The 57,245-nt window shown below is 55.8% G+C and carries 58 protein-coding genes, 2 pseudogenes and 1 riboswitch (2 of these 61 cut by a window edge); of the genes and pseudogenes, 26 read left to right on the top strand and 34 right to left on the bottom strand.

The window, feature by feature from the left end; translation table 11 throughout:
• Positions 1–187, bottom strand: the start of a protein-coding gene (locus tag BUC32_RS08450; protein WP_073251568.1) for a MaoC family dehydratase. 248 nt of this gene lie to the left of the window's left edge; 187 of the gene's 435 nt are visible here — the first part of the coding sequence; the start codon lies at positions 185–187; its stop codon lies off the left edge, out of view.
• A 133-nt stretch (positions 188–320) separates the two neighbouring features.
• Here BUC32_RS08450 and BUC32_RS08445 point away from each other — a divergent pair, with 133 nt between their 5' ends.
• The 7 genes from BUC32_RS08445 to BUC32_RS08415 all read left to right on the top strand — a co-directional run bounded on the left by BUC32_RS08445 (position 321) and on the right by BUC32_RS08415 (position 6,312).
• Positions 321–1,487: an alpha-hydroxy acid oxidase gene (locus BUC32_RS08445; protein ID WP_073251566.1), complete on the top strand. Its 1,167-nt coding sequence runs from the start codon at positions 321–323 to the stop codon at positions 1,485–1,487.
• 69 nt (positions 1,488–1,556) lie between these two features.
• Positions 1,557–2,189, top strand: coding sequence for a hypothetical protein (locus BUC32_RS08440; RefSeq protein ID WP_073251564.1), 633 nt, complete (start codon positions 1,557–1,559; stop codon positions 2,187–2,189).
• Positions 2,190–2,327: 138 nt separating this feature from the next.
• Positions 2,328–2,978 (top strand): 50S ribosomal protein L25/general stress protein Ctc, encoded by a 651-nt coding sequence (locus BUC32_RS08435; protein ID WP_073251562.1) that lies wholly within the window; start codon positions 2,328–2,330, stop codon positions 2,976–2,978.
• A gap of 127 nt (positions 2,979–3,105) precedes the next feature.
• Positions 3,106–3,786, top strand: a complete 681-nt coding sequence (gene pth, locus BUC32_RS08430; RefSeq protein WP_073251560.1) for an aminoacyl-tRNA hydrolase — start codon at positions 3,106–3,108, stop codon at positions 3,784–3,786.
• A 242-nt stretch (positions 3,787–4,028) separates the two neighbouring features.
• Positions 4,029–5,192, top strand: a complete 1,164-nt coding sequence (locus BUC32_RS08425) for a serine hydrolase domain-containing protein (protein WP_073251558.1) — start codon at positions 4,029–4,031, stop codon at positions 5,190–5,192.
• 141 nt (positions 5,193–5,333) lie between these two features.
• The gene (locus tag BUC32_RS08420; protein ID WP_139280684.1) at positions 5,334–5,846 is read left to right on the top strand and encodes a pentapeptide repeat-containing protein; all 513 of its coding nucleotides are present in this window, start codon (positions 5,334–5,336) and stop codon (positions 5,844–5,846) included.
• Between the two features lie 79 nt (positions 5,847–5,925).
• Positions 5,926–6,312, top strand: coding sequence for a DUF2237 family protein (locus tag BUC32_RS08415; protein WP_073251554.1), 387 nt, complete (start codon positions 5,926–5,928; stop codon positions 6,310–6,312).
• Here BUC32_RS08415 and BUC32_RS08410 read toward each other — a convergent pair.
• The 22 genes from BUC32_RS08410 to miaB all read right to left on the bottom strand — a co-directional run bounded on the left by BUC32_RS08410 (position 6,309) and on the right by miaB (position 27,096).
• Positions 6,309–7,673 carry an FAD-dependent oxidoreductase gene (locus BUC32_RS08410; RefSeq protein WP_073251552.1) on the bottom strand — a complete coding sequence of 455 codons (1,365 nt, stop codon included), beginning with the start codon at positions 7,671–7,673 and terminating at the stop codon, positions 6,309–6,311. The genes BUC32_RS08415 and BUC32_RS08410 overlap by 4 nt on opposite strands.
• Positions 7,674–7,978: 305 nt before the next feature.
• The gene (trpB, locus tag BUC32_RS08405) at positions 7,979–9,217 is read right to left on the bottom strand and encodes a tryptophan synthase subunit beta (RefSeq protein ID WP_073251550.1); all 1,239 of its coding nucleotides are present in this window, start codon (positions 9,215–9,217) and stop codon (positions 7,979–7,981) included.
• A 72-nt stretch (positions 9,218–9,289) separates the two neighbouring features.
• Positions 9,290–9,955 carry a phosphoribosylanthranilate isomerase gene (locus BUC32_RS08400; RefSeq protein ID WP_073251548.1) on the bottom strand — a complete coding sequence of 222 codons (666 nt, stop codon included), beginning with the start codon at positions 9,953–9,955 and terminating at the stop codon, positions 9,290–9,292.
• 89 nt (positions 9,956–10,044) lie between these two features.
• Positions 10,045–10,395, bottom strand: a complete 351-nt coding sequence (locus BUC32_RS08395) for a lipopolysaccharide assembly protein LapA domain-containing protein (RefSeq protein ID WP_073251546.1) — start codon at positions 10,393–10,395, stop codon at positions 10,045–10,047.
• A 3-nt stretch (positions 10,396–10,398) separates the two neighbouring features.
• The gene (gene ihfB / locus BUC32_RS08390; RefSeq protein ID WP_175556916.1) at positions 10,399–10,722 is read right to left on the bottom strand and encodes an integration host factor subunit beta; all 324 of its coding nucleotides are present in this window, start codon (positions 10,720–10,722) and stop codon (positions 10,399–10,401) included.
• A gap of 217 nt (positions 10,723–10,939) precedes the next feature.
• Complete coding sequence (locus BUC32_RS08385; protein WP_073251542.1) at positions 10,940–11,692, bottom strand: SDR family NAD(P)-dependent oxidoreductase; 753 nt, start codon at positions 11,690–11,692, stop codon at positions 10,940–10,942.
• Between the two features lie 42 nt (positions 11,693–11,734).
• Complete coding sequence (locus tag BUC32_RS08380; protein ID WP_073251541.1) at positions 11,735–12,073, bottom strand: thiamine-binding protein; 339 nt, start codon at positions 12,071–12,073, stop codon at positions 11,735–11,737.
• Positions 12,074–12,203: 130 nt separating this feature from the next.
• Positions 12,204–13,883 carry a 30S ribosomal protein S1 gene (gene rpsA, locus BUC32_RS08375; protein WP_175556915.1) on the bottom strand — a complete coding sequence of 560 codons (1,680 nt, stop codon included), beginning with the start codon at positions 13,881–13,883 and terminating at the stop codon, positions 12,204–12,206.
• A gap of 228 nt (positions 13,884–14,111) precedes the next feature.
• On the bottom strand, positions 14,112–15,026 hold the full coding sequence (locus BUC32_RS08370) for an ATP-grasp fold amidoligase family protein (protein ID WP_073251537.1): 915 nt from the start codon (positions 15,024–15,026) through the stop codon (positions 14,112–14,114).
• A gap of 114 nt (positions 15,027–15,140) precedes the next feature.
• The gene (locus BUC32_RS08365; protein WP_073251535.1) at positions 15,141–15,755 is read right to left on the bottom strand and encodes a (d)CMP kinase; all 615 of its coding nucleotides are present in this window, start codon (positions 15,753–15,755) and stop codon (positions 15,141–15,143) included.
• 61 nt (positions 15,756–15,816) lie between these two features.
• Complete coding sequence (locus BUC32_RS08360) at positions 15,817–16,323, bottom strand: hypothetical protein (RefSeq protein ID WP_139280683.1); 507 nt, start codon at positions 16,321–16,323, stop codon at positions 15,817–15,819.
• 22 nt (positions 16,324–16,345) lie between these two features.
• Positions 16,346–16,879 carry a hypothetical protein gene (locus BUC32_RS08355; protein ID WP_073251532.1) on the bottom strand — a complete coding sequence of 178 codons (534 nt, stop codon included), beginning with the start codon at positions 16,877–16,879 and terminating at the stop codon, positions 16,346–16,348.
• The gene (gene aroA, locus BUC32_RS08350; protein WP_073251603.1) at positions 16,876–18,228 is read right to left on the bottom strand and encodes a 3-phosphoshikimate 1-carboxyvinyltransferase; all 1,353 of its coding nucleotides are present in this window, start codon (positions 18,226–18,228) and stop codon (positions 16,876–16,878) included. Before aroA ends, BUC32_RS08355 begins: the two co-directional genes overlap by 4 nt.
• A gap of 154 nt (positions 18,229–18,382) precedes the next feature.
• Positions 18,383–19,096, bottom strand: coding sequence for a tRNA (guanosine(46)-N7)-methyltransferase TrmB (gene trmB / locus BUC32_RS08345; protein WP_073251530.1), 714 nt, complete (start codon positions 19,094–19,096; stop codon positions 18,383–18,385).
• 129 nt (positions 19,097–19,225) lie between these two features.
• On the bottom strand, positions 19,226–20,404 hold the full coding sequence (gene metK, locus BUC32_RS08340) for a methionine adenosyltransferase (protein WP_073251529.1): 1,179 nt from the start codon (positions 20,402–20,404) through the stop codon (positions 19,226–19,228).
• Between the two features lie 4 nt (positions 20,405–20,408).
• A riboswitch (SAM-SAH riboswitch) is annotated at positions 20,409–20,457 on the bottom strand.
• Between the two features lie 33 nt (positions 20,458–20,490).
• Positions 20,491–21,984, bottom strand: coding sequence for an apolipoprotein N-acyltransferase (gene lnt, locus BUC32_RS08335; RefSeq protein WP_083599281.1), 1,494 nt, complete (start codon positions 21,982–21,984; stop codon positions 20,491–20,493).
• The gene (locus BUC32_RS08330; protein ID WP_073251527.1) at positions 21,977–22,861 is read right to left on the bottom strand and encodes a hemolysin family protein; all 885 of its coding nucleotides are present in this window, start codon (positions 22,859–22,861) and stop codon (positions 21,977–21,979) included. Before BUC32_RS08330 ends, lnt begins: the two co-directional genes overlap by 8 nt.
• A gap of 20 nt (positions 22,862–22,881) precedes the next feature.
• Positions 22,882–23,397, bottom strand: a complete 516-nt coding sequence (gene ybeY / locus BUC32_RS08325) for an rRNA maturation RNase YbeY (RefSeq protein ID WP_073251526.1) — start codon at positions 23,395–23,397, stop codon at positions 22,882–22,884.
• A gap of 66 nt (positions 23,398–23,463) precedes the next feature.
• On the bottom strand, positions 23,464–24,480 hold the full coding sequence (locus BUC32_RS08320; RefSeq protein WP_073251524.1) for a PhoH family protein: 1,017 nt from the start codon (positions 24,478–24,480) through the stop codon (positions 23,464–23,466).
• 162 nt (positions 24,481–24,642) lie between these two features.
• Positions 24,643–24,942, bottom strand: coding sequence for a hypothetical protein (locus BUC32_RS08315; RefSeq protein WP_073251522.1), 300 nt, complete (start codon positions 24,940–24,942; stop codon positions 24,643–24,645).
• Positions 24,943–24,954: 12 nt separating this feature from the next.
• A complete protein-coding gene (locus tag BUC32_RS08310; protein ID WP_073251600.1) occupies positions 24,955–25,515 on the bottom strand; it encodes an OmpA family protein in 561 nt (186 codons plus the stop codon).
• A gap of 255 nt (positions 25,516–25,770) precedes the next feature.
• Positions 25,771–27,096 (bottom strand): tRNA (N6-isopentenyl adenosine(37)-C2)-methylthiotransferase MiaB, encoded by a 1,326-nt coding sequence (miaB, locus tag BUC32_RS08305; protein ID WP_073251520.1) that lies wholly within the window; start codon positions 27,094–27,096, stop codon positions 25,771–25,773.
• A 109-nt stretch (positions 27,097–27,205) separates the two neighbouring features.
• Between miaB and BUC32_RS08300 the strand changes: the two genes are divergently transcribed.
• Positions 27,206–28,075, top strand: a complete 870-nt coding sequence (locus BUC32_RS08300) for a hypothetical protein (RefSeq protein ID WP_073251519.1) — start codon at positions 27,206–27,208, stop codon at positions 28,073–28,075.
• 36 nt (positions 28,076–28,111) lie between these two features.
• Here BUC32_RS08300 and BUC32_RS08295 read toward each other — a convergent pair whose 3' ends face one another.
• The 3 genes from BUC32_RS08295 to irrA form a co-directional block, all read right to left on the bottom strand.
• Positions 28,112–29,038, bottom strand: coding sequence for an acyltransferase family protein (locus BUC32_RS08295; protein ID WP_139280682.1), 927 nt, complete (start codon positions 29,036–29,038; stop codon positions 28,112–28,114).
• A 90-nt stretch (positions 29,039–29,128) separates the two neighbouring features.
• A complete protein-coding gene (locus BUC32_RS08290) occupies positions 29,129–30,115 on the bottom strand; it encodes an NADPH:quinone reductase (RefSeq protein WP_073251515.1) in 987 nt (328 codons plus the stop codon).
• Between the two features lie 101 nt (positions 30,116–30,216).
• Positions 30,217–30,633 carry an iron response transcriptional regulator IrrA gene (gene irrA / locus BUC32_RS08285; protein WP_073251513.1) on the bottom strand — a complete coding sequence of 139 codons (417 nt, stop codon included), beginning with the start codon at positions 30,631–30,633 and terminating at the stop codon, positions 30,217–30,219.
• A 175-nt stretch (positions 30,634–30,808) separates the two neighbouring features.
• Between irrA and fabA the strand changes: the two genes are divergently transcribed.
• Positions 30,809–31,315 carry a bifunctional 3-hydroxydecanoyl-ACP dehydratase/trans-2-decenoyl-ACP isomerase gene (fabA, locus tag BUC32_RS08280; RefSeq protein WP_073251512.1) on the top strand — a complete coding sequence of 169 codons (507 nt, stop codon included), beginning with the start codon at positions 30,809–30,811 and terminating at the stop codon, positions 31,313–31,315.
• A gap of 126 nt (positions 31,316–31,441) precedes the next feature.
• On the opposite strand, the pseudogene BUC32_RS20180 reads toward fabA, so the two are convergent.
• Positions 31,442–32,033: pseudogene (locus tag BUC32_RS20180) on the bottom strand (DUF4386 domain-containing protein).
• Positions 32,034–32,318: 285 nt separating this feature from the next.
• Here BUC32_RS20180 and fabB point away from each other — a divergent pair.
• Together fabB and BUC32_RS08260 are read left to right on the top strand one after the other, a co-directional pair.
• On the top strand, positions 32,319–33,548 hold the full coding sequence (gene fabB / locus BUC32_RS08265; protein ID WP_073251509.1) for a beta-ketoacyl-ACP synthase I: 1,230 nt from the start codon (positions 32,319–32,321) through the stop codon (positions 33,546–33,548).
• A 6-nt stretch (positions 33,549–33,554) separates the two neighbouring features.
• A complete protein-coding gene (locus tag BUC32_RS08260; protein ID WP_073251507.1) occupies positions 33,555–34,349 on the top strand; it encodes an enoyl-ACP reductase FabI in 795 nt (264 codons plus the stop codon).
• Between the two features lie 124 nt (positions 34,350–34,473).
• Here BUC32_RS08260 and BUC32_RS08255 read toward each other — a convergent pair whose 3' ends face one another.
• Positions 34,474–34,902, bottom strand: coding sequence for an FKBP-type peptidyl-prolyl cis-trans isomerase (locus tag BUC32_RS08255; protein ID WP_073251505.1), 429 nt, complete (start codon positions 34,900–34,902; stop codon positions 34,474–34,476).
• A 152-nt stretch (positions 34,903–35,054) separates the two neighbouring features.
• On the opposite strand from BUC32_RS08255, the gene BUC32_RS08250 reads away from it, so the two are divergent.
• The 9 genes from BUC32_RS08250 (at position 35,055) to BUC32_RS08210 (ending at position 44,127) form a co-directional block, all read left to right on the top strand.
• Positions 35,055–35,750, top strand: a complete 696-nt coding sequence (locus tag BUC32_RS08250; protein ID WP_073251598.1) for a haloacid dehalogenase type II — start codon at positions 35,055–35,057, stop codon at positions 35,748–35,750.
• A 1-nt stretch (position 35,751) separates the two neighbouring features.
• Positions 35,752–36,591, top strand: a complete 840-nt coding sequence (locus BUC32_RS08245; protein ID WP_073251504.1) for an alpha/beta fold hydrolase — start codon at positions 35,752–35,754, stop codon at positions 36,589–36,591.
• Positions 36,588–37,562, top strand: a complete 975-nt coding sequence (locus tag BUC32_RS08240; RefSeq protein ID WP_073251502.1) for a threonine ammonia-lyase — start codon at positions 36,588–36,590, stop codon at positions 37,560–37,562. The genes BUC32_RS08245 and BUC32_RS08240 overlap by 4 nt, the downstream gene beginning before the upstream one ends.
• 103 nt (positions 37,563–37,665) lie before the next feature.
• Positions 37,666–38,856 (top strand): endonuclease/exonuclease/phosphatase family protein, encoded by a 1,191-nt coding sequence (locus tag BUC32_RS08235; RefSeq protein ID WP_073251500.1) that lies wholly within the window; start codon positions 37,666–37,668, stop codon positions 38,854–38,856.
• A 4-nt stretch (positions 38,857–38,860) separates the two neighbouring features.
• The gene (gene pcaD / locus BUC32_RS08230) at positions 38,861–39,649 is read left to right on the top strand and encodes a 3-oxoadipate enol-lactonase (protein WP_073251498.1); all 789 of its coding nucleotides are present in this window, start codon (positions 38,861–38,863) and stop codon (positions 39,647–39,649) included.
• Positions 39,642–40,352 (top strand): alpha/beta fold hydrolase, encoded by a 711-nt coding sequence (locus tag BUC32_RS08225; protein WP_073251496.1) that lies wholly within the window; start codon positions 39,642–39,644, stop codon positions 40,350–40,352. The genes pcaD and BUC32_RS08225 overlap by 8 nt, the downstream gene beginning before the upstream one ends.
• A 2-nt stretch (positions 40,353–40,354) precedes the next feature.
• Positions 40,355–41,683 (top strand): lyase family protein, encoded by a 1,329-nt coding sequence (locus tag BUC32_RS08220; RefSeq protein ID WP_073251494.1) that lies wholly within the window; start codon positions 40,355–40,357, stop codon positions 41,681–41,683.
• Between the two features lie 65 nt (positions 41,684–41,748).
• Positions 41,749–42,951 carry a TCR/Tet family MFS transporter gene (locus BUC32_RS08215; RefSeq protein WP_073251596.1) on the top strand — a complete coding sequence of 401 codons (1,203 nt, stop codon included), beginning with the start codon at positions 41,749–41,751 and terminating at the stop codon, positions 42,949–42,951.
• Between the two features lie 90 nt (positions 42,952–43,041).
• On the top strand, positions 43,042–44,127 hold the full coding sequence (locus BUC32_RS08210; RefSeq protein WP_073251492.1) for a Zn-dependent alcohol dehydrogenase: 1,086 nt from the start codon (positions 43,042–43,044) through the stop codon (positions 44,125–44,127).
• 3 nt (positions 44,128–44,130) lie between these two features.
• Here BUC32_RS08210 and BUC32_RS08205 read toward each other — a convergent pair whose 3' ends face one another.
• Positions 44,131–44,985 (bottom strand): LysR family transcriptional regulator, encoded by an 855-nt coding sequence (locus BUC32_RS08205; RefSeq protein WP_073251490.1) that lies wholly within the window; start codon positions 44,983–44,985, stop codon positions 44,131–44,133.
• A 98-nt stretch (positions 44,986–45,083) separates the two neighbouring features.
• Here BUC32_RS08205 and tmpA point away from each other — a divergent pair, with 98 nt between their 5' ends.
• Entirely contained in the window at positions 45,084–46,211 is a 1,128-nt protein-coding gene (gene tmpA / locus BUC32_RS08200) for a 2-trimethylaminoethylphosphonate dioxygenase (RefSeq protein WP_073251594.1), read from the top strand.
• A complete protein-coding gene (tmpB, locus tag BUC32_RS08195; protein WP_073251488.1) occupies positions 46,208–46,798 on the top strand; it encodes a (R)-1-hydroxy-2-trimethylaminoethylphosphonate oxygenase in 591 nt (196 codons plus the stop codon). Before tmpA ends, tmpB begins: the two co-directional genes overlap by 4 nt.
• Before the next feature lie 77 nt (positions 46,799–46,875).
• Here the strand turns inward: tmpB and BUC32_RS08190 are convergent, their stop codons facing one another.
• The 5 genes and pseudogenes from BUC32_RS08190 to BUC32_RS08175 form a co-directional block, all read right to left on the bottom strand.
• Entirely contained in the window at positions 46,876–47,682 is an 807-nt protein-coding gene (locus tag BUC32_RS08190) for a class I SAM-dependent methyltransferase (protein WP_073251486.1), read from the bottom strand.
• Positions 47,683–47,820: 138 nt separating this feature from the next.
• On the bottom strand, positions 47,821–48,120 hold the full coding sequence (locus tag BUC32_RS20655) for a M20/M25/M40 family metallo-hydrolase (protein ID WP_281248969.1): 300 nt from the start codon (positions 48,118–48,120) through the stop codon (positions 47,821–47,823).
• Positions 48,109–48,402 (bottom strand): annotated as a pseudogene (locus tag BUC32_RS20650) (helix-turn-helix domain-containing protein); the annotation flags it as partial. The gene BUC32_RS20655 and the pseudogene BUC32_RS20650, both read right to left, overlap by 12 nt.
• Positions 48,403–48,490: 88 nt before the next feature.
• Positions 48,491–50,353 carry an adenylate/guanylate cyclase domain-containing protein gene (locus tag BUC32_RS08180; protein ID WP_073251484.1) on the bottom strand — a complete coding sequence of 621 codons (1,863 nt, stop codon included), beginning with the start codon at positions 50,351–50,353 and terminating at the stop codon, positions 48,491–48,493.
• 160 nt (positions 50,354–50,513) lie between these two features.
• Entirely contained in the window at positions 50,514–51,959 is a 1,446-nt protein-coding gene (locus BUC32_RS08175) for a M20 family peptidase (RefSeq protein WP_073251592.1), read from the bottom strand.
• 190 nt (positions 51,960–52,149) lie between these two features.
• Between BUC32_RS08175 and BUC32_RS08170 the strand changes: the two genes are divergently transcribed.
• The 4 genes from BUC32_RS08170 to pdeM all read left to right on the top strand — a co-directional run.
• Positions 52,150–53,385: a mandelate racemase/muconate lactonizing enzyme family protein gene (locus BUC32_RS08170; protein ID WP_073251482.1), complete on the top strand. Its 1,236-nt coding sequence runs from the start codon at positions 52,150–52,152 to the stop codon at positions 53,383–53,385.
• A gap of 723 nt (positions 53,386–54,108) precedes the next feature.
• Entirely contained in the window at positions 54,109–54,429 is a 321-nt protein-coding gene (locus BUC32_RS08160) for an ArsR/SmtB family transcription factor (RefSeq protein WP_073251475.1), read from the top strand.
• Between the two features lie 3 nt (positions 54,430–54,432).
• Positions 54,433–56,847 (top strand): ligase-associated DNA damage response DEXH box helicase, encoded by a 2,415-nt coding sequence (locus BUC32_RS08155; protein ID WP_245815153.1) that lies wholly within the window; start codon positions 54,433–54,435, stop codon positions 56,845–56,847.
• 82 nt (positions 56,848–56,929) lie between these two features.
• A protein-coding gene (pdeM, locus tag BUC32_RS08150; protein ID WP_073251473.1) for a ligase-associated DNA damage response endonuclease PdeM crosses the window boundary here: on the top strand, positions 56,930–57,245 show its beginning. Its footprint extends 347 nt past the window's final position; the window shows 316 of its 663 coding nt (coding positions 1–316); it begins with the start codon at positions 56,930–56,932; its stop codon lies beyond the right edge, outside the window.

Here is a 57,245-nt window from a genome sequence, read left to right as displayed (position 1 = left end):
AGGCTACCATAATGGTGTGAAAGCCGCTGGCGATAAGGCCACCAAAGGGCCCTTTTTGTGCGGCGTCTTCGTCCAGATGAAAGGTCTGAGGGTCCCATTTCTGGGCGAACTCCAGAATTTCGTCCAAAGCAAGCACCCTTCGTCCGGTTTCAAAGACATAGCCTTTGGGCAAATCATCAAAGAACATGGTCTCTCCTGAATTTTATGCCATCAAACAACACTTAAGACGTTTTGTCGCCCGCAGTGTCGGAAATCGACGTTGCGTTAAACAGGCTGCATTGGTAAAGAACATTTACCAATACGAGGAAAAGTGAGCCAAAATGCCCGTCATTACCTGCATCGATGACTTGAAACGCATCTATCGCCACCGTGTGCCCCGCATGTTCTACGACTATGCGGAATCCGGCAGCTGGACCGAACAGACCTTTCGCGAGAACACCTCGGATTTTGAAGACATCTATCTTCGCCAACGCGTTGCTGTAGACATGACAGGGCGCTCCACCGCCTCGCAGATGATTGGACAGGATGTGTCGATGCCGGTCGCCCTGGCGCCTGTGGGTCTTACGGGCATGCAATGTGCCGATGGTGAGATCAAAGCTGCGCGCGCTGCAGAAAAATTTGGCGTGCCCTTTACCCTGTCGACCATGTCGATCAATTCGATCGAGGAAGTCGCTGAAGCCACAACCAAACCGTTCTGGTTCCAACTTTATACAATGACCGACGCGGATTACGTCAGCCGCCTGATTGAACGCGCCAAAGCGGCCAAGTGCTCGGCATTGGTGATCACTCTGGACCTGCAAATTCTTGGCCAGCGCCACAAAGATTTAAAGAACGGCCTTTCTGCCCCACCCAAACTCACCCCCTCCACCATCGCCAACCTGATGACCAAGTGGCGATGGGGCATCGGGATGCTCGGCGCCAAACGGCGCAACTTTGGCAACATCGTGGGCCACGTGGATGGGATTTCCGACGCGGCCGACCTAGGCGCATGGACAAAAGAAAGCTTTGATCCGACATTGGATTGGAACAAGATCGCCAAAATCAAAGAGCAATGGGGCGGGCCGGTGATCCTCAAAGGGATCCTCGACGCGGAAGACGCCAAAATGGCGCTTAACGTCGGCGCGGACGCCATCATCGTGTCAAACCACGGTGGTCGTCAGTTGGACGGAGCGCTGAGTTCTATCCGCGCCCTGCCCTCCATCCTTGAGGCTGTCGGTGACCAGATCGAAGTGCATCTGGATAGCGGCATCCGTTCGGGTCAGGACGTGCTCAAGGCTGTCGCCATGGGGGCCAAAGGCACCCATATTGGCCGCGCTTTTGTCTATGGGCTTGGTGCGATGGGTCAAAAAGGTGTCGAAGAGGCGCTGCGGGTCATTCACACCGAACTCGACATCTCGATGGCCCTTTGTGGACGTCGCACCATCGAAGAGCTGGACCGAGATATCCTGTTGATCCCAGAGAATTTTGAAGGACGCTGGCAGGGCTAATCCACCGCTGGCCTTTGACACGCCCCACCCGGCGCGCAATAGTGCGCCGGAGCAGGTAGGTGATTGGCAATGTTGGTCTTTGTAAAACAGAAACTTGCGTTTCTTTCGGTGCCCAAAACCGGCAGTACGGCCTATGAAACGGCCTTGCGGCCACAGGCGGACATCATTTTCACCAAACGCTACAAACACATGACGGTGGGCAAGTTTCACAACAAAACAGCGCCATTTCTGAAAAAATCCCTACGTCTCGAACCCGAACGCATAGCCGTGATGCGAAATCCTGTGGATCAGATCCGGAGCTGGTATAAATTTCGCAGTCCCGAACGTCTGGGAGACGACTTTCGCAACACCGGGCAGATGAGCTTTGATGAATTTGTTCTGGATGTCATCAGCGACGCGCCTTCGCCAGCCGCCTGCATCGGAAGCCAATTTGGGTTTCTTTCGATCCGCGACGGCAGCGTGCCCGTGCATCATCTTTTTGCCTATGAAAAACAGCCTTTGATCCGCGCATTTCTGGCCGAAAGGTTTGAAGAAGAGATCAAGCTAAAGCCACGAAATGTATCGCCACATGTCTATGCGCCGATCTCGCCCGAGGTGGAACAAAAACTACGCATCGCGCGGGCCCAGGAGTTTGATCTTTATGCCAGGATCATCGATCACGATGGGGTGCTTCGGGGGTTTTCGACAGCCCCTCAGGTTTGACAGGTAATTTTGGGCGGTTTATCCCACAAAACATACGGAATCCCCCTTTTCAACATCATGACTCTAGGGTATAGGCGCGACTTCACGCGGGGTTACAGCCTTGGAGGAACCCCGCCCTAATCAAATTGGAGAATTCACATGGCTGGACAGATTCCTGATCTGAATGCCGAAGTCCGTACGGGGACAGGCAAGGGCGCCGCTCGTCAGGCACGTCGCGATGGTATGGTACCAGGCGTCGTTTATGGTGGCGAAACAGACCCTATCGCAATCAAAGTTCCTTTCAACGTTCTGTTGAAAAAACTGAAAGCTGGCCGCTTTCTGTCGACGCTTTACAACCTGAAGGTTGAAGGCCACGACGACGTGCGCGTGATCTGCCGCAACGTCCAGCGCGATGTTGTCAAAGACCTTCCGACGCACATCGACCTCTTGCGTCTGCACCGCAACACCAAGATCGACCTCTTCATCCACGTTGAGTTTATCAACGAAGAAGAGTGCCCCGGTCTGAAAAAAGGTGGCGTTCTGACGATTGTGCGTCCTGACGTTGAGCTGAAAGTGACCGCTGGTGACATTCCTGAAAAGATCGTTGTTGATCTGGCCGGTCTGGAAGTTGGCGACACCATCACCATTTCGTCGGTTGATCTGCCTAAAGGCTCCAAAGCCACCATCGACCGTGACTTTGTGATCGCGAACATCTCGGCTCCATCGGGTCTGCGTTCGGCTGAGAACGAAGAAGGCGATGAAGACGGCGAAGCAACAGAAGAAGTCGCAGCAGAAGCTACAGAAGAGTAATCTTCTGCTTGACGGCAAGATTTGGAAACGCGGCCCTGTCTGGGGTCGCGTTTTTCTTTTGCAGCGTGTTGATCCGTTTCGCGCAGAGAAATATAACCGAACAACACCGGTACTGGGATGATATGCGATGAAGCTTTTTGTAGGTCTGGGAAATCCCGGTGGGAAATACGCCGGCAACCGCCACAATATCGGTTTCATGGCCGTTGAGCGCATCGCCGAAGATCACGGGTTCGCCCCATGGCGTGGTAAATTTCAGGGCTCGGTCTGCGAAGGGCGATTGGGCGGCGAAAAAGTGATCCTGTTGCGCCCGGAAACCTTCATGAACCTGTCCGGGCAGTCCGTTGGGGAAGCCATGCGGTTTTACAAACTTGAGTCTACGGATGTGACCGTCTTCCACGACGAGCTGGACCTCGCCCCCGGCAAATGCCGCGTCAAGCTTGGTGGTGGCCATGCGGGGCATAATGGGCTGCGGTCGATCCATCAGCATATTGGGCCACAGTATGACCGGGTCCGGTTGGGCATTGGGCATCCAGGCAACAAAAACGCGGTTTCGGGCTATGTGCTGCGCGATTTTGCCAAGGCAGATCAGGATTGGCTGGATGACCTTCTGCGTGGCATCTCGGACGGCGCGCCACAATTGGCGGACGGTGACACGGGTAAATTCATGAATGCTGTGGCATTGCGGGTGAACCCACCACGGTCATCTACGAGCAAGCCCAAAGTGGACCCGTCGCCCAAATCTACAGCTCCGGAGCCGCAGGAAGACACGCGCAACCCATTGCAAAAGCTCGCGGATAAATTTCGTTGAGCGCCGCTCTACGCAAAGCCTTTGCCGAGCAGGCAGGATATTGCGAAGGTTTAGACAGCCCGTTCATGGCGCGCCTGCCGGGACTGCTAAATGCGCAATGATCCAGCGATCTGACGGTCGAACTTGGCCGGGTCGACTTTCACGGGCGCTGGGTGAATTGGCAAGGACCCGCCGCCCTGTCCTGACGTTACACTTGCCAAACACCGGCTGACTATGCGGAATTGTGGCAAAGGGGAGAACTCATGCGGACTTTTGGAAAATGGTTGGGTCGAATTTTACTGTTTCTGGTGCTGTCAGCAGCGGTGCTTTACGCGTGGAAACGGGAAGAAATCCATCGCCTCCTTGCTGTTAACACATTGTTTTCGGAAGAAAAAATTGTTTCAAACTTTTCCAATATGAATGCTGCGTTCCTGACCCGAGAGGTTGACCGTGGCAGTGGTCCAGTTTCGAAAATCCCAAAAGGTGAACCGGCGGCCATGCCTGCGGGGCTCAGCCAATGGGTCGAAGATCGCGCTGTCACGGGTCTGGTTGTGCTGAAACATGGCTCGTTGCTGCACGAAAGCTACTACAAGGACACATCTCCCGAAGACCTGCGCATTTCATGGTCGGTGGCGAAATCCTATTTGTCCGCCCTATTTGGAGTCGTAGTCGCGGAGGGGCACATTGAAAGCCTTGATGATCCGGTGACGAAGTACGCTCCAAAGCTCATTGGATCCGCTTATGACAGGGCTTCGATCCGAAACGTTTTGCAGATGTCTTCGGGTGTCACCTTTGACGAAGATTATCTGGACTATAACTCAGACATCAACCGGATGGGTCGCGTGTTGGCTCTTGGCGGAACACTGGACGATTTTGCCGCCAGCCTGAAAGACACCTTCGTTGAGCCCGGAAGCCAGTGGCAATATGTATCTATCGACACGCACGTTTTGGGTATGGTGATCCGAGGCGCCACCAGCCGCAATGTCGCCGGACTTTTATCTGAGAAAATCATCCAACCCTTGGGCTATGAACAAAGCCCGTACTATGTCACCGATGGTGCAGGTGCGGCTTTTGTTCTGGGCGGTCTGAACATCAGCACCCGGGATTATGCGCGGTTCGGCCAGATGTTCCTGCAACACGGGATGTATGGAGGCCAGCAAGTGGTTCCGGCAGATTGGGTGGCTGAAAGTACCGTTCCAAGCGCCAAGACAGCCACGGACGCGCTGCAATACGGCTATCAGTGGTGGATGCCCAAAGACGCCCGCGAAGGTGAGTTTTTCGGTATCGGTGTTTATGGCCAATACATCTATATCAACCGCCCGCTAGGCGTGGTGATCGCGATGAATTCGGCAGATCGTAAGTTCAAAGAGGACGGTGTGACCGACACGAACATCGCCATGTTCCGCGAGATCGCCGAGGGGCTGTGACAGGCGCCAATGCAACAGTACGGCGGCACATCACAACGCTAAATTGGCCTCTGCAATAGCCCTCACATTGAATGTCCGGGCGACCTTTTCGTCTGACAGCGCGTCCTGGGTCAGCTAGTCTTTGGGGCGAGACACGTTAGTTTGGAGGATCTCATGAATATTTTTTCAGGCATTTTTGTTGCAACACTATTTCTAGGCGGACAGAGCGGCATTGTCGCTCCCGAAGGCCTTGTCCAATTGCAGGAACGCTTTGGTAAAGTTACGAACCTAGTCAATGCCGATGTCACGACCATCTTTGAAGACAACGTATCGGGCGCAAATTTCGCCGGTCAAAACCTGAGCGGCGCAGTCATAACGCGATCCAATGTATCTGGTGCTGATTTCAGCGGTGCCGACTTGTCTGGCGCAACGTTGGATGCGTCGAACTTCACTGGCGCTAGTTTTGTCGGGGCGAATTTGTCGGGTGCGACCATAAAAGACTCAAATTTCATAAATGCAAATCTCACCGGAGCCTGCCTGCACGGTGTCACGATTTTCGCCTCTAATTTTGCCGACGCAAATCTGACAGAGGCCAATATGACTGGTGTTGAGATAAAATTCACCAACCTGGACGCTGTGAACATGACTGGTGTCGTGGAGGACGCAAACTGTTAGGGACTTTGCGCGAGGTTGGCGCAAGCGCCTTTTGTCTATAGGCTTATGTCGTCAGGACCCCACCAAAGGGCAAACACGAATGCAAATGGAACCTTCGGTCAATGTGTTGGGAACGGTGCTGCAGGCCTGTTCACGTGATCCGGTCACCGGGTTCTTTCGCGATGGGCATTGCAACACCTGCTACGAAGATCAGGGCGTGCACACAGTTTGCGCCCTGATGACGGCCGAGTTTCTGGCTTTTTCAAAGTACCTTGGCAACGATCTGTCTACACCCCGACCTGAATATGGGTTCTATGGACTAAAGCCCGGAGATCAATGGTGTCTGTGTGCCTCACGGTTTTTGCAGGCACATGATGAAGGCTGTGCCCCAATGGTCAACCTTCAGGCCACACATCAAAAGACCCTTGAGATTGTGCCGCTCGACACTTTGGAAATCTATGCGACAACGCCCCCGGATCGCGGTTAGTGAGCCCGGGCGCCTTGCCGGTCCAGTTCTGACTGAATCGCCGTGACGTCGATGTCTTCCAGTTCGCGATTGGATTTGATCGAAAGTGCGGCAGCCACCCCGGCCCCCTGCCCGATCACGGCACAGCAGGCCATGTTTCGTGTCGCGGCGTGAGCGTATTTCTCACCGCCTGTCGCGCGTCCGGAAATCAAAAGGTTCTTCACCTTCTTTGGTAAAATGTTGCGATAGGGAATTTCGAAATACCGACCCGTGGTTGGCAGGATCAACGTCCCATAGCCATCAATGAACTCGGGGAAAATACCAATCGAATCCTCAAACCTGCCTTGCTCGCGCGCATCTTCATTGGTCATCACATATTGCGTGGTCACTTTGCGCGTGTCGCGAATGCCCAGCGACATGCCAAAATTTCGCAGCCGAATGTTTTCACAGCCGGGCGTAAAGGCGCGCAAAGCTTCGATCGCCAACATCGCCTGACGGCGCCCCTCAATTTCATTAACCGTCAGATCATTCGGATCGGTGCCGTCGCAATTGGCCAGATGAATGAGGTTCATGTACGTCAGCTCGCCCGTGTCATGCGCCGCGCCCCATGTGCCCGCAATCGTATTTAACTGTGCTGGGATCATGCCGGCTTTGATCGCCTGAGCAAATGGCTTGTGCAGAAAGGGCGAGAACATATCGTCCTCTTTGCCGGAGGTCTCGATATTCCACTCACCGCCACCACCCCAATCTTTGTAGGTCTGTGGATCAGCTTTTACACCTTCGATGAAACGGGCTTTATCGACGCCAGCCACATGAAACATCACCGAGGCCGCCATCAGGTCTTCGCGTGGCGCCTTGGTGCAGGGCGCTCCAGCGCGGTGGGCCACATCCGCGTCCCCCGTGGCATCAATCACCCGCTTGGCAAGAATCGCCTCTCGCCCTGCCTTGGATTCAGTGATGATGCCAGTGATCGTATCGCCGTCCATGACCGGCGCCACAAAAGAGCGATGCAGCATCGGATGAATGCCCGCGTCCTGCACCATATTGTCCGCGACCAGTTTGAAACCCTCGCTGTCAATCTCGTAGCTCAACGACTGGCTTTCGGGTACGGCCGCGCCAGCCGCCTTGGCCGTCTCTTCGAATTCACGTGCGATACCATCGGATTCGACGGTGTCTTCGTGGCGGTACCAATGCATGCCCTCAACACCAACAACCGTGATGTTTCCGCCAAAACACCCAAAGCGTTCAACAAGCGTCACCTCGACGCCGGCCCGCGCCGCGGCCAGAGCGGCAGACAGGCCTCCCGGGCCTGAACCGACGACCAGAACGTCGGTCTTATGGATCACATCAATTTCGCGGGATGGTTCAAGAATCTTTTGCATTGCGCGACAATGCGACGGTCATTTGTGGGGGTCAACGGAAAGGTTCGAGCCAAATAGTGACGCCCGTTTTTGACACTAATTCATGCCATCACGGCGAGGACGCGCACGATCCTGGCTCCGGCCCAAAATTCGTCAGCGTCCCCAAAAAGTGCGACGCAGTTCACTATGCGTCCAATCCTGATTGGTCATTCTCTACAACAGCTTTGCCCATGAACCCATTTGCGGCACTTGCAATCGTGGCAGATGCCAGACAGGACTTCGCCAAAAGAAGACACGCGAATTACCAGGCGATTTTACCCAATAAGTTAATCGGCGTCGCTCATGTCAAAGCCCAAATGGCGGGCAACAGTAAAGATGTCTTTGTCACCGCGACCGCACATGTTCATGACCAATACGTGGTCTTTGGGCAGATCAGGTGCAATCTTGATCACATGCGCCAAAGCATGGCTTGGCTCAAGCGCCGGAATAATACCTTCCTGAGCGCAACAGAACTGAAACGCCTCCAGCGCCTCTTTGTCGGTGATCGACACATACTGCGCACGACCTGTGTCATGCAGCCAGGAATGCTCCGGTCCGATCCCCGGGTAATCCAGCCCTGCCGAGATCGAAAATCCTTCGAGGATCTGCCCATCGTCGTCCTGCAACAGATAAGTGCGATTGCCGTGCAAAACGCCGGGACGACCGCCGGTCAGGGATGCGCAGTGCTCCATCTTTTCATTCACGCCTTTGCCACCCGCCTCAACACCAATGATGTTCACAGACTCGTGGTCAAGGAAGGGGAAAAACAAGCCCATCGCGTTTGATCCACCGCCAATCGCGGCAATCAACGTATCTGGCAGCGCGCCTTCACCTTCGTGTTCAGGTAGCTGATCGATGACTTCTTTGCCAATAATCGACTGGAAATCCCGCACCATCGCTGGATAAGGGTGCGGGCCCGCCACCGTACCGATACAGTAGAATGTATCGCGCACATTGGTGACCCAATCGCGCAACGCATCATTCATCGCATCCTTGAGCGTGCCACGACCAGAGGTCACCGGCACCACTTCTGCCCCCAAAAGCCGCATACGAAACACGTTTGGCGCCTGCCGCTCAACATCATGTGCGCCCATGTAGACGATGCATTTCAGACCAAATCGCGCACAGACAGTGGCCGTGGCCACGCCGTGTTGTCCGGCACCGGTCTCGGCAATAATCCGGGTTTTCCCCATGCGGCGTGCCAGCAGGATTTGCCCCAAGACATTGTTAATCTTATGGGCCCCAGTGTGGTTCAACTCATCGCGCTTGAGGTAAATCTTAGCCCCCCCCAGCGCCTCGGTCATACGCTCGGCGAAATACAGTGGGCTTGGACGCCCAACATAGTATTTCCACAGGTTGTCCATCTCGGCCCAGAAACTGTCATCAGTCTTGGCCTTTTCATACTCGGCCTCCAGATCAAGGATCAGCGGCATCAGGGTTTCCGATACAAACCGCCCCCCGAAATCACCAAAACGGCCCTTTTCGTCAGGGCCATTCATGAAGCTGTTGAAAAGATCGTTCGACATGATCAGGTCTCCGAATAGGAATCTCAGGTGTATTTAGGTCGATTTGGGAAAACTTGCCATGCGAAATTACTTTTAACGCAGAATTGGCACATCTTTTTGTTTGCCTGTCGCGGCCTCCACGAAAGCACGGATCAGATTGGCATCTTTTTGCCCTGGGGCGAACTCGACCCCGGATGAAACATCCACTTGTCTCGCCCCGGTCATGCGCACCGCTTCCGCAACGTTGTGCGGGGTCAGTCCCCCCGCCAACATCCACGGACAAGGCCAATATTTGCGGTTCACCAAACGCCAGTCAAACGCCAATCCATTGCCCCCCGGCAGCACCGCCCCCTTTGGAGGCTTGGCATCGACCAACAGCTGATCGGCTACGGCACTGTATTCTTGCAAGGCCGCCAAATCCGGCTCTTCGGCAATCCCCACCGCCTTCATGATTGGCAGACCATACCGTTCACGCAATTCTGCCACGCGTTCAGGGCTCTCGCTCCCGTGCAGCTGAAGCATGTCCAGCGGCACAGTCTCTACAATCCAGTCCAGGTAACTATCATCGGCGTTCACTGTCAGCGCCACTTTGGCCAATCCAACCGGCGCCTCAAGCGCCAGATCACGCGCCTGTTCAACAGTCAGATGGCGTGGCGACTTTTCAAAGAACACGAACCCCGCATAGGCCGCCCCCGCTTCGGCCACAGCATGCACATGTTCGGGCTGCGTCAGCCCACATATTTTCACCCGGATATCCATGCCACCCCATTAAAGACGCAAAAGGCGGAAAGCAAACCGCCCCCGCCCTTCATTATTTCAGAAACACTCAAAATTCCAGGCCCGCAGGCTCAGCCCGTCTCATCCAAAAGGGCAAGAACTTCGTCTTTGTGCTCTTTTTGAGAGCCCTTCATTCGGCGAATTTCGCGCTTGGTATTTTTCAGCTCTTTTTGCGTGCGGTTCTTTTCCGAGCGGAACTTGTGCTCGCGCAACCACTCCCAGACAAAACCGATCAACAAACCAACGGCCACGCTCATCAGGATCACGATGAACAACGGCAGAGATATATTGTGGTTGAGCCCAAGAAGATCAGAGATCGCTTCGGGGAACAGATGCAGGGTCACGATGCCACGATTGGCAATCGCCACCGAGATCAACCCAATTCCCACCACAGCCCAAAAGGCATAGCGTATGTAGCGCATAATTTACTTTCCGTTGAGACGGTCGCGAAGCAGCTTGCCAGTTTTGAAAAAGGGAACATGCTTTTCTTCGACTGAAACCGATTCACCAGTGCGCGGATTGCGCCCCACACGTGCATCGCGCTTCTTGACCGAGAATGCTCCGAAACCACGCAGCTCGACTCTGTCGCCGTCGGCCATGGCATCCGTGATTTCGTCAAAGATTGTATTCACAATCCGCTCAACGTCCCGCTGGTAGAGATGCGGGTTTTCATCGGCGATTTTCTGAATAAGTTCGGAACGGATCATGTTTTGGTGTCTCCCTAGGCGTGCATGTCTTGTCGCTTGCATCTCAGCAACTATAGAAACAATCCGTAGAAACGGAAACGAAATGACGCTGCAAGACGGCAAATTTCACGCCAGATTCGTACAAAAACCACCTGATCGGCGGATCATCGCCAGAATTCCTACCGTTGCAGGGCAAAATTCTGTTGGTGCGGCAGCGCAGAGAACCTATTGATTCGGAATGAAAAAGGGGCGTGCCCGATGCATCTTCTGCACAAAGGTGTTAATCGCGCAGAGCCGGCAAACCGACTCCTGTACTATCAAATCCCCCATCAGCCGCCAAAATCTGGCCAGTAATATAGCTGGCTTTTTGCGAACATAAGAACGCAATGGCGTGGCCAATTTCGGCTTCACTGCCATAGCGATTGAGCGGGATCGCATCATGATAGGCGTCGATAATTTCTTGGCTGTGCACAGCCATGGCCAGCTTTGTGCGTACCGGGCCGGGGCAGATGCAATTGGCGCGCACACCAAATTCGCCCAGTTCTGCCGCCTGCTGTTTGGTCAGCTGGATCACCGCCGCTTTGGAGGTGCCATAGGCCACCCGCAACGTAGACGCGCGCAGGCCGGAGATTGAGGCGATATTCACCAGGCACCCGCGGCTGGCTTTGAGCATCGGGATGGCGGCTTGAGAACATAAGAACACGCCGTCCAGGTTGGTTTCCATCACCGTACGCCAGCGTTGAAAATCGGTTTGCTCAATGGGGCCGAAATCGGCCACGCCCGCGTTGTTAACCAACGCATCCAGACGCCCAAATTGGTCAAACACATCCGACATGGCCTGATCCACCTGATCAGGTTGCGACACGTCATACGGCAATGCGACGGCGCCGGGCACTTGCGGCAGGGCAATCGCCAGCTCATCTGTGTCTCGATCCAGCATGGCAATCTGCCACCCATCAGCCTGCATCAACTTGGCCGTGGCCAATCCAATGCCGCGCGCCGCACCGGTGATCAACGCAACCTTTGAACTCATAACTCTTCCCTTCGATATCCGAAAACTCTATGGCCCCGAAACTTAGCCCACGAACATATAGTTGGCAGAGGTCACGCCCCGTTCATAGGTGCAGAATGTATCCGTGGCCTCGGGGCTGCGATTGTGAATTTTGATGTTGGTAATGACTTCAACTGCGCCAGCATCCATGCACGCCTGTTGGGCATCTTTCACCACGCTTAAAAGGTGATCCAATTCGCCCCGCATTGTGGTTTCCATAGCACCAACCTGAAACGGAACGCCAGCAGCCTTTACGACCGCGATGGCCTTGTCGACCACCTCAAAGTTGTTGCCTTCGCGAAGACGCGGGATCACCTGAAAGGCCAGATATACATGCGAAGGATTGAAAGCTGGAGTAGTCATGGCGGGTTCTTTTTTGGGGGCGTATACCTCAGTCTCTACCCGAGCAAGGCACCGGTTTCCAGAACCCTTCCAAAAAAGAAAAGGCCCCGCCAATGGCGAGGCCTTTCCAATGTCCGGATATCCGGAGTGCTTATTCGTCGCCCTTGAGCGCGGCACCCAGAATATCGCCAAGCGATGCGCCTGAATCCGAAGAGCCATACTGTTCGACGGCTTCTTTTTCTTCAGCGATTTCGCGAGCCTTGATCGACAGACCCAAACGGCGAGTCTTGCTGTCAACGTTGGTGACGCGAACGTCCAACTTGTTGCCAACAGTGAAACGCTCGGGGCGTTGCTCTGCACGGTCGCGCGACAGATCGGAACGACGGATGAATGATTTCATGCCTTCGTATTCGACCTCGATGCCACCATCTTCGATCGAAGTCACTTCGACTGTGATGATAGAACCGCGCTTCACGCCGCCCACGGCTTCGGCGAACTTGTCACCGCCCAAGGCTTTGATCGACAGCGAGATACGCTCTTTTTCCACGTCAACCTCGGAGACAACGGCCGAAACCATGTCGCCCTTGCGGTAGCCCTGGATCGCGTCTTCGCCACGTTCGTCCCACGAGATGTCGGACAGGTGAACCATGCCGTCGATTTCGCCGTCGAGGCCAATAAACAGACCGAATTCGGTGATGTTTTTGACTTCGCCTTCGACTTCAGTGCCCTCGGGGTGAGTTTCTGCAAACACTTCCCATGGGTTACGCATTGTTTGCTTGAGACCAAGCGAAACACGGCGTTTGGCACCGTCGATTTCCAGAACCATGACTTCGACTTCTTGCGAAGTAGAGACGATTTTGCCGGGGTGAACGTTCTTCTTAGTCCAGGACATTTCAGAAACGTGCACCAGACCTTCAACACCTGGCTCCAGCTCAACAAATGCACCGTAGTCGGTGATGTTGGTGACGCGACCAGTGTGGGTCGATTCCAGTGGGTACTTGCCAGCAACCAGATCCCATGGATCGTCCTGCAGCTGTTTCATGCCCAAGGAGATACGGTGGGTTTCTTTGTTGATCTTGATGACCTGTACGTTGACAGTTTCACCGATCGACAGGATTTCCGAAGGATGGTTCACACGGCGCCATGCCATGTCAGTGACGTGCAGCAGGCCATCAACGCCGCCGAGGTCAACAAATGCACCATATTCAGTGATGTTTTTGACAACACCTTCTACAGCCTGACCTTCAGAAAGGTTGCCGATAACTTCGGCACGCTGTTCTGCACGTGATTCTTCAAGGATTGCACGACGCGAAACAACGATGTTGCCACGACGGCGGTCCATTTTCAGAACCTGGAACGGCTGTTTCAGACCCATCAGAGGGCCGGCGTCACGTACGGGACGTACGTCAACTTGCGAACCTGGCAGGAATGCAACTGCACCGCCGAGGTCGACAGTAAAGCCGCCTTTGACACGCCCAAAGATTGCGCCTTCGACGCGCTCTTCGTCTGCATAGGCTTTTTCCAGACGATCCCAGGCTTCTTCACGGCGCGCCATCTCACGAGAGATAACCGCTTCGCCGCGGGCGTTTTCAGCCGAGCGCAGGAAGACTTCTACTTCATCGCCAACAGCAATTTCAGGAGCTTCACCAGGATTTGCGAATTCTTTAAGATCAACGCGGCCTTCCATTTTATAGCCGACGTCGATGATGGCTTGGCCCGCTTCAATTGCGATGACTTTGCCTTTGACAACCGAACCTTCGTTCGGGGTGTCCATTTCGAAGCTTTCATTCAGAAGGGCTTCGAAGTCCTCCATAGATACGTTTTGAGCCATGAGGTCTCATGTTCCTTTACTAGCGTTTTTTTCTGGCCGTGCGGTTGTCTCCGCCGGTCTTGGGTTATGCCCGCCTTTTGGCGAACGAATTTGGTCAGACGATCCATAAAACAAAGAGGGCCGGAGGTCCGACCCTGCTCGTCTCTTTTGTTTTATGGCGATGATCGCCTTATCGACAGAGGGCGTATAGACCACGTTCCCCTTTAAGACAAGGCCCTAAGGCGGGGTTTAGCCTTTGGAAGGCAGGGTCCACATGTCCCCTGCTTCCTGCTCAAAAGCGGGTGGATCAAAATATCCGTTTCCACTTGTCGGGTAGACAGTGATTTCTCCCAACCAGAATCGATTGTCTGACACCAAAAAATCCACCCGAAGCATGTCAAAACCCGATCCAAGTCTAAGTGCGACCTCTTTCAGTTCTGAAAAATACGGGGGGATGGGGATGTCTCCGAGCACACCATATGAATGTCCACGCAACAGATGCAGCGACGCATCCAGCCTTGTCCAATCTGGTCGAAACAAACCGCAATTGCCGGTGCTGTACTGAACAACATAGAGAAAGCCGATCTTGCCGTTAAAGACAAAGCATTTCAGGTCGGAAATCGGCCCACCATCATCCTGTCTGGCCATTTCCTCGGCAACAAGCAGGGGCCGCGCCTGCCGATACCCCCATTCATGCATTTCCTGGCCAAAGATTTTCCCAAGCCATGCATCACATTTTCGCCTGACAGCTTTTTGGTCAGGTATCTCGCCGGGCTCTAGCCTCACATTCCAACCTGATCCGTGATTTGCCTTTAGGATGGCGCCTGCCTGCAAGTCATCAAAGGGGATATCGGCCGAGGCCGCACCATGCCACAGCAACCGAGGCATCAAGTCATTGGCCTGTTGGTCCCCAAGTTGGGTTTTGAAGTATTCTCTGCAGCGCAACCGGTCAGCAAAAACCGGAAAATACGGGTTGCGATCGTTCAACTTTCGCCACTGTACCTTTTCACTGAACCCTGATGGTGTTTTCAAGTCCGGGTCTTGACCAAAAGTATCAGCATAACGCCGCTTAAGATCCCGGCACCCCAGCAATCGGTCAATTCGAGATTCCTGGATGCAGATCGTTTTATGTATGAAGTGTTTCAACGAGACGAGTTTTGACATTACCTGACTCTATATCATATTTCCCGCGGCTCCGTAACTTAGCTGGCACGCAAGAGACTGTGGCCTCAACTCTGGGACCTCGCCAAAATGACGCGTCTCTGCGAGCAAGATCCATCAGGCGTTCTCTCGCAGTTGGGTGATCGCTTTGATCGCACTGGCGACGGCGGCCTCTATTGTCAGGTCTGACGTATCCACGATCACCGCATCCTCTGCAGGTTTCAATGGTGCCTCGGCACGGCCCATGTCACGCGCATCGCGTTCTTTCACATCGGCCAGAACCTGCTCCTGCGAAACGTCCAAACCTTTGCCGTCCAATTCCAGAAACCGCCGCTTGGCGCGCACTTCGGCGCTGGCAGTGACGAACAGTTTGGCCTCTGCATTGGGGCAGATTACGGTGCCAATATCCCGCCCGTCCAGAACCGCCCCCCCTACCCGGCGTGCAAACGCACGTTGAAAATCCACAAGGGCTGCACGCACGTCTGCAATGACAGCCACCCGGCTTGCCGCCTGCGCCACGTCAGGTGTTCGCAGATTGTCCGCATCCAAATCTTCGGCCACAAGTTTTCTTGCGGCCTCAATCGGGTCAGTTCCATCCAACGTCTTGGCCCCAACTGCGCGGTACAGCAGGCCAGTATCAAGATGGGCAAATTCAAAATGTGCTGCAACGGCCTTGGAAATTGTACCTTTGCCTGCCGCCGCCGGGCCATCAATTGCAATTGTAAAACTCATGAGCCGCCTCGAAATCTATGGTCGGCTCTTGTATCCCAGCCTGAATTTGCAGGTGCAAGCCCTATCGCAAGACCCGTCGCAAAACCAGATTTACCGTACCCAGTAAGAGCGCCGAAAAACAGATCATGTGACTGATGGACTTGCTCATCGTCAGAAAGCTTGCCACTTGAACCGTGATCTCGTCTACCGCCTCAATCGGAGTATTCAACAACCCCGCCACAAGGTAGTTCTCAAAATAGTCGGCTGCTGTTGCGATCAGCGCCACAAGGCTAAAAACTGTCCCCCAAGGCCGGCGCAACACCATTTGCAGCCCCAGGACCAACGCAAGACCCACTAACGCAAGATAAGCAATGTCCAAGCGGTGCTGAACCGTCAGATAGAATTCGCGACCTTCGTCAGAGAGAGCGCTCAGAAAAAGGATCGCCTCGCTCAGCGAATACCCAAAAGGGCGCATATCAAAAGGAACCTGCCCGCCGGCTTGCGATGAAATAAAGGGTACGGACCATAATGCCATGGTCAGATAGATCGCCATAGCAGCGGTAAAGCTCACCCAGAACGCACGATGCATTTGCCCTCCTGCCAGCGCAGGATCAGCCCTTGCGCCCCCGGCCAACAAAGCCAGTTTTATAGATCATCATGGCCAACAACAGGCCAAAAGCAACTGAAAGCATCACATATTTGGTAATCGTATAGCTGCTGGCAAGGGTTACAAGCCCCGCTTCCAGCCCGGTTGTCCCACGCATGACCATGTCAGATACCAGCGCATTTTCACAAAGATCCATGACGGTAAAACTGGCTGGAACAACCAGCAAAATGATCCGCGACCATGGATGAACAGCCCGCGTAAGTCCCCAAAGGCACCATCCCATCCAAAGCCCCATCAACATAGGAAACGCCGTGTCGACGTATCTTAGAAAACCGATGTAAAGGGCCGACTGTTCTGCGGTCATCAAAGCCAGATAGGTTTGTGCCTCAGCCAGCGTGTACCCAGAAAAGCGCAGATCAAAGGGTTTCAGATTGTCCTCGCCCAATGTCAGGTTGCTTGCGCCAACGCCCACCAACACCCCGTAGGTCACGACAGTAACCAGTGTCAGGGCAATCAAGGCTTTGGTGTATGGCTTCAAATGGTATCTCTCGTAATTTTGGCGCCAAGTCCGCCCATCAGGGGCTCGAAAATCGGAAAGGATGTGGCAATCGGTGTGCCATCATCCACGCTCACTGGGTTCTGGGCTGCCATGCCCATCACCATGAATGACATGGCAATCCGGTGATCAAGATGGCTGGCGCAAGTCGCACCCCCCGGCACATTGCCGTGCCCCAGGCCTTTGACAATCCACCAGTCTGGGCCGTCTTCGACCTCAACACCATTGGCGCGCAGTCCCATGGCCATTGCCTCAATGCGATCACTTTCCTTGACGCGCAACTCGGCCACGCCGCGCATCACCGTGTCACCACTGGCAAAAGACGCCACAACAGAAAGCACAGGGTATTCGTCGATCATGCTGGCGGCACGGTTCGGGTCTACTTCAATGCCCTTAAGGTCAGGGCTGAACCTAGCGCGCAAATCTGCGACCGGTTCACCACCTTCTTCGCGTTCATTTTCATAAGTCAGATCCGCTCCCATCTCGCGAAGCGTGGTGAACAGCCCCGCACGGGTTGGATTGAGCCCGATATTGGGCACCAAAACATCCGACCCCGGCGTGATGATCGCCGCGCAAACCGGGAAAGCCGCCGAAGATGGATCGCGGGGCACCACAATGACTTGTGGCTTCAACTCCGGCTGGCCCGTCAGCGTGATCACCCGCCCCTCATCAGTCACTTCTGTGATGATTTCGGCGCCAAATCCAGCCAACATACGCTCGGTGTGGTCGCGCGTCGCTTCTTTTTCAATGACAACCGTTTTTCCCGGCGCGTTCAAACCCGCAAACAAAACCGCAGATTTCACCTGTGCTGATGGCACCGGCACTTCGTAGCGCACAGGCACCGGGTTCGCAGCCCCCACAATGGTCATGGGCAAACGGCCACCCGAGCGGCCCACCGCCTTGGCACCAAACAGGGAAATCGGGTCAGTGACCCGCGCCATCGGGCGTTTGTTCAAACTGCCATCACCTGTAAAGGTCGCGGCAATGCCCGTCGTCGCCATCACTCCCATGATCAGCCGCACGCCGGTGCCCGAGTTCCCACAATCAATCACATTGTCAGGCTCGTCAAAACCACCAACGCCCACGCCATTCACGGTCCACTCACCGTTGCCATGATCCGTCACCTCAGCACCAAAGGCGCGCATCGCCTTGGCCGTGTCGATCACGTCTTCGCCTTCCAAAAGGCCGGAAATCCGGGTTTCGCCAACAGACAACGCTCCCAGAATTAACGAGCGATGCGAGATCGACTTATCCCCCGGCACCCGCGCCTCTCCAGTCAGCGGGCCGCAAGCATGTGATGTCATAGGAATGGGAGTGCCGTGTCCGGACATATGGATTTCCTCTTTGGTCGTTGCCAATTCTGTTAGCGCAGCAACTGGCGCAGGTAAATGCGCGAATTGCCTCTTCACTATTTCGAAAATACTCCGGGGTGAGCGCCGCCTTTGCCTTGCAAAGGGGGTGTGAGAGGCAGCGCCCCTCAGGCGATCAGACCTTGCGGAAGGTCAGATAATGCGGCGTGCGCCCTTCGCGAAAGGCTTTCTGCTCGTATCGTGTGGAGATCCAATCCCCCCAAGGTTCGCGCCAATCGGCGGGACCTTCTGCCAGCCATTCAAATCCGTGGTTCGGCACCTGTTCCAGCGTTTGACGCACATAATCGGGAATGTCTGTCGCCACGCGAAAGATGGCGCCGGGTTTCAAAACACGTGCCAAAGGTTCCAGATGTTCTGGTGTCACAAACCGACGTCTGTGGTGTCGTTTTTTCGGCCATGGATCAGGATAAAGGAGAAACGCCCGCGAAATACTGGCCTCGGGCAATACATCAAACATGTCCCTCGCATCACCTGCGTGCACGCGGATGTTTTCAGCACTGGCTTGCCTGATCTTGCCCAGCAACATAGCAACCCCGTTTATATAAGGCTCGCATCCAATGATCCCGACATCGGGGTTTTGGACGGCCTGATGCACCATATGCTCTCCGCCGCCAAAACCAATTTCCAGCCAGACGTCCCGCGCACCAAACAAGGTCTCAAGATCAAGAGTGCTGCGCTCAGGGTTTTCTTCCCATCCGACCGCGCCCGGAGATAGCGCCGCCAGATCCTCATCCAGATAGGCCTCTTGCGTTTTGCGCAGGCCTTTGCCTTTGAAGCGTCCGTAAAAATTGCGCCACGGCGCGCCCGAGGGATGTTGGGTGTCGTTCATCTATCTGCCTGCCAGCTAAGGTGCGGGCCCGTGTGCCCTGTCAGGCCCGCGCCGTCAAGCTTTGCCAAAGAAAAGGCCCCGCAGCTTCCATTGAGCTACGGGGCCAAATCTTAGCAATAGCGAAAAGCGTCAGACTGCTTTTTTCAGTGTTTCCACCAGATCATCACGCTCCCAGCTAAAGCCGCCATCGGCCTCGGGGTCACGACCAAAGTGGCCATAGGCCGCGGTGCGCTGATAGATCGGGCGGTTCATGCCCAGATGCTCGCGGATGCCGCGTGGAGTGAGGTCCATGGCTTCGCTGACCGCTTTTTCAATCGCGGCATCTGCCACCTGACCGGTGCCATGCGTGTCTGCATAGATCGAAAGAGGTTTGCTGACGCCAATCGCATAAGACAGCTGAATGGTGCAACGCTCGGCCATGCCAGCCGCAACCACGTTTTTGGCAAGATAACGCGCAGCGTAAGCTGCCGAACGATCAACTTTTGTCGGATCTTTGCCCGAAAACGCGCCACCGCCGTGCGGAGCAGCACCACCGTAAGTGTCCACAATGATCTTACGACCGGTCAGGCCTGCGTCACCATCTGGTCCGCCAATCACAAACTTGCCAGTTGGGTTCACGTGCCACTCGGTCGCGGCAGAAATCCAGCCCTCGGGCAGGGTTTCGCGAATATAAGGCTCAACCACGGCACGCACATCAGCCGACGTCATGGACGCATCAAGATGCTGAGTCGAAAGAACAATTGAGCTGACACCAACAGGTTTGCCATCTTTATAGATCACTGACAGCTGCGATTTCGCATCTGGGCCCAATGTGGGCTCGGCACCAGATTTGCGAACTTCGGCCAAGCGACGCAAAATTGCATGGCTGTATTGGATCGGAGCCGGCATCAGGGCCGCTGTTTCCGTGGTGGCATAGCCAAACATGATGCCTTGGTCGCCTGCACCTTCGTCTTTGCCGCTTGCGGCATCTACGCCTTGGGCAATATGGGCGGACTGTTCATGCAACAGATTGGTGACTTCGACTGTTTTGTGGTGGAATTTTTCCTGCTCATAGCCAATGTCTTTGATGCAGGCGCGCGCAATATCTTCAATGCGACCCATGTAGTCATGCAGCTTGTCCTGATCAGACAGACCTACTTCACCGCCAATGACGACACGATTGGTGGTGGCAAAGGTTTCTGCGGCGACCCGCGCTTCGGGTTCTTCAGCCAGAAAAGCATCCAGAACGGCGTCGGAAATACGATCGCAGACCTTATCCGGGTGGCCCTCTGAAACGGATTCAGAAGTAAAAGTATAATTATTTCGCATGAAGTGCTCCAATAGATATGCGATGTCACTTCAGGAAGCCGTTGTGACAACAGATTGGCGTGGGGTACGCGTCTAAATCGAGATGGTCAATCGGTTTCGCGAATCTTGCGCAACCCAAAGCCGGCAATGAGGGCGAAAAGCATCAGCGACAACGGCAAGTCTGCGGTACGCGAATACACCGTGGCCGACAGAGCCTGCGGAAGTCGCGCATCCAGAAAACCCTCTTTGCCCAAACCCAATTGCGCCGTGACACGCCCCCGGGCATCCACAACCGCTGAAATCCCGGTATTGGCCGCACGCACCAATGGCAGACCCTGTTCAATGGCGCGCATCCGCGCCTGTTGCAAATGTTGGTAGGGGCCGGAAAACGCGCCAAACCAGGCATCGTTGGTGATCTGCATCAGCAAATCAGGTCGCTCATCAGTCCCGCGTGTATCCTGCGGGAACACCGCTTCGTAACAAATCAAAGGCAACGCCCGACCGACGGCTCCAACGTCCATCAAATGCGGTCCCGGCCCTGCGGAATACCCGCCACCCTCACGCGCGGCCAGCCCATGAATGCCGAACCTGGCCAGCACATCTCCAAACGGCACGTATTCGCCAAACGGCACGAGGTGGTGTTTGTCATAGACGTCGCCAATCGCGCCTTCATCGCCAATCACAACTGCCGAGTTATAAAATCGCAATCCGTCATAGCGGTTTAATCCCAGCACAACCGGCGCCCCCCGTGCCGCTTTGGCAATTGCGGCGCGCGTATTGATCGAGTTGTTAAGCGGCGATGGAACCGACGTCTCCGGCCAGACAATCAGGTCCGGCACCTCCAACCCCGAGCGCGTGGCCCGCAAAGCGCGGTCAAAGAACACTCGCATAAACTCAGGGTCCCACTTTTGATGCTGAGGGGCGTTAGGTTGAACCAATCGCACCATCGGCCTCTCTGGGTTGGGAACATTGGCCTCTGGCATGGGCCACAGGGCCACTACCGCAAACAAGATGCCCACGACGGCAGATGTTTTACGCGCGCGAAACCCGCTGATCCCGGCAGCAGAAACCAACAGGATCAGAGTCAGCCCATGTGGGCCCACAAAGGACGCGGCCTGCCCGGCCAGCCCGTCGACCAAACCATAAGACAGCATCGCCCAGGGAAACCCTGTAAAGACATAGGCCCGCAACATCTCGGCCCCGGTCAGAGTCAGCACCAAAGCCCAGCGCCCAATGGCCATCCACCGCGCAACCGCAAAGGCCGCGCCCCAGAACAAGGCCAGCCCGACAGACAAAAATACCAAAGCAAACGGCGCCATCCAGCCATGACGGGCCACATCCACCAAAAACGGCTCAACAATCCAGTGCAGCGAAAGCGCGAAATACCCCGTTCCAAACGCAAGCCCGGCAGCAATGGCCTCACGATGGGATTTCAGTGCGGGAAAGATCACAAACGCAACAACCAGCCCCACCAGAGTGAAGATCGGAAGCGAAAATGGGGCTTGCCCCAAAGAGGTACCAGCCCCCAAAGCGGCCAGAAAGGCGATGCATTGCCAGGCAGAGCGCGCGTTAAACCAGCGCGCCACCGCCCCCTCAGCCATCCTGAGCCTCGGCAAACCGCACCCTCAGGCGCTTGATCCGGCGGGGGTCTGCATCGACAATTTCAAACTCGGTACCATCGGGGTGCGCCACCACTTCACCGCGCGCAGGCACATGGCCCGAGATTGTAAATACCAATCCGCCCAATGTTTCGACGTCTTCGGCGTCAACATCGTTATGGGCAGTCAACTTGCGACCGGCTTCAGCTTCAAATTCATCCAGCGGCATTTTGGCCTGTGCCAGATAACACCCCGGTGCTTCCATCACCCAAAGCTGGTCTTCTTCTGCATCGTGTTCATCTTCGATTTCACCGATCACCTGCTCGATCAGGTCCTCAATGGTCACCAGCCCGTCCACACCGCCATATTCATCGATCACCAATGCCATGTGGCGGCGCTCGGTCTGCATCTTGGTCAGCAAAACCCCAATGGTCATCGACGGTGGTACAAAAACCAGAGGGCGCAGCATCTCGGACAGTGAAAACTCTCCTCCACTGCCGTTGAAGCCGTATTTTAGAGCAATATCCTTAAGGTGGGCAAAGCCAAGGGGGGTATCCAGCGTCCCTTCAAAGACAGGCAATCGCGTAAGGCCGGTTTCGCGAAACACATCAACCAGCTCGGACTTGGTAATGGAGCTTGGCACGGCAATTATGTCGGCTTTGGGAATCGCCACGTCTTCAACCCGCATACGGCGCAGGTTGATCATACCGTGGGTTTGAGGCCGAGGATTGTGAGAGGTCTGGGCCTGCTCGTTCACTTCCTCCTCGGAGGTAGAGATGGCTTTGACAATACGACCAAAAAAGCCGTTGGATGATTTTGCTGTGGCCTTAGGCTGCGCGCTTGGCGCTGCGTTAGAGGACCCGTCGGAACTGTCGCCCATTTTTCCTTTCCAAGAAGGGGTTAATCCCCGTGTTCTTCCCTATATGGGTCAGGAATACCCATTTTGCCAAGTATCACGGTTTCGATACCCTCCATCAACGTGGCATCCTTGTCACGGATATGGTCAAAACCCAGCAGATGCAGCACCCCGTGGATGACCAGATGGGTGATGTGATGCTTAAGAGGTTTGCTGGCATCGTTGGCTTCGCGCAGGCAGGTTTCATAGGCAATGGCGATATCGCCAAGCTCGGTTTCCTCCTCGAAAGAATCAGGTGCCGGGGGGAGTGGTGGGTCGCCATCTGTTGTCGCAGCCAAATCCTGAGCGGGCCAGCTTAGGACATTGGTGGCGCTTAATTTGCCGCGAAAATCTGCATTCAGGGTCGCGATCCGCGCATCATCACAGCCCAGTATCGAAATCACGTAAGATGTTGGGGAAAGGTCAAGGTGGTTAAGTGCCAATTGTGCGGCCGTTTCGGCAATAGCTTCCAGATTGGCCAGAGCCCACCGGTCGTCTTCCAGAATGAGATCGGTCACCATACCAAATTGGCGGCGGGGGCTGGCTGCCCCCGCACCCCCGCGGATACTTGGGGCCAAAAGATGAAATTAGCCCTGCGGTGCATCGCCATCATAAGCCCGGATGATCGCCGCAACCAACGGGTGGCGCACGACGTCAGCAGCAGTGAAATAGTTGAAGCTAATATCAGGGATATTGCCCAAAAGCCGCTCGGCATCGGCCAATCCGGAGGGAACGCCGCGCGGCAGGTCAATCTGGGTGCGGTCGCCGGTGATCACCATACGCGACCCTTCGCCAAGGCGGGTGAGGAACATCTTCATTTGCATCGTGGTGGCGTTTTGAGCTTCGTCCAAAACCACAAATGCATTGGAGAGTGTACGCCCGCGCATAAAAGCAAGTGGGGCGATTTCAATGCGTTTTTCCTCGATCAGTTTGGCCATTTGTTTGCCGGGCAAAAAGTCATTCAGCGCATCATAAAGCGGCTGCATGTAGGGGTCGACTTTGTCCTTCATGTCGCCGGGTAGATAGCCGAGCTTTTCACCGGCTTCCACAGCTGGACGCGACAGAATGATCCGGTCAACATGGCCGCCAAGAAACAGGTTCACGCCAACAGCAACGGCCAGATAGGTTTTGCCAGTCCCCGCCGGGCCAATACCAAAGGCCAACTCTTTGTTAAACAACGACATGACATAGGCTTTTTGCGCGTCTGTGCGCGGCTCGACCAGTTTTTTTCGCGTTTTAATCTCGACGTGACCACCCTTGAACATTTCAAGCTGATCACCGCTGCGCGAGCCTGTACCCTCTTCCGAGTTCCCCATACGCACTTCTCGATCAATGTCTGCGCTTTCGACATCCTTGCCGGTTTCCAGCCGTGAATAAAGCGCCTGAAGCACATCCTCTGCTTCTTTGCGCGCCTCTTCGTCGCCATGAATGGCCAGCTGGTTTCCACGACGAATGATCTGAACCGAAAGTTTTTGTTCGATGTCAGCCAGGTTGCGGTCATATTCCCCGCAAAGGTCGATCAGCAGTCTATTATCCGGAAATTCGACCAGCTTTTCTGTGGGCGCTTCGGATTCGGGCGGTGGGGTCAGGGCACCTGTGGCCAATCAACTCTCCTGCTCTGTGTTGTGTTGTTTCGAGTCGCTGTAGGGAAATGGTGCCAAGTTGCGCAATCCGACGCAAGTCACCAGTGCCACTTTTCACAGGATCATCACAAAAAAAGGCCGCGTGAAGGATCACACGGCCAATTTACGCTGATGCGATGTAACTTAAATCTGATCTTTGAAACCCGAACCCTTTTTGAACGGGCCCGTCGCGACACCAGGAGGCGCCGTGCCAGAGCAGACCGGCTTGCCGTATTTGTCCAGACGCTGCGACAGATACCCTTCGACACCATCGTCGATAATCCAGTGGTCGCAACCGTTGGGATCAACCCAGATGCCAGCCTTGAGTGTGCTCAGATGCTTACTATCAAAGCCACGGTCTACGGTCTTGTCGACCTTGTTGTCGCTACAGGCCGAAATGGCAGCAACCGTGCTGAGAAGAAGAAGACCTTTGACGATTTTCATGACATTTTCCTCTTAGCGAATGCAGATGATTTCGACGCGGCGATTTTGTGCCATGCCGTTTGCGGTTGAATTCGACGCCCGCGGCATGCGCTCACCGTAGCCCCGCACGTCAATCACCCGTGCACCGGTTGTACGGGCTACTTTGGCGACTTCATTGGCGCGGTTGTAGCTGAGGCGCATGTTATATGAATCCGACGCGCGGCTGTCTGTGTGGCCTGCGATAATATAGGCTGATGCCGTCGCATCCGAAAAGAATTGCGCCAGTTTCTGACGGTTTGCCGAGTTGATGCCGTAGCGATCGGTGGCGAAGAACTGATCCGAGTTCATCACACCGCAGACGTTGCCCCGGCGGCAGACCGGGATACCCTGACGGCTGACATGCGGCGTCATGTAACCTTCGACACCGTCGTCCATCACCCAATGCTCACACCCGTCTGGATCGACCCAAACGGTTGGAATATACTCTTGTCCCAGAACTGTACGCTGGGTCTGAGCAAACGAGGGTTGAGTCAGGGATACCACTGCCAAACAAATTGCGGCGAGCCCCCCGAATACTGCCCTGGCGCGTGTCATTATAGTATCCGCCACAACAATATCCTCTGCCATATTTCCGATGGGTGAGGCGCAAAAACGGCCCGCGCATCGCATTTTTGAATATGCAACGAGTGTAGCAAATTTAGAGAGTGTGTGAAGAACTATTCACAATATCTGGTGCTGGAACGTGTCAATTTCATGGCGAAAGAGGCGAAAAATCGGATTTCAAAGCAGCATTGTCGCGCTAGAATAAACAACCCAATTCCAACACCCCGGATTGTTTCACGCGCCAAATCAATCGGGAATCATGACACCTGCGAGCGAGTTTGTCCGGCTCTCAACGATTCTCACACGGCGCAAGTCGCCAATCACCGCGTCCGTTTCCATGACATGCACCGCATGCAGGTACTCTGATTTGCCCATCATCTGGCCCTCAAAGCGGCCCGGCTTTTCAAACAACACCGAAACGTCGCGGCCAACCATGCTGTCTTGAATTTCGCGTTGCTGGTGCGTGATAAGCCCCTGCAATCTATGCAACCGGTCTGTGGCTTCACCGTCATCAACCAACGCGCGTTCGGCGGCTGGGGTACCAGGGCGCGAGGAGTATTTGAAACTGAACGCCTGACCGTATTTAACCTCTTCGATCAAATTCATTGTGTCCTGAAAGTCAGCCTCCGTCTCTTCCGGGAAGCCCACAATAAAATCTCCAGACAACAGGATATCTGGACGTGCAGCGCGGATGCGTTCGACCAGCCGCAAATAGCTGTCACGGTCATGGCTACGATTCATGCGTTTCAGGATTTTGTCACTGCCCGATTGAACCGGCAGATGTAGATAGGGCATCAGTTTTGAGCAAGTGCCGTGCGCCTCAATCAAATCATCCATCATGTCGTTGGGGTGACTGGTGGTGAACCGGATGCGCTCCAGCCCGTCGACCTTGTCCAACTCCCAGATTAACTTGGCCAGCGACCAGTCCCCATCCGATCCATGCCCATGATAAGCATTCACATTCTGACCCAGCAGAGTGATTTCACGCACGCCCCGTTCGACCAGATCACGGGCTTCTGTCAGGATACGGTCTACAGGGCGCGACACCTCTGCGCCGCGGGTATAGGGAACCACGCAGAAGGCGCAAAACTTGTCACACCCTTCCTGCACCGTCAGAAACGCCGTCGGGCCGCGTTTGGCTTTGGGCCTGCTTTTCAGTTTCTCGAATTTGTCTTCTTCCGGAAAATCCGTATCCAGCGCCTTTTCACCCTGTTGGATTTTTGCTTCCATCTCGGGCAACCGATGATAGCTTTGCGGGCCCACCACCAGATCAACCGCTGGCTGGCGCCGCATGATCTCTTCGCCTTCGGCCTGAGCAACGCATCCCGCCACCCCGATTTTCAGATCCGGATTATCAGCTTTGAAACCTTTGAGACGTCCCAGTTCTGAATACACTTTTTCCGCCGCTTTTTCGCGAATATGGCAAGTGTTCAACAGAATCATGTCGGCGTCGCCCGGTGTGTCAGTCGCCTCATATCCGGCGCCACCCATCGCCTCGGCCATGCGCTCGCTGTCATAGACGTTCATCTGACATCCATAGGTTTTGATATAGAGCTTTTTCGTATCGGCCATGTGCCCGGTCCCGTCGCGGTTTCAAGGCGCCTGACTACATCAAAACCAGTGCGGCTTGCAATGCACCACAAATTGATCGAATTTAGGGAACAAAAGAGCAGGGTTTGGAATGAAATACGCCTCGGTTTCGGCATTCTTGAAAAATGGCAAACAGCACTTGGCCAAAGGGCCGGTGGCCTTGGTGTTTGCGGAAGATGACGTAGAGCTGGACACCACATTGCGTCATCATCAACAGCTTGGCTTCAAACAAGTTCTTGTGTTCATGCCCGACGCGTTTCTTCTCGACGAAACCGTGAGCGAAGAAGTGGTTCGGATCGGGTTCGAAGCCACCGGCAGTTCCGAGGTGGTTGCCGCAATCAATCAGATAATTGCTGCAGCTCCGGGGGTATGGCTGTACTACTGTTTTAACGCCGAATATCTTTTCTTTCCATTTTGCGAGACCCGCACCATCGGCGAAATGCTGGCGTTTCATACCGAGGAACGTCGCGACGCCATGTTGACTTATGTCGTCGATCTTTATGCAGAAAACCTAACCACTCACAAAAATGCCGTGTCTCTGGACGCACCATTGATGGATCGATCCGGGTATTACGCGTTGGCGCGCGAGGATGCCACCGACAATTACAAACCCAAAGAACGCCAGCTCGACTTTTACGGAGGCTTGCGATGGCGCTTTGAAGAACACGTGCCCTATGAGCGACGCAAGATCGATCGGATATCCATATTCCGTGCCAAATCTGATTTGAAATTGCGCGAAGACTTCACCTTTAATGACGAGGAATACAACACTTTCAGCTGTGAATGGCACAACAGCCTGACTGCAGCCGTCTGTTCCTTTCGCACAGCCAAGGCTCTGAAACGCAATCCCGGAAGCCAATTTGAAATCAAAACATTCAACTGGCACAACTCGGTGCCATTCGAGTGGCATTCCCGTCAGCTATTGGACTTGGGGCTGATGGAGCCGGGACAGTGGTTCTAGATAACACGCCTTTGCGCTGCAACCCCGATCAATGACTTACGACGAGCACATTGCAGACCACAGTTGTGCGCCCCAGGCAATTGAGATCGAAATTGCCAATGCTGTGACTGCCGTGGCCGACGCAAACAGCAGTGACTGACCCAGCTGGAGTCCGCTTAGCCAAAAGAAGATGACCGGAAACCCATGTAACAGAAACACCGGCATCGTATGGCGCCCCAAACGCGCAAGGCTTGAAGATCGCGCCGGAACCACCGCAAAAAATGCAACTGATGCTACGATCCCCAGAACAATTGATACCGCCCGAAAGAAGACACCCGGCGTGTCCTGAGGAATTCTGACGTAGGGATGAGAACCCCACAGCCACCGAATGTTCACATGGTCTGCAGCGACAAAGGCCGCACAAACCAGCACCACGAACAGACCGATCAGGACAGCTCGGTGTCGAATTGCGGCGCTCAGGATACGTTCGCCATAGATATGACCAATCAGGAAGGCCGGAAAAAACACCAAGGTTCTGGATAGACTAAACTCGCGCCCGATGTCGTCCATAAACCCGGCAATCAACGCGACAAAGAAGGCCACGAGGACCGGGTGGGAAAGCCTGAGCGCCAAAGGCAACAATAGCTTCCAAGTCACCAGGCTGAACAGAAACCAGATGATCCAGACCGGGGTCAACAGGCCAAATACGCGATGCGGCAGGACCTGATCCAAAACCACAAAGTACAATACCTGAAAAATGACGAGCGGCAGCACCAGTCGACGACACATTCTGGATATGTCTTTTGCATCAAGTCTGGACTTGGAAAACATCCCGCTGATCATCGTAAAAGCCGGAATGTGAAACAGGTAAATTGCGAAATACAAACGGCCATTAAAGCCGTTCAATTCCAACAAGTGCCCCCAGACAACCAGAACGATAAGTGCTCCGCGGATCATGTCCGGGTGATCGCTTCGCAGTGTCACAATTTCATTCCGTGCGTATCTTGGCCAAGCTCAGCTGCCTCAGAGCGATTATGAGCCACCGCCTATCCTTCCGGCAACCCAAATCACCTATCAAAGCTTGATCAATACCGCCCCAGCCCGACCTCCGGCTTCAACGGCTTCCTGCGCCTTGGCGACATTCTCAAGCGCAAACACCTCTTGCACAGGGATGCTCAGCGCCCCTGCGGCCAAAGCGTCGTGCAGTTTGGCAATGGTGTGGGCGCGATCTGCATCGGTTTGCAGATAGATCAGAATAACGTCCAGTGTCAGGGCTTTGAACAGGATTGGGCCAAACGGGATGCTTGGGGTCATGTCCAAAGCGGAACCATAAATGGCCACACGACCGTTGGGTTTCATAACCTCTGCAATCATGGCGATGTTGACGCCAAATTCGACTTCGACAGACGTGTCCACCAAGACTCCGTCATTGGCTGCAAGCACATCTGCGGCCAGCGTGTCGCTGCGGTAATCCAGCACCACATCTGCCCCTGCCCCGGATATCCGGTCAAAATCACGCGGGGACCCGGTGGCGATGACCTTGGCGCCTGCCCATTTGGCCAACTGAACCGCCAAATACCCTACAGTGCCGCCGCCACCACTGATCAACACAGCCTCGCCTGCAATGTCACCGCCACCCAGAACAGCCTGTGCCGCCGTGAGGCCCGGGATGCCCAGAACAGCGCCTTGCTCAAACGTGACATTATCGGGCATCGCGACCGCCTGTGCCTGTGGCAGTGCAATATATTCGGCGCATGTCCCAAAGGGGCGCAGCCATTGACCGTTCCAGATCCAGACACGTTGACCAATGCGCGCCACATCGACACCTTCGCCAACGGCATCGATAACGCCCGAGCCATCACTGTGCGGCACAATTGTGGGAAAAGCAGGCTTCACAACACCCGGACGCGTCCCGGCGCGGGCTTTGACATCCGAAGGATTGGGGGCAGAAAACGCCAACCGTACACGCACTTCGCCCGGGCCCGGCTCTGGTCGCTCAATCTTTTCTATTTTCAGAACGTCTGCTGCCGCGCCAAATTCACGATAAACCGCTGCTTTCATTTTTCACTCAATTCCCAAGTCAGTCGAATTCCAGAGGCCATGCTGGCACGGCGCGCAGGCACGTGCAATGCGTGTCAGCCATCAATAGAAAAGACGTGAGGTTATTTACAACGCAGACGGATGACCACATCCACCTTGGACACTTCGGCGCCATCCGGCACAGATGGCAGGCGGCGGATTTCCAGCTGATCAGCCGGGGCATCCGTTAACACCCGCGAATCTTCCCAGAAAAAGTGCGGGTGGTCGTGCGTATTGGTATCAAAATAGCTTTTTGAGCCGTCGACAGTGATTTCCTGCATCAAACCTGCCGAACAGAATGCCCGCAATGTGTTGTAAACCGTTGCCAGAGAGACACTTTCACCAACAGAACGCACATCGTCAAACAGGCTTTCGGCGGTGACATGGCGATCACGCCCGTCTCCAACCAGCAATGATGCCAGCGCCACGCGTTGCCGTGTCGGACGCAAGCCCGCATCGGTCAGCCATTTGGTTCCATTGGTAATCGCGCGCATTTCCATGTCAAAAGACCCTTGCTTCGTTACGCAATATAGGCTGGATCGCTCGGGTTTTTCAATTGAAAATCAGTTGCAAGCGCAACAAGCGTCCTGTGATGGCCGCCCTTGCAGGACCAATGCGCGCGGTGGTAGAGGAAACATGAAGAAAAATCACACGAACCAGAGGGGGCATGCCTGAATGGCCGACTATCCTACCAGCTTCTCTAAAGAAGACCTGATCAAATGCGCACGCGGCGAACTTTTCGGCCCCGGAAATGCGCAATTGCCCATGCCGCCGATGCTGATGATGGACCGGATTACCGACATCTCGGCGGACGGCGGTGAGTTTGGCAAAGGCCATGTCGTCGCCGAATTTGATATCACACCTGACCTTTGGTTCTTTGAATGCCATTTCCCCGGCAATCCAATTATGCCGGGCTGTCTGGGCCTTGATGGTTTGTGGCAGCTGACAGGGTTCAACCTTGGTTGGCGCGGCATGCCCGGCAAAGGCATGGCCATGGGTGTTGGCGAAGTTAAGCTCAAGGGCATGGTCAAACCTGACCGCAAGATGCTGACCTATCACGTGGATTTCACCCGCATCATCGACCGCAAACTGAAACTTGGGGTTGCCAACGGTCAGGTATTTGCCGATGGCGAAGAGATTTATCAAGTCAAAGATATGCGCGTGGGCCTCGCGCCCGAGTGAGCGCCAAGACGCTGAAATGTGTTTAACGAAAAGAGGCCTCAGGGCCTCTTTTTTAATGAAAACAACTGCTTCAAACATAAACACGAAAGTATGCGGTTTGTCATGAGTGCTGGGTACACAGCTCCGTCATTCGTCAGCAACAGCGAGATCGTGGTCAAAAGATTGCTGTTTGACTCCACGCAGAAGCAACCACAGTGCCAAGACCATTTCATTTATCCAGATTGGCAAAGATAACAGCGTGTCGATCGCCGACCCGCTGACTGTCCAGCCAAAGAGAATAAGCATGCAGGACAAGAGCAGCATCATACCGCCGAAAAATCCCCAAACCGACAGAAACACCGGCACAAGCCGGTAAAAAAATAGAAACGGGTAAAGCACGAAGGTGCTGACGCTGAACACGATCAGTACCATGAGGAATGCCCATTTGTGGATCGCAAGGCCGATCGCAGCGCTTTCTGGCGAAAGCAGAACCAATAGGCCGGTTACGGCCAGCACACCAAGGCTCGCCTCGATCACCCGTAGACCAAGATAAGCCACCGCCCCCCCCTTGGACATGACGCCAGATGATTGGAAAGAGCGCCATTGCGATTCCTGCGCTCGCCAGCGCGTTTATCGTCTCCAATAGGGCGCCAACAATGACCCGTGATTGTTGGTCAGCGACCTGTCCTGCGACGTCAGCGCCGCTCAATACCGGGTCGGTCAAAGCAAAACTCGCCATTGTCGCCGTCGTGGCGGTAATAAATAAAATTCCTGCGGCTATGGATTCTGTTCTATAGGTGCTCATCGTGACCGCGCCTCTTCAAACGAATTGATACGAACACAATATCGAGCGACAGAGCGTTCTCAATTGATATTAATCAACGAAGAAGCTGTTTGTCCCGCAACGACGGCACGTGCCCCTTGCCTGGTTGCATTGCTCAACACTCCTCACATCTCGCAACCCATCTTGCACCCCTGCCTCGCAATGCCTACTAAAGACATTAGCAAATAAGGGAGTGCACGTATGCGTCGTGTCGTCGTCACCGGATTGGGCATTGTTTCGTCCATCGGGAATAATGCTGATGAGGTCCTTGCCTCATTAAAAGCCGGGAAATCCGGTATCGTTGCCAGCCCTGAAATGGCCGAGCATGGTTTTCGCAGCCAAGTCGCGGGCACGTTGAAAATCGACACCAAAGAACATGTCGACAAGCGTACATTGCGTTTCATGGGGGATGGAGCCGCTTATGCCCATATCGCCATGAGCCAGGCGATTGCCGATGCGGGTTTAGGTGAAGACGATGTCGTGAACGTGCGCACAGGATTGGTCGCCGGGTCTGGCGGACCATCGACAAGTGCGATGCTGACCGCGCATCAGACGGTGCTGAAAACTGGCGCGACAAAACGCATCGGCCCGTTTGCGGTACCAAAATGCATGTCGTCGACCATTTCGGCGAACCTCGCGACCGCCTTTAAAATCAAGGGCATAAACTATTCGATCACCTCGGCCTGCTCGACCTCCTTGCATTGTATCGGCAACGCAGCCGAGCAGATCATGATGGGCAAACAGGACGTGATGTTTGCTGGCGGCGGGGAAGAGCTGGACTGGACTTTGTCTTGCCTGTTCGACGCGATGGGCGCGATGTCCTCCAAGTATAACGACACCCCCGAAAAAGCCTCGCGTGCTTTTGATGCAGACCGAGATGGGTTTGTGATTTCTGGCGGCGGCGGCATTGTCGTGCTGGAAGACCTCGATCACGCGCTGGCGCGTGGTGCCAAAATCTATGCCGAAGTGACCGGTTTTGCGGCCACATCTGATGGCCACGACATGGTGGCCCCAAGCGGTGAAGGCGGCGAACGCGCCATGCGTCTGGCCCTGTCTACCCTGCCCGAAGGCCGTAGCGTCGACTACATCAATGCCCATGGCACCTCGACACCAGTTGGCGATGTCGGCGAAGTCGAAGCGGTTCGCAGGGTCTTTAAAGGTCAGGCGCACCCCCCAATTTCTTCAACAAAATCAATGACTGGCCATGCCCAGGGCGCCGCAGGTGCACTCGAGGCGATCTTCTGCCTTCTGATGCTGGACAATGACTTTATCACACCATCCATTAACGTAGAAAATCAGGACCCCGCCATAAACGACGGGGAGGTTGCGACCACTTTGGTGGAGAACGCAGGACTTGATAGTGTGATGACCAACTCGTTCGGGTTTGGTGGCACCAACGGATCAATGATCCTTTCAAAGTATAAAGGATAATTGAGTATGTCTGATCTTCTCAAAGGCAAACGCGGCCTGATTATGGGTGTCGCTAACGAACGCTCCATCGCATGGGGCATTGCCAAAGCCATGCACGAAGCAGGCGCTGAACTGGCCTTCACCTACCAAGGCGAAGCCTTTGGCAAACGTGTGGCCCCGCTGGCCGAGCGCCTTGGCAGTGATTTCCTTGTTGATGTGGATGTCACGGACGACGCGTCCCTTGATGCTGCGTTCGAACAATTGGGTGCGAAATGGCCTACGATCGACTTTATCGTGCACGCCATTGCCTACTCGGACAAGAATGAGCTGACGGGTCGTTTCCTAGACACGAGCCGCGATAACTTTAAGAATTCGTTGGATATTTCCTGTTATTCCCTGATCGAAGTGGCCCGCCGCGCGCACCCGCTGATGAAGGAAAACGGCGGCGGCACTGTGCTGACGCTGACCTATCAGGGTTCGAACCGCGTGACTCCGTTTTACAACGTTATGGGGGTCGCCAAGGCCGCTTTGGAGGCCGCGACACGCTACCTTGCCAACGACCTTGGCCCCGATGGTATCCGCGTCAATGCAATCTCGCCCGGCCCAATGAAAACCCTTGCCGGGGCTGCTATTGGCGGTGCGCGCAAGACCTTCCGCCAGACCGAAGCCAATGCGCCGATGCGGTCAAACGCGACGCTCGAGGCCGTGGGTGGCACGGCGGTTTATCTGGCCTCAGATGCCGGGTGTTTTACCACGGGTGAGATCATCCGCGTCGATGGTGGCTATCACGTTTTGGGCATGCCTCAGACCGAAAACCTCTGAGCGATCACAGAGTATTGAAAATTGTAAAAGCCGCGCCAAAAGCGCGGCTTTGTCCGTTTTGTACAAACTTTTTTGGCAGAATACCCGTTTTGTACAAAACGGCCTTCCCATCAAATTGCGCCTTTTAGCCGATCGAAACCAGTTCCAACGCGAAGGTCAGATCTTTGCCGGCCAGAGCGTGGTTCGCATCCAGCGTCACTTTTTCTTCGGTGACTTCTACAACAGTGACCGGAATGACCTGCCCCTCAGGAGACTGCATCTGCAGCTGGATACCAACCTCAAGCGGAATTTCAGCTGGAATCTGAGCGCGTGGTACGTCTTGGCGGGCACCATCCTGAACGGGGCCGTAGGCCTCTTCGCAAGGAATTTCGATGGTCTTCTTTTCGCCCACGGTCATGCCGCTCACGCCTGTGTCAAAACCGGGAATGACCTGCCCGGAACCCAAAGTGAACTCCAACGGTTCGCGACCCTCAGAACTGTCGAAAGTCGAGCCATCGCTCAAAGTTCCGGTGTAGTGAATGCGAACCTTGTCGCCCGATTTTGCAGCAGTCATGAAGTGTCCAGTTCTGATGGTAGATGCGAGGGCTGCCTCGCTGAAAAAGTGGCGCACCCTAAAACGTGATGTCACGAAAGGCAAACAAGTGGCAAATGGGCTTTGACAGCGCGGATCAGCCTGCCAGTATGCACCCCGAGGGGGACGCAATCATGACCACAACAACCTTTGTTTTCGACGCCTATGGCACGCTGTTTGACGTGGCCGCCGCAGCGCGTGAACTGGCCGAGGAGCCGGGACAGGAAGAATTCGCAGAGCATTGGAGAAAGGTGGCCGAGGTGTGGCGTCTGAAGCAGCTGCAATACACATGGATCCGCGCCATCACCGGTGCGCACACGGATTTCTGGGAGGTCACGCAGAACGCGTTGGACAATGCGCTGGATGTGGTTTTGCTGAACGGTGAAGAACATCGTGAACTGCGCGAGCGGCTATTGCAGCTTTATTGGGAGCTGAGCGCCTATCCTGAGGTGCCAAAGATGCTGCAAGAACTGAAAGACGCCGGGTTGAACACCGCGATCCTGTCGAATGGATCGCCGGACATGTTGGAGGGGGCCGTGAAAAGCGCTGGCATCGGGCCTTTGCTGGACGATGTGCTGAGCGTTGAGGATGTGGGCATTTTCAAGCCAGATCACCGGGTTTATGAGCTGGTGACCAAGCGGTTTGACTGCAAACCCGAAGAAGTGATTTTCGTGTCGTCCAATGGCTGGGACGCGGCGGCGGCCTCGGGGTTTGGGTTCCGGTCATGCTGGGTGCATCGCAACAGCGGTGATCAGGTGGACCGATTGCCGTGGAAACCGGAGTTTGTACTGGAAGACCTGAAGTTCGTAGCCGATCTGAGGCGTGTTTAGAATGGCGCGGTTCACCACCTCTGACGGATTGTCGCTGCATTTCACCGACGAAGGCGACGGCCCTGCCCTGTTGTGTCTGGCCGGCCTGACCCGCAATGGTACGGATTTCGACTATGCGATGCCCGCACTTGCGGGGTGTCGGATCATTCGCCCGGATTATCGTGGTCGCGGTCAGTCTGACTGGGCGGAAGATTTCAGCACCTACAATGTTCTGCGTGAGGCTCAGGACGTTCTGGAACTGATGGATCATCTTGGCATCGAAAGTGCGGGCTTTCTGGGAACGTCACGCGGCGGGCTTATTTCTCTGACATTGGCCGCTATGGCACGCACGCGCATTTTGGGTGTGTGTTTTGTCGATATCGGTCCGGTGATTGAAACCGGCGGGCTTGAGGTCATTCTGGGGTTTCTGGGGCGCAATCCGGTGTGGAAAACCCACGCAGAGGCCGCCGAAGTCTTTGGCAGCCGGATGATTGGGTTTGATAATGTGCCCGAGAGCCGGTGGCGCCAAGAGGTTGAAAAACACTTTGTCGAAACGGGTCAGGGCCTGACCATTAACTATGACCCCAAGCTGCGCGATGCGACGCTTGCAACCTTTGATCCAAATGCCGAAGCACCAGACCTTTGGCCACTTTATGAAGCTCTGGCCGGTGTACCGGTTGCCGCCATTCGCGGCGCAAACTCGGACTTGTTCAGCGCTCAGACGCTTGCGGAAATGGGCGCGCGCAGGCCAGACCTGATTGCCGCCACAGTGCCGGATCGGGGCCATGTGCCGTTTCTGGATGAGGTCGAGGCGGTCGACGCGCTGCAACTTTGGATATCAAAAATGGATAGGACGACATGAATATCGACATGATCAGGGCTGCGGCCACACGTCTTGAGGGACACGCACGGCGCACACCGATGCTGACCTCGCCCTTTTTGGATGAGATTGCGGGGCGGCAGCTGTTGGTCAAACCGGAATGCCTGCAGCACACCGGATCGTTCAAGTTTCGCGGAGGCTGGTCGGCAGTCTCCGCGCTGGATGAGGCCACACGCAAGCGCGGGGTGATCGCGTTTTCCAGCGGCAATCACGCCCAGGGCGTGGCGCTGGCGGCAGCAAAACACGCGAGCCCGTCGGTGATTATCATGCCGGAAGATGCCCCCAAGATGAAGATCGACAATACCCGCGCACTGGGGGCCGAAGTGGTTCTGTATGACCGGGCTGGCGGGGAAAGCCGAGAAGACATCGGGCGGACCTATTCTGAGGAGCGGGGGCTGACGTTGATAAAACCCTATGACGAGCCGCAGGTGATTGCGGGACAGGGAACAACCGGGCTTGAGATTGCAGCACAAGCCGGCGAATTGAATGTGAATCAGGCGGATGTCTTGGTGTGTTGTGGCGGTGGCGGGCTGACGTCTGGCATTGCGCTGGCGTTGGAAGCTGAGGCGCCGAACCTGCGTGCACGCCCCTGTGAGCCGGAAGAGTTTGATGATGCCACACGGTCTTTGATCAGTGGTAAGATTGAGGTGAATGCACGTATTTCGGGCGGGATTTGCGACGCCATCGTGACGCCCAGCCCCGGAGAGATCACCTTTCCCATCATGCAGCGCCTGTGCGGGCCCGGCATTGTGGTCAGCGAAGACGAATGTCTGCACGCGATGGCGCTGGCATTTTCGAGGTTGAAGATTGTGGTCGAACCAGGTGGCGCGGCGGCACTGGCAGCGGCGTTGTTTCACGGGTCTGAAGTGCAAGGCGAGGCCGTGGTGGCCGTCTGCACCGGCGGCAATGTGGATGCACAGATGTTTAAAGTGGCGCTGGAGCGTTTCGGTTAAGCACAAGGCATTATGAGAGACGGTTGGTGGTTTTGAGTATTTGCAGCGAGATGAAGCAGGGGGTTGGCGAAAGAGCCGGGTCGTTGCTTTGGAGGGAGAGAGTATGACCCGATTTACAATTGCATCGTTCAACGTGAAGAACCTGATTGGAGCGGATCAGGAGTATTATCAGTTTCAGTCCTACACGCCGGAAGAATACGCGTGGAAAGAGGACTGGATGGCGCAGCAGATGTTCTCGATGGATGCCGATATCGTCGGATTTCAGGAGATTTTTGAGGAAAAGGCGCTGCGCGATGTGATCACTGAGACCGATCGCATTGGTCAGAAAAGCAACGACGATGTGTTGCCATCCAAGACCAAGAGCTATCGCAAAAAGGCGATATTTCGAAAGCTGGGCTATACGCCCTATGGCGATGCAGCCCTGGCCTTTGCCCCCAGCATCAATGATGGCCAGCCGGGCCAGCGGCGCCCCGGCTTGGCGATCTTGTCGCGCCAGGGTTTTGTCGGCGCGCCGGAAGTTATTCAACAGCTGGACACCCCCCTGCACATCCCATTTCGCGAACTGACCGGAGAGGATGCAGGGCATTACACAATCACTCGTCTGTCGCGCCCCCTTCAAAAAGTGCGCATCCCGGTCGGGGCGCATGTGGTCACGGTGTTCAACTGTCATCTAAAGTCGAAACTGGGTGAGTATTTGAAACCGGGAGGGGCTGAGTTTGCCCCGGAAGCGGACCTCACACGCTATGATCCGGTCGGTCGCGCAATGGGGGCCTTGCGGGCAGCGGTGCGGCGTATGGCCGAAGCCTGGGTGCTGCGCCGCGAGATTGTGGCCGAGTTGCAGCAGGGGCGTCCGGTGATGGTGCTCGGCGATTTCAATGACGGTGAACATGCGGTCAGTTCCGAGATTATCTCGGGTGAAGTGCCGTTTCGCAACTATGCGTGGATGCTGCGCCACAACGCGCGCGACTATAACGACCGCTACAAGAAGGAAGAAAGCACCGCGATCACCAAAGCGGTGCTGGATCATCGCCTGACCAGCGCAGAAAAGCTGTTTGTGCGCAAATCGTTACGCGACATGGTCTACACTTCGGCCTTTGGCGGCGTTTATGAAAGTTTGGACCAGATTTACCTGTCCCGGCATTTCCACCCGGATAACGAAGATCGCATTGGAGAGATGGAGTATTTCAGCGTGTTTAATGACCACCTGACCGATGGCAGCCACGCCGAGGCGCCTTATAACAAGCTGGCCAGCGACCATGGGCAGGTCATGGCCCGCATGAAGATCGGAGACTGACCCCATGAAGATGGCTGATCTGGGCGATGTGCGCCTGCATTACCGCGAGGATGGCGATCCGGATGGCGCGCCGATTGTATTTGCCAACTCACTGGGGACGGACCTGAGGCTTTGGGACAAGGTCGTGCCGTTGTTGCCCAAAGGGTTGCGCATTGTCCGCTATGACAAGCGAGGGCATGGGTTGTCGTCTTGCCCCAAGGGTCCTTATTCGATGGGAGCTTTGGTGCGCGATGTTGAACGGTTGATGGAATTGCTTGCGATCAAGGACGCCATGTTTGTCGGCTTGTCGATTGGTGGCATGATTGCTCAAGGTTTGGCCGTCAAGCGGCTGGATTTGGTGCGCGCCGCGGTTTTCTCAAACACAGGTGCCAAGATCGGCCAACCCGCCATGTGGCAGGATCGGATGGAGGCTGTAAAAGCCAGTGGCATTGAGGCATTGGCGGATGCCACGATGGAGCGGTGGTTTTCCAAGGATTTTCGCGCCACGCCCGAAGTGGATGTCTGGCGCAACATGATGACTCGCCAGCCGCAAGACGGCTATCTGGGGTGTTCGGCGGCGATATCAGGCACGGATTTCTATACGCCGACCAGTGGATTGCGATTGCCAGTGTTGGGCATCGCGGGATCAGAAGATGGCTCAACTCCGCCTGATCTGGTGCGCGAAACCGCCGATCTGGTACCGGGGTCGCAATTTGCACTGATCCGGCGGGTGGGGCATTTGCCTTGTGTGGAAAAGCCCGAAGAATACGCAGGCCTTTTGACGAAATTTCTGCGCGAGACCGGCCATGTCTGACATCCTGTTGGTGCATGGGTCTTGTCATGGGGCCTGGTGTTGGCGGGATTTGATCCCGGAGCTGGCGGCATTGGGGCATGATGTGCGGGGTATGGATATGCCCAGTCACGGGCAGGATGACACGCCGCTGTCAGAGGTCACGTTAGAGAGCTGTACGGCCTCGGTTGTAAATGCTTTGGCAAAAGACACCGTGGTGGTGGCCCATAGCTGGGGCGGTTTTCCGGCGACGCTGGCGGCTGACATCGCGCCAGAAAAACTCAACCGATTGATCTACCTCTGTGCATACGTTCCGCGCGACGGGCACTCGCTGGTTGATATGCGCAAGATGGCCCCCCGCCAGCCAATCCTGAAGGCCGTGGATCGCGCGGCGGACGGGACATCCTACAGGGTGCATGCGGACTATGCCGAAGAGGTGTTTTACGCCGATTGCCCGAAAAGCACGATCGACTATGCGATCGCAAATCTCAGCCCGCAGGCCACCCTGCCCCAGGCCACGCCTGCACATTTGGGTGCCGGGCATCTGGACGTCCCGCGCAGCTATATACGCACCCTTTATGACAACGCCATCCCGACCGAATTTCAGGCCGAGATGGTGGCCGGTTGGCCGCGTTCAGATGTCTATGAGATGGCCACCAGCCATTCACCGTTTTTTGCCGACCCCAAAGGGCTTGCGGCACTGATTGACCAGATAACCAAGGACTGACCATGGCCGGATCTGTATTTGATAGCCCGTTGTTTTCAAAGCTTTTCCCGGCGGGAGACGCCGGACGCCTGTTCACGGATGCCGCCGAAGTACGCGCCATGTTATTGGTGGAAGGCACGCTGGCCAAAGTGCAGGCCGAATTGGATGTGATCCCGCAAGACAGCGGGTTTTTCATCCACCGCGCGTCGCTGGAAATTCAGATTGACCCATCCGGTTTGGCGGATGCGACCGGACAAAACGGGGTCAATGTGCCGGGGCTGGTGGCAGCGTTTCGCAAGGCCATGGAGGCGCCAGAGCACGCGCAGTTCATCCATTGGGGTGCGACGTCACAGGATATTATCGACACAGGGCTGATGCTGCGGCTGCGCCAGTTATTGACGATATTGGAAACCGATCTGCGAACTGTTTTGACAGAATTGGCGCACTTGGCCGACACCCATGCAGAGACGCCGATGGTGGCGCGCACCTGGGGGCAATCTGCGACACTGACCAGTTTTGGGGCGCAAGCGGCGGAATGGGGCCATCCTTTGCTGTCTCTTCTGGAAGAATTGCCCACGTTGCGCGACGCCTGCCTGATGGTGTCCTTGTCCGGGGCATCCGGTACGGCATCAGCTCTGGGCCCCAAAGCGGGCGATATGCGCGCGGCGTTTGCCGAGGCGCTGAAGTTGGGCGATCCGGGGCGCAGTTGGCATACAGACCGCACAAACGTGTTGCGGATTTCAGACTGGCTGGTGCGGGTCAATGTGGCGCTTGGCAAATTGGGGGAAGACCTGATTGCGATGGCCATGTCCGGCATTTCAGAGATTGATCTTGGTGGGGCTGGATCGTCTTCGACCATGCCACAGAAACAGAACCCGGTGGTGCCATCGGCGCTTGTGTCACTGGCACATCAGGCGCGCGGGTTGAATGCGACCCTGCAAGGCGCAGCAATGCAAAAGCACCAGCGTGATGCGGCCGCCTGGTTCACCGAATGGCTGACCTTGCCGCAGATTTGTCTGGGCGCGGCATCAGCCCTGACCCAAGCGGCCAAACAGGTGGCTGTCCTGTCTCCTCGGGTGGATACCATGTTGCAAGCCGCGAAGGACCCTTTGCAATTGATCCATGCTGAAGCCCTGTCATTTGCGCTGACCCAATTGATGAGCCGCCCTGAGGCGCAGGCCGCAACCAAGGCCCTGTGTCAGGAGGCCAACGCAACCGGCACGGCATTAAGCGAATTGGTTGCACGGGAGTATCCAACACTGGACGCCTCGGCCCTGTTTGACCCAGCCCACCAAATGGGGCAGGCGCCCGAGGCTGCGCGGGTTTTTATGCAACGGCTTAAGAATCTGTAACCCGGTCGATTTTCAACACGCGTTGCGCCTGATAGCCCTTGGGTCTGGAATTTGGAGCGCGCCTGATGTCATCCCGTCTGCCACTGTTGGTTATCCTGTCGATCGCCATGATCGATGCGATGGGCATTGGCCTGATCCTGCCGGTGATGCCGAATCTGTTGCGCGAGGTGTCAGGCAGCAACCTTGCGGATGCGGCGATCTGGGGGGGCATTCTGACCACGGCGTTTGCGGTGATGCAGTTCCTGTTTGGCCCGATCATCGGCAATATCTCGGACCGGTTTGGGCGGCGTCCTGTGATGTTGGTCGCATTGGTGGTGATGGCGCTGGATTATCTGGTGATGGCGTTGGCGGATACGATGTGGCTGTTGCTGGTGGGGCGCATTGTGGGCGGCATCACGGCGGCGACCTTTGCCACCGTGATGGCCTATATGGCGGACGTCTCGAAAGGCGATGAAAAGGCCGCGCGCTTTGGCTATGCGCATGCGGCTTTTGGGATCGGGTTTGTGATCGGTCCGGCCTTTGGCGGGCTGCTGGCCGAATTTGGCACCCGCACGCCATTTTATGTCGCCGCAGTTCTGGCAGCAGCCACGGCGGTGGCGGGCTATTTCGTGTTGACCGAAAGCCTCAGCCCTGAGTTGCGCCGCCCGCTTCGCTGGGCGCGAGCCAACCCCTTTGGCGCGTTCCGTTCCATCGGGCGTTTGCCTGGCGTGTTTCTCTTGTTGGTGACCTATTTTTTCTACGAAGTGGCGATGATCGTCTATTCGGTGATCTGGCCCTATTTCGGCACCGAACTGTTTGACTGGTCACCGGGCATGATCGGCCTGTCTTTGGCGATTTACGGTAGCTTTTATGCCTTTGCTCAGGCGGTGCTGGTCAAGCCTGCCATCCGGATGTGGGGAGACCGGCGCACGGTGATGATCGGCCTTGTGGGCGAGATGGTGTTTTTGGTCTTTTTCGGATTTGCGACAAATGCGACATGGGTCTTGCTGATGATCCCAATAGTGGCCACGGCCAGCGTTGGCTTTCCGGCCTTGCAGGCCATTCTGTCGCGCCGCGTGGCGGATGATGCCCAGGGCGAACTACAGGGGGTTCTGGCAAGTCTGGTGTCACTGGCCACGGTGGTGACACCGCTGGTGATGACGCAGGTTTTTGCGATGTATTCCGGCCCCGCCGCCAAGATATACGCCCCCGGCGCACCGTTTTTGATGTCGGCGTTCGTCATGGTTCTGGCCATCGTGTTTTTCCTGCGCTCAAAACAACGCGCGTAAACCATTTGCGACGCAGCGTTGTCTCATTCTGCCTTGCACCGACTCAACTCACCGCGCAATCCTGTGACAATCGTTAGGGGAGACAGCAACGTGCAAACAATCAAAGCCGCGGTGTGCCATGAGTTCGGGCAACCATTCGTTATCGAAAACGTAAACCTGCGGGCACCCGATATGGGCGAAGTCGAAGTCTCTCTCGAGGCTGTCGCGATCTGCCACTCGGACATCACCTATGCTGAAGGTGGCTGGGGTGGGTCTTTGCCTGCCGTCTACGGCCACGAAGCCGCCGGTCTGGTGACGGGTGTCGGCGCCGGAGTGCAAGGCGTTGCAGAAGGCGACAAAGTGATTGTCACTCTGATCCGGGCTTGCGGGTCTTGCCCGTCGTGTTCAGGCGGCAAACCCACCGGGTGCGAAACGCCGTATGACGGCGACAAGGGGCCACTGACCACTGCCGATGGTGGTAAATTGCATCAGGCTATGGCCTGCGGGGCCTTTGCCGAAAAGGTGGTGGTGGATCAAAGCCAGGTGGTGAAGTTCACCGGCGACATCCCGATGGAAGCCGCCAGCCTGATCGCCTGTGGTGTCATCACAGGTGTCGGTGCCGTGGTGAATGCCGCTGGTCTACGGGCCGGTCAGGATGTGGTCGTGATTGGCACTGGCGGCGTTGGTCTGAACGCCATTCAAGGTGCGCGGATTGCAGGTGCCCGGCGCATCGTCGCGGTCGATGTCAGCGAAGAAAAGCTGGCCATTGCCAAGGAATTTGGCGCCACCGACGGCGTCCTGGCCACGGACAAGAAGCCCTGGATCAAAGCGATGCGCGCCATGGGGCGCGGCGCGGATGCTGTGATCGTCACGGTGGGTGCCATTCCGGCCTATAACGACGCGCCACGCTATCTGGCGGGTGGCGGCAAGGTGATCATGGTGGGCATGCCACATTCGGGGCAGACCTCAACCTATGAACCGGTGATCCTCGCGGCATTGGGTCAGGGCATGCAAGGGTCCAAGATGGGCGACGTGGTGATCAAGCGTGATATCCCGTGGATGGTGGATCTTTATGAACAAGGGCGTCTGAAACTGGATGAGTTGATCTCGGGGCGGTGGAAACTGGGCCAGATCAACGATGCGATTGCCGACACCAAGACCGGATCGGCCAAGCGCAATGTGATCCTGTTCAAGTAGGGGTCAGGTATCGGACAGACAAGCGACAAGCTGTTGCCATTGCCGGCGTGACACCCGCTCTTTGGCAGCCAGAAGCCAATAGGTTTCATGATGGGTCAGTACGTTTGTGCTGGCCCCTTTTAATGTCCCGCTTGTCAGGTCGGCTTCAACCAAGGGCAAAGACGCCAGCAAAACCCCCAACCCGGCGCGGGCCGCGGCCAGAGCCGAGGAGAACGTGTCAAATCGCAAATAGGGGACGGGGGTCGTGGATGTGCCAAATTGCTCGGACCATTGTCGCCAATCCGGGCGCGGGCCAGACACCGAAAGACGCGGCAGGTCCTGCCAATTCCCAGTGCTCAGCAATTGTGGTGTGGCAACCGGGCTTAGCCGTTCATCATAAAGCGGGATGCGATGCGTTTCGCTCCAATCCCCTGCCCCGTAACGGATGCGGATCGAGTCGTCTTTGGCTTCGCCGCTGGTGACAACCATTGTGCGCAGGCGAATGTCTGCCCCGGTTTCGGCCGCAAGTCGCGCCAGTCGCGGCACCAGCCACAACTCAGTGATCGAAGAACTGGCCGAGAGCGTAATGCGGTTTCGGGCCACCCCAAACAGTGCCTCAGTGCTGTCACGCAAACCTTCAAGGGAAAGCTGCACATGCGGCAGCCATGCTTCGCCCTCGGGAGTCAGGGTGATCTGCCGGGCCTGACGCAAAAACAGCCGTGTGCCAAGCCGGGCCTCAAGATGGCCAATACGCTGACTGATGGCCGATTGGGTGAGACCGGTTTCCCCCGCAGCCGCCGTAAAACTGCCCAGCCGCGCGGCGGCTTCAAAGGCCCGAATCCATTCAAGCGGCAACTGATCAAAGCTGGGTGTTTGCATTAGGCAATCTGACTCTAAGTTTCAAAAAGGATAATTTGTCATAATGGATTAACATGTGCACCTTAGTCCAGAAAACAGATTTATGGGATTTTTGGATCATGACACAGGTTTCACTCATCGATGGCGGTCGGATTTTGACATTGGACACGGCAGACGGTCCAAAACGGTTCCATGCGATCTGGCTGCGTGACAACGCGATTGACGGCGCCACGCGGGACCCTGTGAACGGGCAACGGTTGATCACGCTGGCGGACCTGTCGCTGGACGTCACGATCAGCGCCGCGTCGGTAAATGGCGATCATCTGACGTTGGAATTTGCGCCCGAGCAGCACAAGGCCAACTATGATCTGACATGGCTTGCAACACATGCCTATGACAACGCCCAGCCCCGTACCGCGGGGCAACTGGCCGAGGGCGTCGAGGCCTGGGACAACACACTCAATGCGGATGTGCCTGCGGGCGACTATGCGGCCCTGACACGCGATGACACGGCGCGGCGTAACTGGCTGGAAGCGATCCGGCGCTATGGCTTTGCCAAGGTCACGAACCTGCCCGTAGAGAACGGTAACCTTTACAAGATTGTCGATCTTTTTGGCTATGTGCGCGAAACCAATTATGGACGCCATTTTGAAGTGCGCACCGAGGTGAACCCTGTGAACCTTGCCTACACCGGCCTTGGTTTGCAGGCACACACCGACAACCCCTACCGCGACCCGGTGCCGTCTATTCAGGTACTGTCCTGTCTGGATAACTCGGCGGCGGGTGGTGAAAATATGGTGGTCGACGGCTATGCCTGTGCGCTACGGCTGAAAGCCGAAAACCCAGAAGGGTTTGACCTGCTCGCCAAATACACGGCGCGGTTTTCTTACTCTGGCAGCGCGGGTGTGAAGCTGCAATCGCGTCGCCCGATGATCGAACTGGACCCGGACGGAACCTTGCGCGCTGTACGCTTCAACTCCCGCTCAATCGCCCCACTCACGGACATCCCCTTTGACGAGATGACGGCGTATTATGCCGCCTATCGTCAACTCTCGGACATCATTGATGATGAGAGTATGGAGGTGATTTTCAAGCTTGAGCCCGGTGAAGCCTTTGTGGTGGACAACACCCGTGTCCTACACGCGCGCAAGGGGTATTCCGGCGAAGGCAGCCGCTGGTTGCAGGGGTGCTACGCGGACAAAGATGGCGTATTGTCGACGCTGGCAGCCTTGGAGGAAAGCGCGTGAGCAAACCGGATTTCAGTCAACTCAACAAGGACAATATTGTTGCTTTTCTGGGCGACATATTTGAACGACGTGGTGGTGAGGAATACCTGGGCGAACCGGTCACCATGGCCGAGCACATGCTGCAAGGCGCGACGATTGCCGAGCAGAACGGCATGCCCGAGGACATCATTGTGGGCGCATTACTGCACGATATCGGGCATTTTACGTCCGAATTTGGCACCTATGCCCCTACCGACACCGAAGACCGCCATCACGAGGATGCGGGCGCTGAGGTTCTGGCGCCGTTTTTCCCGTCGGTGATCACCGATTGCGTGCTGTACCATGTGGCGGCCAAGCGGTATCTCTGCGCCACGAAACCTGAGTACTTTAAACGCTTGTCGCCTGCCTCGGTACATACGCTGGAGCTACAGGGCGGGCCGATGGATGCCGAAGAAGTCGCGGCGTTTGAAGCCAACCCAAACCTCGAGAAGATCATTCAGGTGCGCTATCTGGATGAAGCTGGCAAACGCGACGACATGCAAACCCCGGATTTCGAATACTTTGCACCAATGGTGCAGCGGTTGGTGGATGAGAAGTGTGGGGGATGATGGTTAGGCGATTTTTTTGAGGAAAAGGCTGCTTTGCAGGACAAAGTTGAAGTCCGGACACGCCCCAAATGTATAACCTACTCTGATTTTTGAGCTGTTATGATGTAGCCGGATGTTGGGAAAACGGCCTCTCCGGATGGCGAGGAGTACTTCATTAGCTTTGCATCGGATTTTTCCAGCACTTCGCCGATTTTCTCTTCGCTAAGAAAAATATCGAAAAGAGGCAGCCAGCCTCGAAGTTCAGCTTCCACCATTGTCCGACTGCTGGGGAACTTTGCCTGCTCAACCTTCGTTTTGATCTCAATATTGTCAAATCCTGCTTGAGAAAATAACCCGGCGACCTGATCCGGATCACCCAAACAGAACGGCAGCCGTAAGGCATCAGCCGCTTCTGGTGATACATGTTCGTCCAATACCGCGACAATATCTCTATACGCCGGATTCTTGTCGATCGAGTGCCAGACCGCCACGGCCAGTTTGCCACCCGACTTGGCAACCCGGTACATTTCATAAGCGGCTTTAGGGTGATCTTGGAAGAACATCATGCCGAACTGAGAGACAACACAATCGAATGAGCCATTGTCAAAAGGCAATTTTTCGGCGCTGCCCAGAACCCAATCGATTTGGGGTTCGACCTCCCTTGCTGCCGCAATCATCCCCGGCGCCGGATCCAGACCGACGACCCGGCCAGACTTGCCTGTAGCCTCCAGTGCCGCTCGTGCGAGCACTCCCGAACCACAGGCAATATCAAGAACACTTGAGCCTTCTCTGACAGCAGCGCCGTCTACGAGGTGAGCCGGCCAAGGTGCAAATACCGCTGGAACGAAAAGAGCTTCATATCCACGACCTGCCTGAAGTTCTTCTTGAGTTGCTTCGCTTTTCATCAATTGTCTCCCTTCCACAAATCGTTCTAGACCCAGAGCATAGCACATACTGCGAAGTGGTTCTATTCGGGTTCAGAATGGTTCGCTTTGGGCTCGAAGCGGACGTTCCTCTCTTCAGCGGCGCCGCTGCATAATCCCCTACTGCCGTCCAATCAATGCCGCGTAAAAGTTGATCCCGGCCTGAATGTTCTCAATCGACAAACGCTCGTTCAATCCGTGAAACCGAACCAGATCATCGTTGGTGATTTTGAATGGGTTGATGCGATAGGCGGCATCGGCGGCTTTGGCATAGTGGCGCGCATCCGTGGCGGCGATGGTCAGGCCGGGCACGGTGGCAATGGGGCCAAAGGCTTCGCGGATAGACGCTTCGACATCAAGATAACCGGGGCCGCTGGAATCCGACACGGGCGACGCGGGCGAGGCAAACTCGCGGCTGATTGTCGAAGGTGACCGGTTCAGGCTTTGTGCGATTGATCGAAACGACTGCTGTGCGACAAGCCCACGGGAAATCTCCTCGCGTTCCGTCAGGCTCAAAGCCCATCGCGACCGCCTGCGTTGCGGTGGGCGGATCCCACCAAATTGCGCCAAATGAGGGAAGATCGAAGACGACGCGCGATTGAAGTGACGCCCAATCGAACTCAGTGATTCACCGCGTTGCCAGCGGTCCCACATCTCTGACTTCTGTTTGTCCGTATAAAACGTTCGCGTCCGGTACTTCATGATCAACACTCCATCTCTCCCAAAAGATTAAAGTGTTGCGTCGACCCGTTGAAACCGCCGGGACAAAGCGGTCAAAACCTTTCAAGCTTCACAATGGCATCCCTGACGCTTTCATCGCCTCAAGCCAACGGTTTAGCGCACCCGGTGCGGTCCACATGCCCGTCAGCACATCGCGCTCCCGCGACACAGTCCAGTTAGGGTTTTCGGTAACGTATTCCGCCATGGCTTTGGCCGCTTTGTCTAGATTGCCAAGGCAATGGTGAATTGCGGCAAGCGCTTTGTTCGCGGCCGTTGGTACCGAAGGGTCCGACAGAAATGTCTCACGCGCCTGCTCACATTCCCCAATCTGCCACTGGATTATGGCCTTGTCCCACGCCGTGTTGTGCCCGTAAAGCGGGTCGATGCGCTCGATTTCCGCTATCTCTGCCAAGGCTTCCTCGGTTTTTCCAATTCGGGACAGTGCCTGGGCCAGTGCATTCCGTGCAAAGAATGACGACGGGTTCAGATCGACCGCATGGCGAAACGCGACCGCTGCAGCTTCGACATCGCGATTCATCATCAGGGCCCGCCCCAAAGCGTGATAAGCAAGGAAGTTGTTTGGGTCGAGTTCTACACCCCGGCGCGCAAGTTCGTGCATCCGTTTGCGAATGGCGTCTTCATCTCCCTCAATCCAGCCATAGCGCAACCCAATCCGCAGAGACAACGCCTGCCCAAGGTAACCCCACGCAGAGTCAGGATAATCCTTTAGTGACTGTTCCTGCTCTTCTATATTCTTCAACAGGCTTTCCTGGGAAAAGTTTCGCATTATCCGGCTTTGCGCGGCATTCGCAATCAGCAAGGCGCTGACATCGCCTTTGGTCATCTGCGCCTCAGCCGTGTCAACAACCTTGGCCCCGACGGCATTGGCAATCTTCCGGCTGATCAAGCTGTTGGTCTTTAGCATTTCGCCCAAGGGAACATCGAACTCATCCGTCCAGACATGTGCCTGTGTCTCGGCGTCAATCAACTGAGCCGCCGTCCGCAATCGCTTGCCGTCAAATTGCTGGCTGCCTTCCAGAACAAAGTCTGCACCCAGCTGGTCGGCTACTTCGGAAATGCCTAGATCAGAATCGCGGAATTTAAAGCTGGAGCGGCGCGAGATAACGGTGAACTCTCCATACCGCGCCAATGACGTGATGATGCCATCGCTGACAGCGTCGTTCACAACGCCCTGATGAGGTTCGGCGCTGAAATCTTCAAACGGAAGAACAGCAATCACAGGTGCGGCTGCCGGGGCGGGCCGGAACTGGAGCGTCGCAAAGGCAACCCCAATTGCAAGAAGTGCTGCGGCCAATACCCAGCGCTTCACTCCGGGCCGCTTTGTCTCGGTTGGCAACCCACCGTCTGTAGACCGCGGATCGGTTATCAATGTTTCAGAGCGGTTATCGAGATCAATCTTATAGACATCCAACGGAGCGGGAATGTTTTTGACATGCTGCGGCCCCATCGCCGTGAAACTCAGATCAAGCTTGCCTTCCACGTGATCGAAAACGGTGTGCGAGACACAAATCCCACCGGGTTCTGCCAGTCCTTCGATCCGGGCAGCGACATTGACTCCGTCGCCGTAAATATCGTCCCCGTCAACGATAACGTCCCCCACGTTAATGCCGATCCGAAACCGGATACGATCTTCCTCTGGCTTGCCATCCTGTGATCGGGCAAGAGCGTGCTGCACATCCACCGCAAAGCTGACAGCATCAACCACGCTGGCAAACTCCACGAGACTCCCGTCTCCCATAAGTTTGATGGTGCGTCCGTGATGGCTTTCTATGCGGGGATTAATCTCTGACCGGCGGAGCTCTTTGAGCGCTGCCAGCGTGCCGCTCTCGTCGTCGTTCATGAGTTTTGAAAACCCCACCACGTCCGCCGAGAGGATTGTTGTTAGCTTGCGTTCCTGATGTTCATTTTCCACAGTCCATATCTCCACTGCGTAGAACTTACCTTAAAGGATGGCTGCGCGTCTAGAACGCGAGAGATTGCCGACGGAATGGGCTGGTCTGACACAAAAAGTGACGTCTGAAATGGGCTCGAAGCGGACGTTCCTCACTTCAGCGGCGCCGCGGCATAATCCCCTACTGCCGTCCAATCAATGCCGCGTAAAAGTTGATCCCGGCCTGAATGTTCTCAATCGACAAACGCTCATTCAATCCGTGAAACCGAACCAGATCATCGTTGGTGATTTTGAATGGGTTGATGCGATAGGCGGCATCGGCGGCTTTGGCATAGTGGCGCGCATCCGTGGCGGCGATGGTCAGGCCGGGCACGGTGGCAATGGGGCCAAAGGCTTCGCGGATAGACGCTTCGACATCAAGATAACCGGGGCCGCTGGAATCCGACACGGGCGACGCGGGCGAGGCAAACTCGCGGTTCACCACGATCTCAATCTTGTCGTCATCAATGGTGCGGCGGACGTGTTCGATAATATCATCGACCGAGTCACGCGGGTGCAGACGGAAATTGATCGTTGCTGTGGCCCGCATGGCCAAAACGTTTTCCTTAGGCGAGCCCGACAGCATGGTTGGCGCCGTTGTTGTCCGCAGCATCGCGTCCGTGGACGAAGCGCCCGACAGGATGCCCTCTAGCACCGGATCAAACAGCCAGCGGTTGGCAAAAATCGCGCGTTTATCCAGCGTAAAATGACGGCCAAGCGCATCAAAGAACTCGGCAGAGACACCCGTCAGCCCCCCGGGCACGGGGTTTTCCTGCAGGCGGTGCACCGCACGGGCCACTTGCCCAACGGCGGTTTCACGCGGCGGCATAGACGAATGCCCGCCCGCCCCGTTCGCCACAAGCGTCATGGTGACATAGCCCTTTTCCGACAGGTTGATGCTGGCCACAGGCACTTCTAATCCGGGGATAATCTTGTCGAGCACAAAGGACCCTTCGTCCAAGGCCCAGGCCAGCTGAACACCTTGTGAGGTCAGGTACTTGGCCACGGCGATGGCCCCTTCTCCGCCCACCTCTTCGTCGCCGCCAAAGGCGAAGTAGATTGTGCGTTCCGGGGTAAACCCATCTGCGATCAGTTGCTCAGCGGTGGCCATCAGCGTGATCAGCGCGCCCTTATTGTCCAGCGTGCCGCGTCCCCAGACATAGCCATCAGAGACCGTTCCCTCAAATGGCGGGTACACCCATTGATCGAGCGAAGACGGCGCCACAGGCACAACATCATAATGCGCCGCCAGCAACACCGGCTTCAGGTCCGCATTTTTTCCCTGCCATTTGTAAAGCGGTGTCATCTTATCTAGCTCAACCCGCTCCATGGTGGCATGAACGCCGGGATAAGTGGCCTTTAGAAAGTCCAGAAAAGCCGGAAAATCAGGGTGGGTCATATCCGTCGACACGGTCTTGAATCGCACGGCCTTGGCCATGTCCTGCACAACTTGATCTGTGTCGACCGCCAACTCAAAGGGGGGTGTTTCGGCAATCTCAGGAGGGGTGTAAAGGAATGTCTTTACGGCGATCACGGCGACCAGCCCCAAAACCAAAACCGCTATGGCCGCCAAAATACGCTTAAACATCGTGTTGCCCTCCCAAGGGATCATTAGGACCGAACCTGTCACTGACTTTGGCGAGAAACCCACCCATCTGTCACGGCTGACTTAACGTCAGATTTCGGTCTCACCACCCGTTCCCGACAAATCTTTGCCGCTTTCAGCCTTGCGCAGGGGGTCTGACCACGCCACCGTGAGGTACAAACGGAGAGAGATCATGCGCCTACAAGACCTCGACATCATCGTCACTGCGCCACCGGCCCCCGGATGGGGTGGGCGATACTGGATTTTTGTCAAAGTCACCTCGGACACCGGCATTGTTGGCTGGGGTGAATGCTATGCGTCTTCGGTCAGCCCCGAAGCCATGACCCATGTGATCCGCGATCTGTTTGAGCGCTATTTCTTTGGTGAAAACCCCGAAAACATCGAAAGGCTGTTCCGCCGGTCGTATTCATCCGGCTTTACACAACGGCCCGATCTGACCGTGATGGGCGCGTTTTCGGGTTTGGAAATGGCGTGTTGGGATATTGTTGGCAAAGATCGCGACCGCCCGATCTATGCGCTGATCGGTGGCAAGATGAACGACCGTCTGCGCGCCTATACCTATCTTTATCCACTGCCGCATCAGGACATCAACGCATTCTGGTCCTCGCCGGAAATGGCCGCCGAGGCGGCAACGGTTGCGGTGGACAAAGGTTATACGGCAGTGAAATTCGACCCCGCTGGCCCCTATACGATGCGCGGTGGCCATATGCCGTCGATGAATGACATCACCAAATCCGTGGCCTTTTGCAAAGCCATCCGTGAGGCCGTGGGCGACCGCGCCGATCTGTTGTTTGGCACGCATGGTCAATTCTCAACGGCAGGCGCGATACGCATGGGCACGGCGCTGGAGCCCTATTCGCCGTTGTGGTTCGAAGAGCCGACCCCGCCGGATAACTACGGCGAGATGGCCAAAGTCGCACGTGCGGTCACCACGCCAATTGCCACCGGAGAACGCCTGACCACCAAGGCCGAGTTTGCCGAGGTGCTGCGTCAGGGGGCGGCGACGATCCTGCAACCCGCACTGGGGCGCGCAGGTGGTATCTGGGAAATGAAAAAGGTCGCCGCGATTGCTGAGGTCTATAACGCCCAGATCGCACCGCATTTTTATGCCGGACCGATTGAGTGGGCTGCCAATATCCAACTGGGCGTGTCGATCCCGAATTGCCTGCTGGTCGAAAGCATCGAGACCGATTTCCACTATGGCCTGATCAAGCACAGCTTTAAGGTTGAGGATGGCTATATCGAGGCCCCGACCGAGGCGGGTCTGGGCATAGAGGTCGACGAAGACCTCGCCCGCGCACATCCTTTCACTGGCAAAGGACTGCATCTGGAAATGCAGGACGCGCCTTGTGATTATGCGGGGGGCAACAACTTTGTCGGCGGTGCGCCGCCTGTGACGGGAGAGTAGGTAAGTTTTTCGATGTGCATACGTCTGGATCAAGCCTAACGTTCACGTTCTTTTGACCATCGGATCGGCGCCAGTCACAGTAACCCAGAAACTCTGAAACAGCTTACCGGATTTTTGCGATTATGGTGTGGCTGTTTTGTTGGTGGGTTTCCACTTGGATTATCGACCCATCGTTGGAAAACGAGTTCATTAAATAGCATCTGAGATTATCATAATTCGTAACAAACACTAGATTTCGGTTTTCACCGTTGGCGCTAACCGTTTCATTTCGAAGGCGGAAATGGCTATTCAGAATGTAATCTAATGTCGCGTCATAGTTGCCACTGCTTTTGGCGTAAAACCTAGCGACGGCTTCACCGTCGCCATTCTCGTTAGCAGCAGTCAAACAGGACATTGCAGGGCCATTTAGGGAATATGGGACTAGTTACGATATGGACAAGCTCAAGAAACACAGCACCAAGCAGAAGGCTAGACTCTTTATCATTTTCTCCAAAACTAGTTCCAAAAAATCTCACTAATGAAAACCAAACAACAAGTGCTGAAGGCAAAATAATAGGGCTTCATTGGCTCATTGGATAGTCCTTTATCCGCTTGCAAGTAAGGGCAACTTGTTCAAAATACGATCATTGCGTTCCGCCTCTGAGGAAATGAACGCCCTGATCTCGCCATGTTCAAAATCCCGTGTTATATCAGAACAAAGACCTGAGGAACGCACCCGTGAACATGCAAAAAACCCCTGCCCCACCTTCTGAAATGGCGCGTAGCGCTGCGGCGGCGGCAGCCTATCTGAAAACACTTGCCCATGAAGGCCGGTTGATGATCCTGTGTCATCTGGGGTCGGGCGAAAAGTCAGTGGGCGAATTGGAAAGTCTGCTGGAAATCCGCCAGGCTGCGGTCAGCCAGATGCTGGCGCGCTTGCGTGAAGAGGGTTTGGTGTCAACGCGACGGGATGGCAAAACGATCTACTATAGCCTCGCTGACCAGAACACATCGGAAGTGATCGGCATGCTGTACCGCCTGTTCTGCGGCCCAACCGAGGATTAGGTTTTGGCCCCAGGCGGCCTGCCCCCTGTTTTTGAAAACTGGTTTGCCAGCCGTGGTTGGCAGGCACATCCGCATCAGCTGGACATGCTGACGCGCGCCGATGCACCCTGCCTGTTGCTGATTGCGCCGACCGGTGGCGGCAAAACCATGGCGGGCTTTTTACCCAGCCTTGTCGATTTGGCCGAGAAGGGTCATGACGGGTTGCACACCCTCTATATCTCGCCATTGAAGGCGCTGGCCGCCGATATAAAACGCAATTTGCGCACTCCGGTTGAAGAAATGGGCCTGTCGATCCGCATCGAGGATCGCACCGGAGACACCTCGCAAACCCGTAAAAAGGCCCAACGTGTTGATCCGCCACACATTCTGCTGACCACGCCGGAAAGCCTCGCGTTATTAACATCTTATGAGGATGCGCCGCGGATGTTTCGGGGGCTGAAGCGGGTGATTGTCGACGAAATTCATGCGCTGGCCGAAAGCAAACGCGGAGATCAGTTGATGTTGGCGCTGGCGCGATTGCAAACGCTTTGCCCGGACCTGCGTCGCGTCGGACTTTCGGCAACCGTGGACGACCCCAAGGCGATTGCAAACCTGCTGGCACGCCATCCCGACCCTTGCGATATTTTGCTCGCAGATCCGGGGCCGGATGCGGATATCTCTATGTTGGAAACCGAAGAGCCCCCGCCTTGGTCAGGCGGCGGCGCGGGTTATGCCATTCCTGCCGTGATGGATCAAATTCGCCAACACAACACCACGCTAATTTTCCACAACACCCGCGCGCAGGCCGAGATTTTCTTTCACAATCTGTGGCTTGCCAATGAAGACAGCCTGCCCATTGGCATCCATCACGGCAGTCTTGATCGCCAGCAACGCGAGCGGGTCGAGGCCGCGATGGTGCGGGGGGACTTGCGGGCAATTGTCTGCACGGGATCACTGGATCTTGGCATCGACTGGGGCGACGTGGATCTGGTGATCCAAGTGGGTGCACCGAAAAACGTAAAACGGCTGGTCCAGAGAATTGGGCGCGCCAATCACCGTTATAACGCGCCCTCCAAGGCGCTTTTGGTGCCGGCCAACCGGTTTGAAGTCATTGAGTGTGTGGCCGCGCTTCAGGCCGTGCGCGACCATGATCTGGATGGGGAAACCCATGGGCCCGGCCCCCGGGATGTCCTGTGTCAGCATATCCTGCTGGCCGCGGCCTCGGGCCCCTTTCGGGCCGATGATCTCTTTAAGGAAATGACCAGCGCCGGGGCCTTTGCAACGCTTCTGCGTGATCAATTCGATGCCTGCCTCGATTTCTGCGCCACGGGCGGTTATGCGCTGCGGGCCTATGACCGCTGGCAACGGCTGGTGCAAACACCAGAAGGTCTATGGCAGCTGCGTGATCCGCGCGCTGCGGCGCGCATCCGGATGAATGCGGGCACCATTCAGGACACTGATACGCTCAAAGTACGTCTGAAACGCGCCCGGGGTGGCAGACCGCTGGGGGAAGTGGAAGAAGGGTTTGCGGCCTCGTTGTCGCCGGGTGACACGTTTCTAATCGGCGGCAAGATCGTGCGCTATGAGGGGCTGCGCGAAATGACCGTTGAGGTCAGTCGCAACGCCAGTAAAAAGCCCAAAATCGCCACCTTTATGGGCACCAAATTTTCGACCTCAACCCAACTGTCGCAACGCATCCTGCGCCTGTTTCAACACCAAGACTGGCCCGAGTTGCCGCAACACACGGCCGATTGGCTTAACCTGCAACGCGACCTGTCCCGACTGCCGCAATCCGACAGGCTTTTGGTGGAAAGCTTTCCCCGCGACGGGCGGGAAAACCTTTGCATCTATGGGTTTGCCGGACGTAACGCGCAACAAACGCTAGGCCTGCTGTTAACCAAACGCATGGAAGATATGGGGCTGGCACCCATGGGATTTGTGGCCACCGACTATGCCACGTTGATCTGGGGACTGGATGCGGTCACCGATCCCAGCTCCCTGTTTGATGCAGACGTCTTGCGCGACGGTCTGGATGGCTGGCTTGCTGGGAATGCATTGATGAAACGCACGTTTCGCGGTGTCGCCACCATCGCGGGCCTGATTGAACGCAACACGCCTTCGGCCCGGAAAAACGGGCGGGAGGCCACATTTTCCAGCGACATCCTTTATGACACCTTGCTGAAATATGATCCCGATCATCTGATGATGCAGATCACCCGCGAAGAAGCGATGCGGGGTCTGGTGGATTTTGCTCGTATTGAAGAAATGCTGGCGCGCGTGGACGGGCGCATTGATCTGGTCGGTCTGGATCATGTCACTCCGCTTGCCGCCCCACTGTTTCTTGAAGTTGGCAAGGTGCGAATCGACGGCGATGCCGAGGAACGCCTGTTGGCCGAAGAAAGCGCGGACGTCATGCGAGAAGCCGGGCTGCAACCGTAACCTGGTTTGGTCGAAAAGACTTGGGGCGGCCACCTCCTGCTACCCCTTGCTCCTGCGCCCTATTTAGGTCACCAATAGCGTCATGAACGGAGTTCCCTTCACCCTTGCTGGTGCCCAGCTGATCGCCCTTGGTTCTGGCGCATTGTGGTGGGAGGACCGCAATATTCTATGCGTTTCCGATCTGCATCTGGGGAAAAGCGAACGCACTGCCCGCCGCGGCGGACCCAGCCTGCCCCCTTATGAAACACGCGATACGCTGACCAGATTGGAAAGTGATCTGCGCCTGACCAATGCAGGCACGATCATATGTCTGGGCGACAGTTTCGATGACCGGGCGGCGGCAGAAGCCTTGCCCGAACAGGACCGATTGTGGGTCTCACGCCTTCAGGCCGGTCGAC

It is taken from the genome of Shimia gijangensis (assembly GCF_900142085.1).
Taxonomy (GTDB): domain Bacteria; phylum Pseudomonadota; class Alphaproteobacteria; order Rhodobacterales; family Rhodobacteraceae; genus Shimia; species Shimia gijangensis.
The sequence above is the reverse complement of the archived record's forward strand: the minus strand, read 5'-3'. Positions and strand labels throughout refer to the sequence as shown.

Coding starts and splice junctions, on each gene's coding strand:
- BUC32_RS08445 (WP_073251566.1), top strand. CDS start 321: ATGCCCGTCATTACCTGCATCGATGACTTGAAACGCATCTATCGCCAC.
- BUC32_RS08440 (WP_073251564.1), top strand. CDS start 1,557: ATGTTGGTCTTTGTAAAACAGAAACTTGCGTTTCTTTCGGTGCCCAAA.
- BUC32_RS08435 (WP_073251562.1), top strand. CDS start 2,328: ATGGCTGGACAGATTCCTGATCTGAATGCCGAAGTCCGTACGGGGACA.
- pth (WP_073251560.1), top strand. CDS start 3,106: ATGAAGCTTTTTGTAGGTCTGGGAAATCCCGGTGGGAAATACGCCGGC.
- BUC32_RS08425 (WP_073251558.1), top strand. CDS start 4,029: ATGCGGACTTTTGGAAAATGGTTGGGTCGAATTTTACTGTTTCTGGTG.
- BUC32_RS08415 (WP_073251554.1), top strand. CDS start 5,926: ATGCAAATGGAACCTTCGGTCAATGTGTTGGGAACGGTGCTGCAGGCC.
- BUC32_RS08410 (WP_073251552.1), bottom strand. CDS start 7,673: ATGCAAAAGATTCTTGAACCATCCCGCGAAATTGATGTGATCCATAAG.
- trpB (WP_073251550.1), bottom strand. CDS start 9,217: ATGTCGAACGATCTTTTCAACAGCTTCATGAATGGCCCTGACGAAAAG.
- BUC32_RS08400 (WP_073251548.1), bottom strand. CDS start 9,955: ATGGATATCCGGGTGAAAATATGTGGGCTGACGCAGCCCGAACATGTG.
- BUC32_RS08395 (WP_073251546.1), bottom strand. CDS start 10,395: ATGCGCTACATACGCTATGCCTTTTGGGCTGTGGTGGGAATTGGGTTG.
- ihfB (WP_175556916.1), bottom strand. CDS start 10,722: ATGCAAGCGACAAGACATGCACGCCTAGGGAGACACCAAAACATGATC.
- BUC32_RS08385 (WP_073251542.1), bottom strand. CDS start 11,692: ATGAGTTCAAAGGTTGCGTTGATCACCGGTGCGGCGCGCGGCATTGGA.
- BUC32_RS08380 (WP_073251541.1), bottom strand. CDS start 12,073: ATGACTACTCCAGCTTTCAATCCTTCGCATGTATATCTGGCCTTTCAG.
- rpsA (WP_175556915.1), bottom strand. CDS start 13,883: ATGGCTCAAAACGTATCTATGGAGGACTTCGAAGCCCTTCTGAATGAA.
- BUC32_RS08370 (WP_073251537.1), bottom strand. CDS start 15,026: ATGTCAAAACTCGTCTCGTTGAAACACTTCATACATAAAACGATCTGC.
- BUC32_RS08365 (WP_073251535.1), bottom strand. CDS start 15,755: ATGAGTTTTACAATTGCAATTGATGGCCCGGCGGCGGCAGGCAAAGGT.
- BUC32_RS08360 (WP_139280683.1), bottom strand. CDS start 16,323: ATGCATCGTGCGTTCTGGGTGAGCTTTACCGCTGCTATGGCGATCTAT.
- aroA (WP_073251603.1), bottom strand. CDS start 18,228: ATGTCCGGACACGGCACTCCCATTCCTATGACATCACATGCTTGCGGC.
- trmB (WP_073251530.1), bottom strand. CDS start 19,096: ATGAACGACACCCAACATCCCTCGGGCGCGCCGTGGCGCAATTTTTAC.
- metK (WP_073251529.1), bottom strand. CDS start 20,404: ATGCGAAATAATTATACTTTTACTTCTGAATCCGTTTCAGAGGGCCAC.
- lnt (WP_083599281.1), bottom strand. CDS start 21,984: ATGGCTGAGGGGGCGGTGGCGCGCTGGTTTAACGCGCGCTCTGCCTGG.
- BUC32_RS08330 (WP_073251527.1), bottom strand. CDS start 22,861: ATGGGCGACAGTTCCGACGGGTCCTCTAACGCAGCGCCAAGCGCGCAG.
- ybeY (WP_073251526.1), bottom strand. CDS start 23,397: ATGGTGACCGATCTCATTCTGGAAGACGACCGGTGGGCTCTGGCCAAT.
- BUC32_RS08315 (WP_073251522.1), bottom strand. CDS start 24,942: ATGAAAATCGTCAAAGGTCTTCTTCTTCTCAGCACGGTTGCTGCCATT.
- BUC32_RS08310 (WP_073251600.1), bottom strand. CDS start 25,515: ATGACACGCGCCAGGGCAGTATTCGGGGGGCTCGCCGCAATTTGTTTG.
- miaB (WP_073251520.1), bottom strand. CDS start 27,096: ATGGCCGATACGAAAAAGCTCTATATCAAAACCTATGGATGTCAGATG.
- BUC32_RS08300 (WP_073251519.1), top strand. CDS start 27,206: ATGAAATACGCCTCGGTTTCGGCATTCTTGAAAAATGGCAAACAGCAC.
- BUC32_RS08290 (WP_073251515.1), bottom strand. CDS start 30,115: ATGAAAGCAGCGGTTTATCGTGAATTTGGCGCGGCAGCAGACGTTCTG.
- irrA (WP_073251513.1), bottom strand. CDS start 30,633: ATGGAAATGCGCGCGATTACCAATGGAACCAAATGGCTGACCGATGCG.
- fabA (WP_073251512.1), top strand. CDS start 30,809: ATGGCCGACTATCCTACCAGCTTCTCTAAAGAAGACCTGATCAAATGC.
- fabB (WP_073251509.1), top strand. CDS start 32,319: ATGCGTCGTGTCGTCGTCACCGGATTGGGCATTGTTTCGTCCATCGGG.
- BUC32_RS08260 (WP_073251507.1), top strand. CDS start 33,555: ATGTCTGATCTTCTCAAAGGCAAACGCGGCCTGATTATGGGTGTCGCT.
- BUC32_RS08255 (WP_073251505.1), bottom strand. CDS start 34,902: ATGACTGCTGCAAAATCGGGCGACAAGGTTCGCATTCACTACACCGGA.
- BUC32_RS08250 (WP_073251598.1), top strand. CDS start 35,055: ATGACCACAACAACCTTTGTTTTCGACGCCTATGGCACGCTGTTTGAC.
- BUC32_RS08245 (WP_073251504.1), top strand. CDS start 35,752: ATGGCGCGGTTCACCACCTCTGACGGATTGTCGCTGCATTTCACCGAC.
- BUC32_RS08240 (WP_073251502.1), top strand. CDS start 36,588: ATGAATATCGACATGATCAGGGCTGCGGCCACACGTCTTGAGGGACAC.
- BUC32_RS08235 (WP_073251500.1), top strand. CDS start 37,666: ATGACCCGATTTACAATTGCATCGTTCAACGTGAAGAACCTGATTGGA.
- pcaD (WP_073251498.1), top strand. CDS start 38,861: ATGAAGATGGCTGATCTGGGCGATGTGCGCCTGCATTACCGCGAGGAT.
- BUC32_RS08225 (WP_073251496.1), top strand. CDS start 39,642: ATGTCTGACATCCTGTTGGTGCATGGGTCTTGTCATGGGGCCTGGTGT.
- BUC32_RS08220 (WP_073251494.1), top strand. CDS start 40,355: ATGGCCGGATCTGTATTTGATAGCCCGTTGTTTTCAAAGCTTTTCCCG.
- BUC32_RS08215 (WP_073251596.1), top strand. CDS start 41,749: ATGTCATCCCGTCTGCCACTGTTGGTTATCCTGTCGATCGCCATGATC.
- BUC32_RS08205 (WP_073251490.1), bottom strand. CDS start 44,985: ATGCAAACACCCAGCTTTGATCAGTTGCCGCTTGAATGGATTCGGGCC.
- tmpA (WP_073251594.1), top strand. CDS start 45,084: ATGACACAGGTTTCACTCATCGATGGCGGTCGGATTTTGACATTGGAC.
- BUC32_RS08190 (WP_073251486.1), bottom strand. CDS start 47,682: ATGAAAAGCGAAGCAACTCAAGAAGAACTTCAGGCAGGTCGTGGATAT.
- BUC32_RS08175 (WP_073251592.1), bottom strand. CDS start 51,959: ATGTTTAAGCGTATTTTGGCGGCCATAGCGGTTTTGGTTTTGGGGCTG.
- BUC32_RS08170 (WP_073251482.1), top strand. CDS start 52,150: ATGCGCCTACAAGACCTCGACATCATCGTCACTGCGCCACCGGCCCCC.
- BUC32_RS08160 (WP_073251475.1), top strand. CDS start 54,109: ATGCAAAAAACCCCTGCCCCACCTTCTGAAATGGCGCGTAGCGCTGCG.